The sequence below is a fragment of the Coleofasciculus sp. B1-GNL1-01 genome (genome assembly GCF_040220235.1).
GTDB lineage: Bacteria > Cyanobacteriota > Cyanobacteriia > Cyanobacteriales > Coleofasciculaceae > Coleofasciculus.
Genome location: NZ_JAVJTO010000051.1, coordinates 57,672 through 115,342, shown reverse-complemented (window position 1 = coordinate 115,342; position 57,671 = coordinate 57,672). Strand labels below are relative to the sequence as shown.

General features: G+C 46.0%; 49 protein-coding genes, 1 tRNA gene and 2 pseudogenes (2 of these 52 cut by a window edge). 31 read left to right on the top strand and 21 right to left on the bottom strand.

Annotated elements, in window-relative coordinates:
• The 3 genes from RID53_RS12760 to RID53_RS12750 form a co-directional block, all read right to left on the bottom strand.
• On the bottom strand, positions 1-435 hold the 5' end (the start) of the coding sequence (locus RID53_RS12760) for a nucleoside recognition domain-containing protein (RefSeq protein WP_446388454.1). It extends 1,017 nt beyond the left edge of the window; 435 of the gene's 1,452 nt are visible here — the first part of the coding sequence; its start codon is at positions 433-435; its stop codon lies off the left edge, out of view.
• Entirely contained in the window at positions 401-1,021 is a 621-nt protein-coding gene (locus tag RID53_RS12755; RefSeq protein ID WP_446388453.1) for a FeoB small GTPase domain-containing protein, read from the bottom strand. Before RID53_RS12755 ends, RID53_RS12760 begins: the two co-directional genes overlap by 35 nt.
• 531 nt (positions 1,022-1,552) lie before the next feature.
• Positions 1,553-1,786, bottom strand: coding sequence for a hypothetical protein (locus RID53_RS12750; RefSeq protein ID WP_446388452.1), 234 nt, complete (start codon positions 1,784-1,786; stop codon positions 1,553-1,555).
• Between the two features lie 269 nt (positions 1,787-2,055).
• On the opposite strand from RID53_RS12750, the pseudogene RID53_RS12745 reads away from it, so the two are divergent.
• A pseudogene (locus tag RID53_RS12745) lies at positions 2,056-2,254 on the top strand (hypothetical protein); the annotation flags it as partial.
• On the opposite strand, the gene RID53_RS12740 reads toward RID53_RS12745, so the two are convergent.
• The 5 genes from RID53_RS12740 to RID53_RS12720 all read right to left on the bottom strand — a co-directional run bounded on the left by RID53_RS12740 (position 2,249) and on the right by RID53_RS12720 (position 6,630).
• Complete coding sequence (locus RID53_RS12740; protein ID WP_446388451.1) at positions 2,249-3,469, bottom strand: GIY-YIG nuclease family protein; 1,221 nt, start codon at positions 3,467-3,469, stop codon at positions 2,249-2,251. The pseudogene RID53_RS12745 and the gene RID53_RS12740 sit on opposite strands and share 6 nt — an antisense overlap.
• The gene (locus tag RID53_RS12735; RefSeq protein WP_446388450.1) at positions 3,462-5,537 is read right to left on the bottom strand and encodes a DEAD/DEAH box helicase; all 2,076 of its coding nucleotides are present in this window, start codon (positions 5,535-5,537) and stop codon (positions 3,462-3,464) included. Before RID53_RS12735 ends, RID53_RS12740 begins: the two co-directional genes overlap by 8 nt.
• A gap of 30 nt (positions 5,538-5,567) precedes the next feature.
• Positions 5,568-5,801, bottom strand: a complete 234-nt coding sequence (locus tag RID53_RS12730) for a YgiT-type zinc finger protein (RefSeq protein ID WP_446388449.1) — start codon at positions 5,799-5,801, stop codon at positions 5,568-5,570.
• 170 nt (positions 5,802-5,971) lie between these two features.
• A complete protein-coding gene (locus RID53_RS12725; RefSeq protein WP_446388448.1) occupies positions 5,972-6,382 on the bottom strand; it encodes a type II toxin-antitoxin system VapC family toxin in 411 nt (136 codons plus the stop codon).
• A gap of 8 nt (positions 6,383-6,390) precedes the next feature.
• Positions 6,391-6,630, bottom strand: coding sequence for a DUF2281 domain-containing protein (locus RID53_RS12720; protein ID WP_446356712.1), 240 nt, complete (start codon positions 6,628-6,630; stop codon positions 6,391-6,393).
• A 162-nt stretch (positions 6,631-6,792) separates the two neighbouring features.
• On the opposite strand from RID53_RS12720, the gene RID53_RS12715 reads away from it, so the two are divergent.
• Complete coding sequence (locus tag RID53_RS12715) at positions 6,793-7,359, top strand: Uma2 family endonuclease (RefSeq protein ID WP_446388447.1); 567 nt, start codon at positions 6,793-6,795, stop codon at positions 7,357-7,359.
• A gap of 227 nt (positions 7,360-7,586) precedes the next feature.
• Here RID53_RS12715 and RID53_RS12710 read toward each other — a convergent pair.
• From RID53_RS12710 to RID53_RS12690, 5 genes and pseudogenes are all read right to left on the bottom strand, one after another.
• Positions 7,587-8,492, bottom strand: a pseudogene (locus RID53_RS12710) (type IIL restriction-modification enzyme MmeI); the annotation flags it as partial.
• 341 nt (positions 8,493-8,833) lie between these two features.
• Positions 8,834-8,906, bottom strand: a tRNA-Ala gene (locus RID53_RS12705).
• A gap of 124 nt (positions 8,907-9,030) precedes the next feature.
• Positions 9,031-9,600, bottom strand: a complete 570-nt coding sequence (locus RID53_RS12700; protein ID WP_446388446.1) for a pyridoxamine 5'-phosphate oxidase family protein — start codon at positions 9,598-9,600, stop codon at positions 9,031-9,033.
• A gap of 29 nt (positions 9,601-9,629) precedes the next feature.
• Positions 9,630-10,337 (bottom strand): HAD family hydrolase, encoded by a 708-nt coding sequence (locus tag RID53_RS12695; RefSeq protein WP_446388445.1) that lies wholly within the window; start codon positions 10,335-10,337, stop codon positions 9,630-9,632.
• Positions 10,338-10,347: 10 nt separating this feature from the next.
• A complete protein-coding gene (locus tag RID53_RS12690) occupies positions 10,348-11,229 on the bottom strand; it encodes a class I SAM-dependent methyltransferase (protein ID WP_446388444.1) in 882 nt (293 codons plus the stop codon).
• Between the two features lie 466 nt (positions 11,230-11,695).
• Here RID53_RS12690 and RID53_RS12685 point away from each other — a divergent pair, with 466 nt between their 5' ends.
• A complete protein-coding gene (locus tag RID53_RS12685; protein WP_446388443.1) occupies positions 11,696-11,956 on the top strand; it encodes a hypothetical protein in 261 nt (86 codons plus the stop codon).
• A gap of 64 nt (positions 11,957-12,020) precedes the next feature.
• Here RID53_RS12685 and RID53_RS12680 read toward each other — a convergent pair whose 3' ends face one another.
• Complete coding sequence (locus RID53_RS12680) at positions 12,021-12,833, bottom strand: CheR family methyltransferase (protein ID WP_446388442.1); 813 nt, start codon at positions 12,831-12,833, stop codon at positions 12,021-12,023.
• A 444-nt stretch (positions 12,834-13,277) separates the two neighbouring features.
• On the opposite strand from RID53_RS12680, the gene RID53_RS12675 reads away from it, so the two are divergent.
• The 6 genes from RID53_RS12675 to RID53_RS12650 all read left to right on the top strand — a co-directional run bounded on the left by RID53_RS12675 (position 13,278) and on the right by RID53_RS12650 (position 21,267).
• Positions 13,278-13,544 carry a hypothetical protein gene (locus RID53_RS12675; protein ID WP_446388441.1) on the top strand — a complete coding sequence of 89 codons (267 nt, stop codon included), beginning with the start codon at positions 13,278-13,280 and terminating at the stop codon, positions 13,542-13,544.
• Positions 13,545-13,824: 280 nt separating this feature from the next.
• Positions 13,825-14,010: a hypothetical protein gene (locus tag RID53_RS12670; RefSeq protein WP_446388440.1), complete on the top strand. Its 186-nt coding sequence runs from the start codon at positions 13,825-13,827 to the stop codon at positions 14,008-14,010.
• Complete coding sequence (locus RID53_RS12665) at positions 13,988-14,602, top strand: PEP-CTERM sorting domain-containing protein (protein ID WP_446388439.1); 615 nt, start codon at positions 13,988-13,990, stop codon at positions 14,600-14,602. Before RID53_RS12670 ends, RID53_RS12665 begins: the two co-directional genes overlap by 23 nt.
• Before the next feature lie 469 nt (positions 14,603-15,071).
• A complete protein-coding gene (gene purL, locus RID53_RS12660) occupies positions 15,072-17,414 on the top strand; it encodes a phosphoribosylformylglycinamidine synthase subunit PurL (protein ID WP_446388438.1) in 2,343 nt (780 codons plus the stop codon).
• Positions 17,415-17,582: 168 nt separating this feature from the next.
• Entirely contained in the window at positions 17,583-19,076 is a 1,494-nt protein-coding gene (gene purF, locus RID53_RS12655; protein WP_446388437.1) for an amidophosphoribosyltransferase, read from the top strand.
• A gap of 796 nt (positions 19,077-19,872) precedes the next feature.
• Positions 19,873-21,267, top strand: a complete 1,395-nt coding sequence (locus RID53_RS12650; RefSeq protein ID WP_446388436.1) for a hypothetical protein — start codon at positions 19,873-19,875, stop codon at positions 21,265-21,267.
• Positions 21,268-21,306: 39 nt separating this feature from the next.
• Here the strand turns inward: RID53_RS12650 and RID53_RS12645 are convergent, their stop codons facing one another.
• Positions 21,307-21,864, bottom strand: coding sequence for a superoxide dismutase family protein (locus tag RID53_RS12645; protein ID WP_446388435.1), 558 nt, complete (start codon positions 21,862-21,864; stop codon positions 21,307-21,309).
• A gap of 763 nt (positions 21,865-22,627) precedes the next feature.
• Between RID53_RS12645 and RID53_RS12640 the strand changes: the two genes are divergently transcribed.
• The 4 genes from RID53_RS12640 to RID53_RS12625 all read left to right on the top strand — a co-directional run bounded on the left by RID53_RS12640 (position 22,628) and on the right by RID53_RS12625 (position 28,177).
• Complete coding sequence (locus tag RID53_RS12640; protein WP_446388434.1) at positions 22,628-24,778, top strand: PAS domain-containing protein; 2,151 nt, start codon at positions 22,628-22,630, stop codon at positions 24,776-24,778.
• Positions 24,779-25,010: 232 nt separating this feature from the next.
• Positions 25,011-25,277 carry a hypothetical protein gene (locus RID53_RS12635; protein WP_446388433.1) on the top strand — a complete coding sequence of 89 codons (267 nt, stop codon included), beginning with the start codon at positions 25,011-25,013 and terminating at the stop codon, positions 25,275-25,277.
• Positions 25,278-25,542: 265 nt separating this feature from the next.
• Positions 25,543-26,448 (top strand): ATP-grasp domain-containing protein, encoded by a 906-nt coding sequence (locus RID53_RS12630; RefSeq protein WP_446388432.1) that lies wholly within the window; start codon positions 25,543-25,545, stop codon positions 26,446-26,448.
• A 193-nt stretch (positions 26,449-26,641) separates the two neighbouring features.
• Entirely contained in the window at positions 26,642-28,177 is a 1,536-nt protein-coding gene (locus tag RID53_RS12625) for an ATP-binding response regulator (RefSeq protein ID WP_446388431.1), read from the top strand.
• A gap of 127 nt (positions 28,178-28,304) precedes the next feature.
• Here the strand turns inward: RID53_RS12625 and RID53_RS12620 are convergent, their stop codons facing one another.
• Positions 28,305-29,441 carry a flagellar assembly protein H gene (locus tag RID53_RS12620; RefSeq protein ID WP_446388430.1) on the bottom strand — a complete coding sequence of 379 codons (1,137 nt, stop codon included), beginning with the start codon at positions 29,439-29,441 and terminating at the stop codon, positions 28,305-28,307.
• Positions 29,442-29,833: 392 nt separating this feature from the next.
• Here RID53_RS12620 and kaiC point away from each other — a divergent pair, with 392 nt between their 5' ends.
• From kaiC to RID53_RS12560, 12 genes are all read left to right on the top strand, one after another.
• Positions 29,834-31,546: a circadian clock protein KaiC gene (gene kaiC, locus RID53_RS12615; RefSeq protein WP_446388429.1), complete on the top strand. Its 1,713-nt coding sequence runs from the start codon at positions 29,834-29,836 to the stop codon at positions 31,544-31,546.
• 269 nt (positions 31,547-31,815) lie between these two features.
• Positions 31,816-32,643, top strand: coding sequence for an HAD-IIB family hydrolase (locus tag RID53_RS12610; protein WP_446388428.1), 828 nt, complete (start codon positions 31,816-31,818; stop codon positions 32,641-32,643).
• A gap of 261 nt (positions 32,644-32,904) precedes the next feature.
• A complete protein-coding gene (locus tag RID53_RS12605; RefSeq protein ID WP_446388427.1) occupies positions 32,905-33,240 on the top strand; it encodes a DUF760 domain-containing protein in 336 nt (111 codons plus the stop codon).
• A 112-nt stretch (positions 33,241-33,352) separates the two neighbouring features.
• A complete protein-coding gene (locus tag RID53_RS12600) occupies positions 33,353-34,813 on the top strand; it encodes an MFS transporter (RefSeq protein ID WP_446388426.1) in 1,461 nt (486 codons plus the stop codon).
• 124 nt (positions 34,814-34,937) lie between these two features.
• Complete coding sequence (locus tag RID53_RS12595) at positions 34,938-35,522, top strand: ferritin-like domain-containing protein (protein ID WP_446388425.1); 585 nt, start codon at positions 34,938-34,940, stop codon at positions 35,520-35,522.
• A gap of 88 nt (positions 35,523-35,610) precedes the next feature.
• A complete protein-coding gene (locus tag RID53_RS12590; protein WP_446388424.1) occupies positions 35,611-38,268 on the top strand; it encodes a cyclic nucleotide-binding domain-containing protein in 2,658 nt (885 codons plus the stop codon).
• Positions 38,269-38,355: 87 nt separating this feature from the next.
• Positions 38,356-38,718 (top strand): hypothetical protein, encoded by a 363-nt coding sequence (locus RID53_RS12585; protein WP_446388423.1) that lies wholly within the window; start codon positions 38,356-38,358, stop codon positions 38,716-38,718.
• Complete coding sequence (locus RID53_RS12580; protein WP_446388422.1) at positions 38,715-39,116, top strand: HNH endonuclease; 402 nt, start codon at positions 38,715-38,717, stop codon at positions 39,114-39,116. The genes RID53_RS12585 and RID53_RS12580 overlap by 4 nt, the downstream gene beginning before the upstream one ends.
• Before the next feature lie 40 nt (positions 39,117-39,156).
• Entirely contained in the window at positions 39,157-40,089 is a 933-nt protein-coding gene (cysK, locus tag RID53_RS12575; protein WP_446388421.1) for a cysteine synthase A, read from the top strand.
• A 209-nt stretch (positions 40,090-40,298) separates the two neighbouring features.
• Positions 40,299-40,865, top strand: coding sequence for a phosphate-starvation-inducible PsiE family protein (locus tag RID53_RS12570; protein ID WP_446388420.1), 567 nt, complete (start codon positions 40,299-40,301; stop codon positions 40,863-40,865).
• Between the two features lie 175 nt (positions 40,866-41,040).
• Positions 41,041-42,774, top strand: a complete 1,734-nt coding sequence (locus RID53_RS12565; protein WP_446388419.1) for a diflavin flavoprotein — start codon at positions 41,041-41,043, stop codon at positions 42,772-42,774.
• Positions 42,775-42,915: 141 nt separating this feature from the next.
• Complete coding sequence (locus tag RID53_RS12560) at positions 42,916-43,752, top strand: ABC transporter permease (protein WP_446388418.1); 837 nt, start codon at positions 42,916-42,918, stop codon at positions 43,750-43,752.
• Positions 43,753-43,817: 65 nt separating this feature from the next.
• On the opposite strand, the gene RID53_RS12555 is transcribed toward RID53_RS12560, so the two are convergent.
• Positions 43,818-48,569: a PA14 domain-containing protein gene (locus tag RID53_RS12555; protein WP_446388417.1), complete on the bottom strand. Its 4,752-nt coding sequence runs from the start codon at positions 48,567-48,569 to the stop codon at positions 43,818-43,820.
• 732 nt (positions 48,570-49,301) lie between these two features.
• On the opposite strand from RID53_RS12555, the gene RID53_RS12550 reads away from it, so the two are divergent.
• The 4 genes from RID53_RS12550 to RID53_RS12535 are packed head-to-tail and all read left to right on the top strand — an operon-like array spanning position 49,302 to position 52,071.
• A complete protein-coding gene (locus RID53_RS12550; RefSeq protein ID WP_446388416.1) occupies positions 49,302-51,071 on the top strand; it encodes a serine/threonine protein kinase in 1,770 nt (589 codons plus the stop codon).
• Positions 51,071-51,451: an element excision factor XisH family protein gene (locus RID53_RS12545; protein ID WP_446388415.1), complete on the top strand. Its 381-nt coding sequence runs from the start codon at positions 51,071-51,073 to the stop codon at positions 51,449-51,451. Before RID53_RS12550 ends, RID53_RS12545 begins: the two co-directional genes overlap by 1 nt.
• A 6-nt stretch (positions 51,452-51,457) precedes the next feature.
• Complete coding sequence (locus RID53_RS12540; protein WP_446388536.1) at positions 51,458-51,748, top strand: nucleotidyltransferase family protein; 291 nt, start codon at positions 51,458-51,460, stop codon at positions 51,746-51,748.
• On the top strand, positions 51,745-52,071 hold the full coding sequence (locus tag RID53_RS12535) for a HepT-like ribonuclease domain-containing protein (RefSeq protein ID WP_446388414.1): 327 nt from the start codon (positions 51,745-51,747) through the stop codon (positions 52,069-52,071). The genes RID53_RS12540 and RID53_RS12535 overlap by 4 nt, the downstream gene beginning before the upstream one ends.
• Before the next feature lie 47 nt (positions 52,072-52,118).
• Here RID53_RS12535 and hemB read toward each other — a convergent pair whose 3' ends face one another.
• From hemB to RID53_RS12520, 3 genes are all read right to left on the bottom strand, one after another.
• Positions 52,119-53,102 (bottom strand): porphobilinogen synthase, encoded by a 984-nt coding sequence (hemB, locus tag RID53_RS12530; RefSeq protein ID WP_446388413.1) that lies wholly within the window; start codon positions 53,100-53,102, stop codon positions 52,119-52,121.
• A 102-nt stretch (positions 53,103-53,204) separates the two neighbouring features.
• Entirely contained in the window at positions 53,205-53,606 is a 402-nt protein-coding gene (locus RID53_RS12525; protein ID WP_446388412.1) for a hypothetical protein, read from the bottom strand.
• 15 nt (positions 53,607-53,621) lie between these two features.
• Entirely contained in the window at positions 53,622-54,512 is an 891-nt protein-coding gene (locus RID53_RS12520; RefSeq protein WP_446388411.1) for a ParA family protein, read from the bottom strand.
• Positions 54,513-54,816: 304 nt separating this feature from the next.
• On the opposite strand from RID53_RS12520, the gene RID53_RS12515 reads away from it, so the two are divergent.
• Positions 54,817-54,990: a hypothetical protein gene (locus tag RID53_RS12515; protein WP_446388410.1), complete on the top strand. Its 174-nt coding sequence runs from the start codon at positions 54,817-54,819 to the stop codon at positions 54,988-54,990.
• A 363-nt stretch (positions 54,991-55,353) separates the two neighbouring features.
• The gene (locus tag RID53_RS12510; RefSeq protein ID WP_446388409.1) at positions 55,354-57,564 is read left to right on the top strand and encodes a sensor histidine kinase; all 2,211 of its coding nucleotides are present in this window, start codon (positions 55,354-55,356) and stop codon (positions 57,562-57,564) included.
• Positions 57,565-57,573: 9 nt separating this feature from the next.
• Here RID53_RS12510 and RID53_RS12505 read toward each other — a convergent pair whose 3' ends face one another.
• A protein-coding gene (locus tag RID53_RS12505; RefSeq protein WP_446388408.1) for a hypothetical protein crosses the window boundary here: on the bottom strand, positions 57,574-57,671 show its final stretch. Its footprint extends 625 nt past the window's final position; 98 of the gene's 723 nt are visible here — the last part of the coding sequence; its start codon lies beyond the right edge, outside the window; its stop codon occupies positions 57,574-57,576.

Below are 57,671 nucleotides of genomic sequence, written 5' to 3'. Positions count from 1 at the left end.
CATCGTCCCCGCCCCGAATTCGCCGACAAATTTGTAAACCCCGTAATAGAGAATCGCCAGCAAAATCGGAAATCCTGTCCACGGATTCACCGTGAGTTGGTGCAGTCGTTCCGCTAACGGGGTTTTGCCTTGACTGGATTCGCTGAGAACCGTTTGTTCGATCACCCACGCCCGTTGCTGACGCGCCTTAGCAATGACAGAAATTAACGGTTCATCCAACTGACTCTCAGCATCGGCGATCGCGGCTTGAATTTCGGCTTCTGTCCCCTGAAGCTGAAGCTGTTGCCACAATGCCGGATCTTTTTGCAATAAGAGTAGGGCAATACTACGCCGAGATAGGGGATAATCCTGGGATAGCGACAATCGTGATAACAAAGACTCCAGTTTCGCGATCGCCCCCTCAATAGGTTCCGGATAAGCAACCTGACTTAACATAATCATCCACCTTATATTTCAAGTCTCGTAAACCAACATTCAGTGCCGCTGCCATAGTGACAACCGGAATCCCTAATTCCATCTCCAGATGATCCCGGTGAATCTGAATCCCCAGTTGTTCGGCTTCATCGATCATGTTCACGGCTAACAGCACAGGCAAACCTGCTTCAATAAGCTGAAACGTCAAGGGAAGCATCCGCCCTAAGTTTTTGGCATCGACGACATGAATCACCACGTCTACGGATTCGCGGAGTAATAAATCCCGCGACACTTTTTCCTCTTCGGTAATCGGGAGTAGGGAATACATTCCTGGCGTATCCACCACCGCAAACAGGCGATCCCCAACCGTCATCTGACCTCTGGAGACTTCCACCGTTGTACCAGGATAGTTGGAGACGGTGACATACGTACCCGTCAGGGCATTAAACAGAACACTTTTACCCACATTGGGCGTCCCCACCAACGCGACTTGGGGAATCGGTTCAGTGTTCAGGGGTGAGGGTTGCGGCGGTTTGCTCCACCACTTCCAGCCCCTCCTTCTGTTAGGCTTGCGGTGGCAGGTGTTCTGACATTTGTGACATTCCATATCGTTTTGACTCCAATGATGGAAAGCAAATTCTCCAACTTGTTAAAAGTAATTCTCATTAAGTGTAGTCAATAATGACCTAGGTTTCTGTATCAGGTCTACCTTTTAAGAAAGCTTAATATTTAAGCAGGGTAAGAGGAACCTCTCTCAGCTGAGCTCCAATAACCGGAAGTCTTTTTCCCTGTCCTGATAAAAGTTTAAACCTATTGTCTCAGTCTGACAAGATGGATAAACGTTGAAACAAATTCCCTTTACTGTACTAGGGATTAGTCGCAACGTGGTGTTGGCTAGACACGAAACAGTTAGTAATTTATCGCAATATTTTTTAATAAACGTTAAGAATCAGCCGATTTAATTAAAAATAAGGTGGGCAAGAGTCCTCCAATAAGGAAATACTCAAGTTATCCAGAGCGTGCTATTGCCCACCTCAATCTTCTTGCTGCCTGTCACCGTTACTCACTCCATCACCCCATCCCCCCTCTTTCTTTTGTTCCGGATGGGTATTTACCCCCAAATTACCCCCAAATTACCCTAGGATGACGGATTACTCGCCGTGTACCGTTGTTCTGCCAGATCCCGGATCAGAGACAAGCGATTATAGAGATAGTCATTCAAAATATGCATTTCCTCTGAGTTAAGACCTCGCTCTTGTTTGAATTGCTTGAGTATCCACTGAACCAGACTAGCATCATCGAGTTTCAGTAGCAGATTCGTTTGAGTCGTTTCAATTAAAGACCACAACTGACGCAGCATTGTGGGAGTCATACAATCTCCTTCCTTAGGTAAAGTGGCAGCAGCCGAGAAATAAAGCTGGTTTTCCAGCGCTGTGTCGCGATCTGAGCAAGAACACGACTCCTTTAAGAATTACTTAAGGATTGCTTGTTTTTTTTACCATAACTCATCTGGCTCCACCAACTCACGATTGTAGTGATGTTGATACAAGAGTTACCAAAGCCTTAACAAACTGAAAAATTACTTTGTAAAACTGACCAGCTACGTCGATTGGCTGGGCGATGCCTTCGGCGGGCTACGGGCTACGCCTACGCCCTTCTGAGGGAGGAGCAGTTGAGCGTCCTTTCGGGACATTCAACACAGAGCTATTTTCGACACTCCCTGGGTACACGGTTGACACTCCCCCGGTTGAAACACGGGGGAGCCTGCACCATCGCTTATACTGTAAATATACAGGAACGTCCAGAGGATGCGGAGAAGGATGCTCGGATGACCTTACGAGCTGGTGAGACTTGCTGTTTCTGGATCGTAGCGAAATTGATCGATTGTTCCTGCTTTGATTTTTTCAATCGCTTCTTCAATCGCTTCTAATGGCACGAGAAACCATTCTCTCGGCTGTACGGGAATGCCAAAGCGATCGCGCAATTCTACATCTAAACGAACATTGTCGAAAAACTTGTGCAGGAGTGCTTCCAGTTTCTGTGGGTTGATATTAGCCAGTTTGAAGGTAGCGACGATTTCCACCTCTGCGAGTAGGTAGGTTGGGTCTTTTTCCGCGTTAGCAATTCGCTTTTTGACATCACCGACCGTGACACCAATTTTGTGGACTAACTCATAATTCTGAACAATGAAAGGATCGTCGGATTGGCTTCTGAGCACATAGATGTAGCCCGTTGTGATATCGTCTTCGGCTTCGGTTTGGGCAAACAGGGGCAGGGAACTAAAATCAGGGTTGGTGATGCGACGACTGGTTTTGTCTTTATTCAATGCCCGTTGGAGCGATCGCAGCAATAAATTACTCTCTGTCCCGTTGTCATAAATGACTCGTAACCTGCGGTCTGGCTTACCATAATCGCTAATAAACGGTTCACCGAGATCGGCAACAATCAACTTCTGCCCATCCAGAATAAAGAAATCCCCCTGATTGACAGTGGCATCATCCCGATATTTCAGGGTTTCTCTAGCCCCAGTTTCTAACTCCTGTTGCACTTTTTTAAAGATGGGTTTGAACTGTTTAAAGTCCTGACAGGGGGTGCGTTGGGCAATTTCCTCGGCAGCTTTAATCTCCTGACGCGATTTGCCTCCGGCAACGCTACGCGATCGCACATGGGTAAGCTGGGTAATATCGTTCCCTGGTGTTGCCTCAACCCCCAGGGAGGTTAACAGAGCTTCATCATCCAGATCTGTTTCTGGAGGGAGGTTAAAATCGGTGTCAGCATTGAGGATACCCCGTGAGTCTAACGGTTCGAGGAGGGCGCGACATTCCTCCGAGTTCCGTAGACGATCTAAGCGCACGGCGTAGATGCGCTCAAAAATATCGCGGTCTTCCCCGTGTTGAGGAAGTCGCCCTTGTTCGGTGACAAAGCGTTCGATTTCCTCAAATCCAGCGATGATCCGTTCTTCTCTGGGGGTGCGCTTGACTTGGGGTGGAGGGGCGGTATCTACTCCTAATTCCGCGAGTAGGTCTATATCCTCATCAGTGGTGTGTTTAACCATTTTTTTCCTCCTTCACTTTACGTTGCAGGAAAGCTACCCCCTCAGCCATGCGTTTTTCCCAGGGGTCTGTTGCTGTGAGGGAGGGTAATCGTCCCCGTTCCTGCTTGAATCGCTTTGCTCGTTTGGCGAGTTCTCTGGCTTCATCAACCGAGAGACTGATTCGCTTGGCAGCAATCACTGCCGCGACTTGCTTGAGCCGTTCTTCGCTCATGGACTTAGCTAGGATAGCGTAGGCTTCCCCAAAGGGATTGATGCGGTCGATCAAATCCATATCCAGTTCTGTAACTGAGAGGGCGAACTGCCTTACCCCGTCGATAAGGGCGGTGTTTTTTGTCCCTTCGCCATCATTGGAATTCACATTATACGTCCCACCCTTTTCATTTACGGTTTGCTTGGCTTGTTGGACGAGGTTAAGCGCCGCGATCGCGTGTTGACGAACTGCTTCTTGATCTTCCTTTTCTAAATCGGGAAACTTCTCTGTGATAATTTTGCCCATCCGCACCTGGGTTAGTTCTTCTGGCACCAGTTCTTCGTCGAACAAACCCCGCTCAAGGCTAGGCTTGTCTTGGACAAAAGCTGTCACCAGTTCGGTTAAGTCCTCCCGACAAACCCGTTGGGCTTCCTGGCTTTTGGGTTCAGCGAGTCCTTTAATTTCTAGCTGGATTTGTCCCGTTTCTGCATTGACTCCCACATTACACCCATGGGGATCGTAGCCATTTTCTCCGTAATCAAAGCCAGGGGTGGGTTGATTGTTGGGGTTTTTCGGTTTGAACTCGAAGCGGGGAGCAAGTACCTGTTCCATCAAGAGGCTGGCAGCAATGGCTTTGAGGGTGTCGTTCACTGCCTCAGTCACGGCAGTTTCGCTGGCATCGGGTTCAGCGATGAGGTTGGTGAAACGGGCGTGGGTTTTCCCGGGGGCATCACGGGTGGCGCGACCGATGATTTGAACAATCTCGGTGAGGCTGGAACGATAACCGATGGTGAGGGCGTGTTCGCACCAAATCCAGTCGAAGCCTTCCTTTGCCATACCCAGGGCGATAATGATATCCACGCGATCGCGCTTATTTTTCTGTCTGGGGTCTTTCAGGGTAGCTGTGACTTTATCTCGCTTGCTGGGGTCGTCGTCTACGAGATCGGCAATCTTCAAGACTTTACCATCGGCGGTTTGTACCAGTTGAAACCCCGTTGCCGGGTCAGTTCCCTGCCATTCCCCTAGTTCCTCGATGATGTGTTCGACTTCGCGGATTTTATCTTTGGTACTTTCGCGGGAGTTGACGTTGGGGATGTGGATAATGGTTTTCTCTTGGGGATTGAGTACCTCCATGATGGCGTCGGTGTAGCTTCCTGCATAGAAATAGTAGCCAATATCCAGTTGTTTCAGGTATTGGTAGCCATTGAGTTGTTCGTAATAGGTGTAGGTGACAGTATCAAATCTCGCCTCGTCCTCAGGATGTAGCACCGCTTCGGCATCCCCGCGAAAATAGGAACCTGTCATGGCGACAATGTGGGTTTGGTCGCGGCTGATCAGTTGACGTATAATATCGCCCAGCTTGTTGTCTGGGTTGGCGGAAATGTGGTGAAACTCATCGACGGCAATCAGGCGGTTATCCAGGGCTTCCACCCCAAATTTATCTACGGCAAAGCGAAAGGTGGCATGGGTACAGACCAGCACTTTGGCATCACTATCAAGGAATTTCCGCACTGCATCGACCTTACCGCCATCAGTACCCGGTGCGTCGCAGAGGTTCCACTTGGGTTCAACGAACCAATCTGCCCAGAAACCAAACTGACTCAGGGGTTCATTGTGAAAACTTGCCCCGATGGACTTTTCAGGAACAACAATAATCGCTTGTTGTAATCCCTGGTTTTCGAGTTTATCCAGGGCGATGAACATCAGGGCGCGACTTTTGCCAGACGCAGGGGGGGATTTAATCAACAGGTATTGTTCCCCCCGCTTTTGGTAAGCCCGTTCCTGCATCGGGCGCATCCCTAGCTCATTGAGGCGAGTAGAAGTGCCCGCTTGGGTGTAGGTGACGGAAACGGCGGGAATGGTGTTAGGTTGGGTCATGGGCAAGGGAGAAATTTTTGGGCAGAGGATTCATGCTACATTTTTTGAATAGTTGTACACCGGAACGCGGATAAAATGGTCGGGTTCTGGGTGATCTAAAAGGGTCTGTTGTAAATGTTCTACGGTTGAGGGGGAGAAAAACTGTTCCCCTGTTTCTTCATTAACACGGGCAGGGACGTTTTCGATCAAAATAATTTGACCATTCAGATTTAAGGTATAGGTTACTTGTTTCTCAACATAAGCTGCTTGTGAGTTAGTCGTCATGGCTATTTAGTCTCCTTTGCGTAAAGTTGTTATTCCATTTTTTGGGGTTGGGTTCGTATAGTGTAATAGTAGTGCGAGCATCTTGCTCGCTACCCATTCCCAATTTAAATGCGTTTTAGCTTAGGACGAGAGCATTGTCTGCCGTAGGCATCGCGTTGTTCATCGGTTTTCTACTGGAGTTGGTTTAACAGTTCTGTGGGGGAATAAACAGGGAGGGGACTGTTGAGAAAATCTTGGCGATCGCGGGTTACAATGCCGTCAAGTTGAGATAAAGTCGCGCAGGCGAGTTGAATGCCATCTTCAAAGTCAATGAGGTCAAAGCTAAGGGCTGTTTCGATAGTCTGACGGTCAACAGAACAGAGTCTTAGACCGCTTAAAAGTTGCTTGATTGCTTCGAGGGCAACTGCACGACCTTCTATTTTGCGGATGATGTAGAAAATATTGGTGATGGTAGTAGCTGCAATATAGCCCTCTAAATTACCTTGTTCAATCTTTTGGAAAAGTCTCACTGCCTCTTCCACAAAGGGTTCTCGTTCCGAAATTAGATCGATGACAACATTGGTATCAATGAGAATTTTCACGAGAAAGGTTACTGATATTTTTGAACTAAATAATCGGTGTACTCTGCTTGCAGTTCTTTATCGCTGGGGGTTTTTCTAGAACGTTTAGCGATACCTCGAAGTTTGGTGAGAGTACCAGGGGGAATAGTTGCGGTTTTTGAAGCCGTGCGTTGTTCGTCCATGCTTGCTGTCAGTTTATCAATCAGGATTGCTTTGTCAGCATCAGGGAGGGCAGTGGCTTCGGCAATGAGTTGGTCTAGGGTCAGCATTGGCTAGTTTAACGCGAAGAAACTGGTTTAATTTTATCATTTGCCCCGATTGAGATTGGGCTTGACTTGCTGTTGGAGGCGCGTAGGTGTAGCCTGCTGAATGCATTGCACTTTTTGAACTAAATTAAAAACAGGACTACCCAATTCACCCCTTCCTCATCCATGATTGCTACCCCAGACAATTATTACCTCTCTCCTGACGAGTACCTCCAACTCGAAGCCACCAGCGACACCAAACACGAATATCGCAATGGTGAAGCCTATGCTATGGCGGGGACAACCGATGCTCATAATACGATTGCTGGAAACCTCTACACCCTGCTGCGTAGCCACCTACGGGGGTCAGACTGTCGCGTCTATTTTGCCGATGTCAAAGCCAGACTTGAAGAGTGCAACTGTTACTACTATCCTGATTTGATGGTGACTTGTGACCCCCGCGACGCAGAAACTACTACCTATAAGCGTTATCCCAAACTAATCATTGAAGTCCTCTCTGACTCTACCGAAGCCTTTGACCGAGGGGATAAATTCATCGACTATCAAACCCTCGACAGTCTGCAAGAATATGTCTTGATTAGTACCAGACAGCAACGAGTAGATTGTTACCGTCGTACCGAGGAGGGGCTGTGGTTATTTCAATTCTATGCCCCCAGTCACAATACTTTTCACCTGACTAGCCTTGAGTTTGAAGCTGAGTTGACTAACCTGTACGAAGACATTGCCTTCTGATTTCCCTCACCCTAAATCCCTCTCTCAGATTGATACTGCTGGTCATTAACTGAGGGGTCAGACCCCTCCCCAAACCCCTCCCCGACGCGAGGAGGGGCTTTGATTCTCCCCCTTCCCACCCCTTCGGGGAAGCAAGCTACGCAGGGAAGGGGGCTGGGGGGTTAGGTTTTTCCAATTCGCCAGCAATATCCAGATTGGGAGAAGGGGCTGGGGGATGAGGGCGAATACTACAACCTTGAGGAAGATTTCGGTGTGGTCATTTTCGTATAAAGTTCAAACAGCTTCTCTAAGCGTTCTGTGTCATTTTTGAAGCGACGACCGATGTAGATGCGCTCTAATACTTCATCATTGCGATCGTGGGCTTCTCGCACTAGGGGAAACTCTTTGTCCATGCGCTCTGGGTCGTACATATCCGCAATCGTGGCGGGGAAATACTGTTCCCGCGCTAAAAGGATGTCTTCAGCGCAACGGGTGAGATCGGTTTTATTTTTTTCAGTGAGGGTGGGGACGGGGAAGGTATTCCAGCCAAGGGTGTTGGAGTAGGAAAAATCGGTTCTCATGCGAACGCAAACTGTGCCAATCCAGACCCAGTGGAGGCGCGAGGCGATGATTGCCATGTTCCAGAGGGGGGCATCATATAGGGCGTAGCATTTGTTAGATATAATCGTGCCTCGTTGTAGAAGTCCACAGGGAAGAAAGTCTCGATTTTCAGAACTAATGGCAGCAACTACAATTACTCTTTCATCACCACGCTGGCGAACTTCACCAAAACGATATGGAGTATCTGCAAGTTGCTTGGTTGTCTGTCGATTGGAAGTTTCTCTTTTGATGCGAACGGATTCAAACCTGTCGCTTAACCAAGCATTATGTTTAGCTTCAGGATATTCGTCATCATTGATCCAAATACAACGACGTTGCTGACCCTTAATAAATTCTTGAGAACCTATAAAGTGTCGTATAAAGTGGGACTTTACTTGATGCTTTTTGGTGGCATTCTCTGCTTCAATCTGATCCAGTAGTAAAAAACCACCTTCATTCGGCATATTACCGAAACTCATCTCATCCACAGAAGATATGGGTTTTGAAATAGGCTGAATTATTGTGTTTACTCCTGTGATTAAGTAGGGATTTATAAGGAAGGCAAAGGGAAACTCCTCTGAGTCAAAGGGAGCTTCGGCGAGTTGGGAAACAGCTTCTTCGATTTCGACTGCATTCATAGCTTTAACGCTAAATCTCTCAGAATTTCAATTCTCGCGGATTGGGATGCAAACGACCATCATCGCCACCGATCTGCAACTCTTCCATTGAGTATTTTACTCCAACGGTATCGGCTTTTGATCGGGCAACCAACGCGCCTACAACTTTCACTGAAGTTTTGCATGAATTCGATCTAACCACAGATGCCAGTTAATTCAATTTGTCAAGATGACACTAATCAAACAACGATGACAAATAATGTGGCAATTGACAAAAATGGAGAATACCGGATTTGAACCGGTGACCTCTGCGGTGCGATCGCAGCGCTCTACCAACTGAGCTAATTCCCCAGACTCCTAGTCTAGCATACTGTAGCGGCTCACCTGAGCGATAAACCCTGACAAAGGACGTAGCTTGCTTCTCAAGGGAAGCGAGTTCTCCACCGTTAGCTTTTATTGTGTCCACCTACTTATATCAAAACTCAGACAAACTAATTTGGATTTTTGTGTCAACTAACTGATTACCCACGGGAAGCCTTTCTCCAGTTATCCACACTTGATCAGGCTGGAAGTGGTAAAGCCTACGAGGTGACCCATCTAAGTAATCCGTTACTGTCCGATTAATCTCCTTGCCAGCGCGATTCGCCATCAGTTTAACGACTCTTTCTATTTGGTCTACATCCAGCTCAGACGCTGAACCATAGAAATATAAGCCACTACCTGTTCCTTCGGCGACGCTTGAATCAAATATAGTGATAGCGACTCGTCCATAATTATGATAAAGATTTTGCGAATGCTTTGCATCTACAGCCGAACACCAGTAAATGTGATAACCCCGGTTGTATTCATAAGCAAAGAACACGGGAGAACCCCAAGGTAATCCATCAGGTGAACAGGTTGAAAGCACACAATAGTAGTTATGGTTAATAATGTAGCGAGCTTTCTCTATGACCTCCGGATTCTTGGAGTCCTTTGTGTTGATCCATGCATTGGCGGCGGTAGCGAGTTCCATGATTGCTCCTTCTTGTGCATTTGATTGTTCCACCGTTGCTGCAAATCGCACGGCTACGCTATCTAACCCACAACCTGAGCGTAGACTTCCTGCACGCGCTCAAGTTCAAGCTGATGCAGGTAATCAACCGTCCAGTCGGCTTGACGCTGAAGCATGTGGAAGGGATAGGTATTAGCAACGCCGACGACTTGCATCCCGGCTCGTTTTGCCGCTTCAATACCCGCCGGGGTGTCTTCAATGGCGAGACAATCAGAGGATTTGGCATTAAGTTGTGGAAACTGCTGATTGAGGCGTTCCACTGCTAACAGATAGCCATCCGGTTCCGGTTTACTCACTTTAATGTCATCACCTGCCACAATAACCGGAAAATATTGCAATAATTCAGCTCGATCCAAGACTAACTCAACTTCTGATCGCAACGCCCCACTCACCACCCCCATGGGGAGTTGAGCCACGCGGATTTTGTAAATTAAATCTTCGACTCCCGGATATATCGGTAATTTAGATAGAGTTTTCAGTTGACGACGGTAGGCGTTGGCTTTTTTGGTGATTAAACGGGTTAATTCCTCCTCACTCAGTACCCGACCTCGTTTCTCCAATAACACTTTTAAGCAAGCGCGATCGCTACGCCCTAAACAATCCTCCCAGTAATCCGCCGCCGAGGGACGCAGATTTTCACCCAGCAGAATGTCTTCGATGAGTTGCTGGTGAATCGACTCATCGTTGATAATCACGCCGTTGAAATCAAACAGAACTGCCTTTAAACTCATACCACATTCTTCAATATGCTGGAGCTAAAATACCTTGGGAACCTAAGTCGTCGATTGTGCGGCGTTGAGTCCGTTGGTACACTTGTCCGTCTACGGGGAGAGGTTTCATGCCTTGGGTAACCTGATTCAGCCACCACACGTCTTGAGTCTGCACCGCTTCAAACCCAGCCGAACCCATCCAGGCGTCTACGCTATCGGTGGCGTAATCTTGAATATAGGGTTCTTCAAACACCTCCGTTAACCAGTTTACTTGACGCAAGGTTCGCTGGTTACCATCTAAGATCAGAACTTGTCCACCTCCCTTGAGGAGTCGGAAGCTTTCCCGCAAAATCGACTTCGCCACGGCTGGGGGGGTTTCGTGGAATAATAAGGAAGCTGTCACTAGGTCAAAAGACGCTTCTGGTAAGCCTGTCTCTTCCGCTTTACCATGACGCCATTGAATGTCTATCCCAGAGGCTTCAGCTTTGCGCTCTGCCATGACTAACATATAAGGGGATAAATCCAAACCGATTACCTCAGCTTCAGGAAATGCCTGTTTTAACAGCAGGGTAGTTGAACCCGTACCGCAGCCTAAATCCAGAATCCGTCGCGGTGTTCCCTGGATGCGATCGATTAACTCCTGGCGTACCCAGGTTTCGTTGGGAGGTAAAGCGTATTGGGTAATCGGATCATAGCTGGTTGCTGCACCACCATTCAAGTAACCCCCTTCAATCCCGTGGAAGTTCTGACTCTTGTAGTAATCCGGGTAAACTAAGTCAGGTGTAGAAAGGCGATCGCTCTCTCGTTGCCAGTCAATGCTCTCATAAAGCTGGCGCAGTTTCTCTTGATCGATGAATACGCCAACAATGGGTTGTAAGAATCGCTCCCAAAGCGTGTCTTGGCTACTTACCATAAGTTTAAACTCAGATTATACTTGCTTAACTTATTGTAATAGTATTGGCGCTTCCCAACAGAACGCACCGATAGGGTCATATTTGAGACTACCTATGCATTCGGTGGGATTGACAAAAACAACATTTTCTGATCAATAATAGACTCACTGGAGAAAGAGCGAATAACAAATGACTCCTAAATAATGGCAGCTCGGCAGTTTTTCTCCAGCCAAAGAATGAGTTTTGCGCCACCATGCTTGTGACTTCAATCACGTTATTAAGTTGATCGATTTCAGCAAATTTATATTACGTAGCTCACCCCCAGGGCGGATTACAATCAAAACTTCGGTATGATTTAACTCTCTCTAAAGAGTAGGAAAATCCGGTAAAGTTATAAGTGGGAATCAAGAAAGCATTTCTTTCTCTCAACTTTCAGGTTCTCCATCTATTTACTTTACTCCCTTGAAATCAGGACACCAGCCGATAATGATTACCTTTTCCCTCGAACCTAACTCTGTATCTGCATCTAAGCCCTGGAAGCTGCAAATCTGGCTCTCGCCTAAATCTCAGGCGATCTACTACCTACACGATCCCCAACAAGCCCAGTCAATTCTCGAATTTATTATTGCCAAGAACAATTCTCAAAATACTCAAATCAAACAACAAGGGGAGTTATCCTTTGCGGGCTTAATCCCCCGTTCATTAGCCTCTCATCAGCCTTTAAAAGCCAGCGCTTGTGTTGGTTAACGTCTTTTGAGAAATCCCAGTGACTTAGCCACCGTCAACCATCAATCGTCAATCCTAACCCAAATTAGTGTTCTTTTCGATAAAGTCCTAGCCGAATAGCTTGCATCTGCCGAAAATTTTCAGGTAAAGATTCATGGCTGCCAACAACAAATACGCCTCTAGGAAGCAATCGCTTGAGCATCTGTGATAACACCTTTTGTTGTAAGTCTGCATCGAAATAGGTTAAGACTAGATTTCGACACAATATCATATTAAATGACTCCGAAGGCATAGTGGTACGAATATCCTGTTGTTTAAACTCAATTCCTTCACGAAACTCAGGACGAATACAATAAAATTCATCAGATTTAGTGAAAGCCTGTGCCAACCAGTCAGACGGAAGTTCTTTTAAACTTCCCCATTGATAACAACCCATTCTTGCCCTCTCCAACAGATAGCCATTGGCGTCAGTCGCAACAATTCGCAGTGAAAGGTTATAAATTTGAGAGAATTTAGCTAAATGCCAGAGAATAGAAAGAGTATATGCTTCTTCTCCCGATGCACAGCCAGCACTCCAGCAGACAAATTCTGTGTCACCTCGTTCTTGGGCAAGTTGGATAAGTTGGGGAAATAGTTCTTGATGTAACGGTTGGAAAATTTGTTGATCGCGATAAAATCGGGAAATCGTAATTCGACAGTAGCAATCTAATATTGTCCATTCTTCCGGATGGGTATTTAGGTAAGATTGATAGGCGTCACTATCGGATAGTCCAAGTTCAAAAATACGCTGTTGGATTCGTTTACAGGCTTGCTTTCGCACCTTACGAAACCCCGCCCAACGTAGGTTTAATTGAGGTAAAGCCCACTGTAATAAGCGAACGCATTCAGTATCTTTCATCGCTGCAACTATCTAGAATTTCACATTTGATCCCATTTGTAGGTTGGGGTGAACAGGTAAGTGGAAAAAGTAGCAGGTACTCAAAACAAAGCAATCCGCCAGTTTGGGACTAAGGCTTCAATCAAATGCGATTGAGTTGGTCAGAATAGATTGGTTGTGCGGGTGGTAGACCGTATTATTTTTCAGTAAAAGAATCTACGCTATCCCAGATTACAAACCATCCTTTAGAGGTTTGGCAAGAATTGTGAAATCCTTGTAGTGCGAGCATCTTGCTCGCTAAGCACCATTGTAGAGACGCGCCATGGCGCGTCTGGAACATAAATGATGTGTCCTAACCGCTATGGCGGTTGCTATATATATAATCGACATTCCCATTCCGCAGATATTCAAGCCCAAATTGTCCACTTCAAAATGTAGTACAAAAGGGAACAAGACCTTCCAGCCATGAAAGACCGACGCTGGCTTAATCGCCAAAAAGCTTGGGATATTGCTGAACGGTCATTGAATAATCTGAAAAAGAACGATACATCGTTCATGCGAGAACAGATTGTAGAAACGGCTAAGACAAGAGGATTTTGGTCGGTGTGGATGACTGTATTCGTCGAAGATACTGATATGTTAAAGCGGTTTATTCATGCTTTTCCGGGAACTTGTAAAACCTGTTTTAATGACCAGTTTCAACCAATTCCTCGCCCAGGTGGGGCGCTGTAAATCGTGCAGGTTGTAGGTTGGGTTGACGACAGGAAACCCAACAATATAGAGCTAAGGTTCCCTTACTACTGGCATAGAACAGCTTACAATGCTGGAGGACACACTACTGATGGTAAAGGTGCGTTACGCTTCGCTCTCCCCACGATAGCGGTGTGGCACTACTGAAATACCCACCCCTTTTTCCCAACTTCATCAAATCTTAAAAAAAAAGCAGATTCTTGTAAAAATAATGTAAAGTTATTGCTTTATCCTTTCAGCCACCAAAAATCCTGTTATGCTTATGTTTAACAGCCAAAACAACCAAAAATCAGAGGCAAATAAAATGCATAATTTAGGAAAAGTATTAGGCACAGCGGCAACAGTGTTAACCTTCAATCTCATTTGTTCTAATTTTGCTCAAGCGTCAACAATCGCAGTAGATCCTAATGGGGCAGTAGATCCTAATGGGGGGGATAGCTACAGCTAGTCTAGATTCAACTTTAGGTTGGAGTTTTACCGTCAATAATACTGTTGCTCTAGATGAACTCTTGCTTTTTGATCTAGATAGTAATGGGTTCTCGGGAAATCATGATGTGGGAGTTTGGGATACTACTTCGACTACTCCGCTCTTACAAGGAACTTTTTCAGCAGGTACAAGCAACCCCACTCTTGCTAGTGCAGATAGCCGAGGAATATGGCGCGTTCTTGATGTGCCTAATCTGCAACTGAATCCCAACACAACTTATGTAATTGGTTACTACAACCCTGCAGATGGATTTGATGCTACTGTTACCAGTTCCTCTATTTTGAATTCTTTTGTGAATATCACGACCAGTCCTGACGTTGTATTTGGTGAAGCTCGTCAAGCGTTCAATGTTCCCAGTCTGACTCGACCGGATAATGTTTCCTCCTCAAGAACCCCGGGTTATTTTGGTCCGAGTTTTACCACAACTTCAGTAGAGGCTGAACCCGTTCCTGAACCCGCAACTATTCTGGGTTCAGTGGCTGCTCTGGGAATGGGTAGATTACTCAAGAAAAAATCAGCGAAAAAGAGCCAGAAAGACACGACCAAGTCATAGAAACAATAACCTTGCACGCTTTCTAGTGATAAACTATGAATGGGTTGGATTCACCAAATTACGGTTATCCAATCCATTATTTTTTATGAACATGAGATTTGTTGTAGTGGATTGACACAGCTAGAATAGTGGAAGCACACACTACTGATGGTAAAGGTGCGTTACGCTTCGCTAACACACCCTACAAACTGATATGTTGAAGCGGTTTATTGATGGTTTTGAGGGAACTTGTCAGTCCTGTTTCAATGACCAGTTTCAGCCAATCCCTCGCCCTGGTGGGGCGCTGTGAATCCATCCGTGTTAACTATCTCCTTGCCAAGCGACGTTTATCGGGGCGGGTTTAGTCACATCAGGGTCAACCAAGAAAGGATAGCAGTCAAACCCGCCCCTACAGTCTCTGATTCAGAATTACTAGCCAGACGCCCATTAATCGATACAATTATCCCTGTGCCATTTGTACAAGGGTTCCATGTCTACTCTATCCTCTGCCCCCTTTTCCCCCGAAGAAATCGCCGCTGAAGGACTCAAGCCGGACGAATACGCGGAAATTGTTAAACGCCTAGGACGTCACCCCAATAAAGCGGAACTGGGGATGTTCGGCGTCATGTGGTCAGAACATTGTTGCTACAAGAACTCCCGCCCCCTCCTCAAACAATTCCCCACCACCGGGAAACGTATCCTTGTTGGTCCGGGGGAAAATGCGGGTGTGGTAGACTTGGGCGACGGACTCCAACTCGCGTTTAAAATTGAATCCCATAACCATCCCTCGGCGGTAGAACCCTATCAAGGTGCAGCTACAGGCGTTGGTGGAATTCTGCGGGATATCTTTACCATGGGGGCACGTCCCATTGCGGTTTTGAATTCCCTGCGTTTCGGTTCCCTGGATAATCCCCGCACCCGGCGCTTATTTTCGGGGGTTGTGGCGGGTATTTCTGGGTATGGTAACTCTGTTGGTGTCCCTACGGTTGGCGGTGAGGTGTACTTTGACCCTGCCTATACTGGGAATCCCCTGGTCAATGTGATGGCGCTGGGATTGATGGAAACGCCAGAAATTGTTAAATCGGGGGCGTCAGGAATTGGGAATCCGGTGCTGTATGTGGGGTCTACAACTGGGCGCGATGGCATGGGGGGTGCGAGTTTTGCTAGTGCAGAACTGACCGATAAATCCATGGATGACCGCCCAGCAGTGCAAGTAGGCGACCCCTTCTTAGAAAAATGCCTGATTGAAGCCTGTCTAGAAGCCTTTAAAACTGGTGCAGTTGTCGCGGCACAGGATATGGGGGCGGCGGGGATTACTTGTTCCACCTCGGAAATGGCGGCAAAGGGGGGTGTGGGAATTGAATTGGATTTAGATTTAATTCCAGTCCGCGAAACCGGGATGGTTCCCTATGAATATTTACTCTCGGAATCCCAGGAACGGATGCTGTTTGTGGCACATAAGGGACGAGAACAGGAGTTAATTGATATTTTCCACCGTTGGGAACTTCATGCCGTTGTCGCCGGTACGGTGATTGAAGAACCGATTGTACGGATTCTGTTCCAAGGGGGAGTGGCGGCGGAAATCCCAGCTACGGCGTTATCGGATAATACGCCGATTTATTATCGGGATGTGTTGACTGAAGCGCCAGATTATGCAAAAGAGGCTTGGCAATGGGCGGTTGAGTCATTACCGAGTTGTACCAGTACGGGGATAGAAGTTTCGGGTGAGGCTAAATCCTGGAGTGATATTCTCCTACAACTCCTGGATACACCAACCATTGCTTCAAAATGCTGGGTCTATCGTCAGTATGACCATCAGGTACAAAATAACACGGTCATGCTTCCTGGTGGTGCAGATGCGGCAATCATCCGCTTACGTCCCCCGGAATCAGGGCGCAATGCCCAATCCGGTGTCGCGGCTACGGTAGATTGTAATTCTCGCTATATCTATCTTGACCCCTACGAAGGCGCAAAGGTAGTCGTCGCCGAAGCCGCCCGTAATTTAAGCTGTGTAGGGGCAGAACCTGTCGCCGTCACCGATAATCTGAATTTTGGTTCACCAGAAAAGCCGATAGGATACTGGCAACTGGCATCGGCTTGTCAGGGTATCGCTGAGGCTTGTGCAGAATTGGCGACGCCTGTGACGGGGGGAAATGTCTCGCTGTATAACGAAACCGTGGATAGTCAGGGAAATCCCCAACCGATTTATCCGACTCCGGTGATTGGAATGGTGGGGGCGATTCCAGATTTAAGTCAGATTTGTTCTCAAGGATGGCAGGGTGAAGGGGATTTAATTTATTTATTGGGATTATCACTAACTGTAACCACACCGCAGTTAACCCTAGGTGGTTCAGAATACTTGAGTGCGATTCATGGCGTTGTTGCTGGAAAACCGCCTATTGTGGATTTTGAGTTAGAACGTCGGGTGCAAGCGGCTTGTCGTGAAGGCATTCGCCGCCGCTTCCTGAATTCAGCCCATGACTGTGCCGAGGGTGGATTAGCTGTGGCGCTGGCGGAATGTTGTATTTCTGGCGGATTGGGGGCTGAGATTGAATTGGGCGATGCGTCTGGGGAACGGCGCTGGGATGAAATTTTATTCGGTGAAAGCGCCAGTCGGATTCTGGTGTCGGTGAAGCCGGAAGCCCAAGGGGATTGGGAGGCTTACCTGCGGGAGTCTCTAGGGGAATCGACCCAGGATTGGCAACGGTTGGGGAGGGTTAAATCTCTCTCGGAAGGATTAAAAATTTTAATGAATGATCATCCTCCCTTAATCAACGCTACGATCGCAGATATGAGCGATCGCTTCTTTAACGCCCTAGAACGTCGCTTGTAGCCGTGTTGAGGCAGTCACGGCTGATGAAGGACTAATGACGCATGATCCATGACTTACAAATTAATGGTATCGTTAAGGAATCGTTAATTAAACTTAACGATTCCCGATTGATTTGCGTTAATACAAGTCGAACTGACTGCCACTATCAGGAGTAAGCTAATAATACCCATGATTCTCCAGCCACCCCACTCCTCTATCCCCAATTCTGCTCAATCTGATCAGATTGTTAGCCAGCGCCCCGACAAACCTGAAGAAGCTTGCGGGGTTTTTGGTATCTATGCGCCAGAAGAAGATGTCGCCAAGCTAACATACTTCGGTCTGTTTGCCCTGCAACATCGGGGTCAAGAATCAGCGGGGATTGCCACCTTTGAGGGAGAACAGGTGCATCTCTATAAGAATATGGGACTTGTTTCCCAAGTCTTTAACGAAGAAATTTTGCAACGGCTACCGGGGACTATGGCGGTAGGTCATACCCGTTACTCGACAACCGGGTCAAGTCGAGTGGTTAACGCCCAACCTGCTGTGGTTCAGACTCGCTTAGGGTCTTTTGCTCTAGCACATAATGGCAATTTAGTCAATGCCTCAGCGTTGCGAACCCATTTAGAGAACCGTAACTATGATGAATTTTTGACCACAACGGATTCCGAGATGATTGCGATCGCGATCGGTGCGGAAGTGGATCAAGGTAAGGATTGGTTAGAGGCGGCGATTAGTGCGTTTAACCTCTGTGAAGGTGCCTATAGTTTGGTGATTGGCACGCCGGAAGGAGTGATGGGGGTGCGTGATCCCCATGGCGTTCGTCCCTTGGTGATTGGTACCTTAGGCACGAATCCGATGCGTTATGTCCTCGCCTCAGAAACCTGTGGGTTAGATATTATTGGCGCAGAATACCTGCGGGATGTCGAACCGGGAGAAATGGTTTGGATTACCGATGAGGGGATGGCATCCTTCCACTGGAGTCAAAAACCCCAACGGAAGCTGTGTATTTTTGAAATGATTTATTTTGCCCGCCCGGATAGCGTGATGCAGGATGAAACCATCTACAGCTATCGGCTACGCTTAGGGCGTCAATTGGCAAAAGAAGCGGCGACTGACGCTGATATTGTGATTGCGGTGCCGGATTCAGGGGTTCCCGCCGCGATCGGCTTTTCCCAAGAGTCGGGAATTCCCTACGCGGAAGGATTGATTAAAAATCGCTATGTGGGGCGCACGTTTATCCAACCGACGCAGAGTATGCGAGAGTCGGGGATTCGGATGAAACTGAATCCGCTGAAAGATGTGCTTACGGGTAAGCGAGTGATTATTGTGGACGATTCCATTGTCCGGGGAACCACGAGTCGGAAGATTGTCAAAGCGTTACGGGATGCCGGGGCGAGTGAGGTTCACATGCGGGTGTCTGCACCCCCTGTGACTCATCCCTGTTTCTATGGGATTGATACTGATTCTCAAGACCAGCTTATTGCGGCAACCAAGTCGGTTGAGGAAATTGCTGAACAAATTGGCGTGGATTCTCTGGCGTATGTGAGTTGGGAAGGCATGATGCTGGCGACTCAAGATAATGCGAATACGTTCTGTTCGGCGTGTTTTACTGGGGATTATCCGATTCCAGTTCCGGAAAGGCTAAAACGGTCTAAGTTGATGCTAGAAGAAGCGAAGGTTTAATCAGAACATTCTTTGGCTTCTGCGATAAATCGGGCGCACGTCGGTGCGCCCCTACTGTTTTTGGGCGTGGGTATGAGATTATACCAAATCCGGGTTAACTACCCCTTTGAGAGCAAATCACCAAAACCCTGTAGTGGCGTGGCACACCTTATTTGATGACTTAAATTCGGCTTTTAGTAAGGGAACCTCAGCCCTAGATTCCGTTGGGTTTCCTGGCGTCAACCCAACCTACAACCTATCCCACAATTTTAGCTGGGTCACGCCAGTAGAGACCTTGGATGCAACGTCTTCTAGAATCTGGACATAAAAGGGTTATGTATGCCGGATTAGGTATTAGGTATTAGGTTTTGGGTTGTTCTGTGAGGGGCTGGGATCTGACAAATGACAAATAACGATCTCCACCGTTAACTTTAATTGTTTACCACCTACTTATAAGGGTTTTCGAGTTGTACAGCAAGCCCTAGATTTGCCACGTCACTACTTTTAGATTTTTTTTGTAGTCAACACTACAGTTTTTGTCAGTTCTTTGAATGTTAAAAATGGGAATTGACTTTCAATAACGAATATGATAAAGATAGACGATATTGATTCCGTATTTACAGCAGACAATCAGCTTGCAAAATTATATAGCGTTTACAAATCATTTGTAAACCCAAAAAGGTCTGCAAGCCTCATTGTTGAATTGTGTTCAGGGTTTCTTTCATCTCATTTGAAAACGCTATCTATAGCCAATTACCAGGGTCACTCGTTGATGAGTGGACTAGATAAAAAAACGTGTTAAGGAGTCAAATTATAGATGTCAAACTCATCATCCGTTAAGCCTCAAATATTAACAACCAACGATTGGAGACTCAGCCCCGGTTACTTGTGTGAAGGGGGATCTGATTTTGAATCCGTTCATATTTTGTTGGGTCGGTTTTTAGCCGATCGCCATTCAGACGATCCCTTGCCTGACCTATCCATGACGATGGAAAACGAAGGCTTTGAATGGGGCAAAGGATTGCCGTTGGAAAAGGTGATTAATTCTCAGGAAGATTTGGAATTCCTGATGAAGAATCCGAGCTTATTCCGGAATGCGATCGCGGTGATCGAACCCTGGGAACACGTCGGGTGCAATCACGTTGGTGAAGAGGTACGGGCTTCGCTGAATGTGGCGTATTTGGCGCAGAAAATTGCCGATTGTGATTCACTGCTGTTCCCGTTTTGGTCGTCGGGTATGCTTGATCCAGAGTTAGTCGTACCGCTGATCACGTCGGGGTTAGCGGTGGTTGTAGAAGGCGGTGATCCGTCGGTGCGCGATGCTAGCAGCTTTAACGATGCCAAAATTTCCCTAGAGGAACTCCACAGATTCACCGATAAACTACTGCTTTCGCGATCGCCTACCAGTGCGCCTGCTTTATTTATTTGCTTGGGACATCAATTGGCAGCACAATCTCACGTTCGGTTAATTAAACGAGCAGTGGATGAGGTATTCAGCCTAGAGTATCTGGCACGCGATCGCAATGGTAAAGCCCTAAAATCTTTGCAAAAAGTCTGCCAGCATATTCAACAGGTGGGAACTACGTTACAGGTGAAGAAGAAAAATGGACACCTGGTTGCCAAAAACTGGGATGATCCGGAATTTGCGGTTGGTCCCAATGAAAAGAAAGAAGTGGGCGATCGCCAATTGTTGCATTATGAATCTCCAGATAGCGACACATCTAACATTCCCGAAGACGTAATTATCGCCCATGAGGTGACGGCTGATGAATTTGAAGGGGTAATCGATACGTCGATTGAGTATGAACATGAATTAAATATTTCCATGTTCCACTCCGATGAAGTGAATGAAGAAGCGATTCTCTTCGCGAATTGGGCATATCGCCTGCTGCATGATGCGATTATCTCCCATCGGCATATTTTAGCTGGGAGTCCTTTGTCTTGGTTAATGCAGCTTCCCTTTGCGGTGGAAATTCTTTGTTCAACGGCTGACGAAACGGAAGTCGTGACAGAATGTTCAGCAACCTGTATTAACTACAAAGATTTCGAGAGTAAGTTGATCCGCCGTTCATTTACCTGTCAATTCCATCCTGAACTGCTTCAGGATCTAAAGGATCTTCATCACCGGGAACCTCCCACTTATGACGAGTTGAAGCGTGATGATGGCGCTCGTTTATTTGCCCGACTCTTGTATTCTGGGATGCAGGAATAAGGACATGTTGAAGGGAAGCTGGGGGAGCTTCCCTTAAAATTATGACCCGACGAGGGCGATCGCACCACAGCCAATCCGTCCGCCTGCATGACCCGTAGGTTGACCAAAGTCATCGGCTTGGTCGTGAACAATCACAGCCCGACCTGCGATCGCATATTGGTTTCCATGAAAGGTGAGTCCGGGTACAGTGACACTTTTGCCCCCATCACCATTACTCGCTACCGAGATATTGCCTAAGTCTCCAGCGTGGGCGCTGGTAAACCCATCTTTAACCAAATCACCATGTTTGACCGCATCGGGGTTGAAATGACCACCCGCCGCTTTACCCGAATCTTGACAACTGCCAAATTCGTGAATGTGAAACCCATGGGTGCCAAGAGGCGCATTATCAATATCTGCAACAATTTGCATTCCGGTTTGGGTTTGGGTAAACTTAACAGTCCCCATCACTTGGGCGGGATCTGAGGTGCTTTTGATAATGGCTTGAGCCATCGGTGGTGTGGTTTGCGCGAAGGCAGATGGAGTATAAATTAGGGGAACTAGGGTGAAGGCGATCGCGATCACAACGAGTTTAAAGAGTTGATGAATTCTGTTCATAACCACTTAAAATTAGACTGTGGAGTTATTCTACAAAAAGGTGGCTATACTAGCCCATCCTTCCTTTTGATGATTCTCGCTGCTCTCGGTTTGTTGGGTCAACTACTGCGGATAAATGACAATGAACAACGAATCGGATATTTATATCTTTAACTTATATTAAGTATAAATTAAATTAATATTAAAAATATGAATTGGGGGTCGAATCCCTAACTATCATGAAATCACAACTTCGATCACGTTCAGGAAAAAACGTCTAGAAACGTTTAAGGGAAGAACTAGCGTAGTGCAGTGAAAAGCAGTGACCCGGTAACCAGCCCTAACCCAGGAACCATTCATCAATTCACTTAACGGGTTGCTGAGTACACATCACTAAGACTAGACTCTCGAATGACTATATGGGTGTCATCTGGTTTACTTTAGAAAATCGGTTCAGTAATCAAAGTTGTCGGCTGACGTTCCTGAAAACGAGTAACAATAGCTACAGACAAGACCAAGTTTTCCGGATTAATTTTTACGGATTTTAACCTCTAACGGCAATTACCGAACTGACGTTCTCTGTAGAGTGAACAAATTAGACCAACTATCTGGATTTGAACAAATTGGCAGAGCGTTGAAAACCGTCTGAATAGGCATTATACCGAGGATAGATAGGCAAGGTGTAGTTCAGTTGATAAACTGTCACAGTTTAATTCGCTACAGCACTATCTTGCCTCTTAAATAACAGTCAAACTAAGTAGAAGCAAGTTCTTAGGCAAATCTTATGTTATCGGTGCTAGACCCTACGCAAAACCCCAACACTATATCGCTGAAGGTTCTCATCGTCGAAGATGGTTACCAAACGATAAAACTACTGGGAGAAGGATTATGTTCTGAAATTAGATATTCGTTTATTATTCAACAAGTTAGGCAGAGTTGTCAAGCCCTAAGCCGATTAAGTCAGGAAACATTTGATCTTATCGTCGTTCATTTGTCCCACGCTGATCCTCACGTTTTCGATACGGTTACTCAAATCAAACAGTTAGGCTTAACGCTACCAATTCTCGGATTAAGGGCGAACCAGGATGAACCCTTAAGCCTGCAAGTTATCCAAGCGGGGACACCGGATGATCAGGTGACCGAAAATCTCAAAAGTTACCGCTTAATTCGGGCATTTCGTCATGCGATTGACAGTCAGCAACGCCAAGAATGCCAACGTCTGAATCAGGAAAAATATCAGTCGGTTATCGATAATGTTAAAGAAGTCATTTTCCAAACCGATACTCACGGACACTGGACATTCCTGAATCGGGCTTGGACAGAAATTACTGGCTTTTCAATCGCTGAAAGTATCGGAACATCCTTTTTAAACGGTATTCATCCGGATGACTGGCAAAAGGGGCGAGACAACTTTGATGCGCTGATTACTGGAGTCCAACAATCCTGTCGCCCTACAGTACGCTACCTGACAAAATCGGGTGACATTCGCTGGTTGGAGGTACATGCGCGGATAAATTTTGCCGCCGATGGTACGGTTTCGGGAACCACAGGAACCCTCAATGATATTACGGAACAGGTGTTAACCCAATCCGCCTTACGCATTTCCGAAGAACGATTGCAAATGGCGTTATCTGGTAGTGATTTGGGATTATGGGATTGGCAATTAATCACTGGAGATATTTATTTTAATCCGCAGTGGAAAACGATGCTGGGGTATGCAGAATACGAAATCGACGATAATTTTCAGGCATTTGAAGAATTAGTACATCCTGAGGATTTCTCAAGAGTGAAAGCCGTATTAAATGCTTATATAGATAGATTAATTCCTATCTATGAAGTCGAATTTAGGATGCGATGTAAAACAGGGGAATGGAAGTGGATTTTGTCTCGTGGTAAAGTCTTTGAGTGGGATGAAGCCGGGAACCCACTAAGGATGACAGGGACTCATCGGGATATTAGCGATCGCAGACAAGCGGAGGAGGCTTTGCGAGAGTCAGAAGCGCGGGAACGGAAAAAAGCGTATCAGTTAGAACTTACCTTGTGTGAACTAAAAAATGCCCAAGCGCAGTTAGTCCAAACCAAAAAAATGGCATCCTTGGGACAGTTAGTGGCGGGAATTGCCCATGAGATTAATAATCCCATTGGTTTTATTTCCGGAAATGTTGGCTTTGCCCATCAATATGGGTGTGATCTGCTCAAATTGATCGATCTCTATCAACAGTATTATCCTCACCCTGTTGCCGCGATTCAAGATCAAATGGAAGCGGTTGAGCTTGACTTTCTCAGGACAGACTTTCCCAAAGCCCTCAACTCGATTCGCGAAGGCGTTGTTCGGGTTCAAGACATTGTGCGATCGCTCCAGCATTTTTCCCACCTGAATGAGGCACAGATGAAGACAATTGATTTACATCAGGGGTTGGAGAGTACCTTGATACTTTTACAGAATCGCTTCAACAAAAAACCCAACCGACCAGCTATTGAAGTGAATAAACAATTTGGTCAGTTGCCTAAAATTGAATGTTATCCGGGTCAAATTAATCAAGTGTTTATCAATATTCTTGGTAATGCGATTGAGGCGTTAGACGAAAAAAGCCAGCAGAATGATTCCTTTATACCCCAGATTAGGATTAGTACGGAAATAGCTGAGTTAAACTCAACCGTCATTATTCGGATTTCCGATAATGGTTTAGGTATTCCTGATCATCTGCAAGAGCATTTGTTTGAACCGTTTTTCACGACGAAACCTGTTGGACAAGGGACAGGATTGGGATTAGCCGTAAGTTATCAAATTATTGAGAAACACAAAGGAAAAATTACCTGTAATTCTCAAGTGGGTATCGGCACAGAGTTTGTGATTGAAATTCCGATCACGTTGAGTCATAAAACAGAACAATGGAGTCAAGTTCAATGGTTACGCCAAGCCATCGGTGCTTGAGGTTGGCTGTCACGCACTGAAGGGTAGAGAGACTGGGTGTGGGGTGTGGGGTGTTGCCCCTCCTGAAGAGAGATGATCGTCCCACGCTTTTGCTGTACACTCTGACCCTAAGGCGCAAATATTATCATCGGGTAAAATTTACTAAAGGTAGATTTATAATATTTTACTGCCAAATTGGCATGTGTTGATGGCAAAAATATGATTATCTAATATTAGAGTTTAAGAGAAAATCATGAAACATCCATTTGAACTAGACGTTTCGGACTTAGAACATCTTGATGACCTGGAAGATGTTATAAGTGAAGACAATTCACAAGTGACAGGAGGAACAGCACAAGCTACAACTATGGCAGTGGGTGAAGAAGGCGGTTATATGCAGCCTCCAAGACGATTTCCCCTTCCCTTTACCGTTCCCAAGCTTCCCGTTGATGCTGGAGGGGTTACAAGTGCAGCGTTAGGTGAAGAGGGTGGAGACCTAGATTGGTCTACATTCATCTAGAACATCAGCATACTGTTGGTCATTGAACTGGGGTTACGCCAGCCAACACTCTCCTATAAGATGGCAGAAATACCTCCCCAGTCAACAGTCAGAGAAATTATGAAGTTGCCAGATATTTCTCTAACTGCGGCTTCATAGTTTAGAGATGATTGAGCAAGCGCTAAAGGCTTATAATTGGTGAGTTAAGGTAGATATTACATTCAACACTGATTGGCTTAATTGGTATCTTTCCTAACTCACCTGATCGAGAATTCCGATTTGATTGATGAATATTTTAATCCTCGGCAACTCTGAAGATGTCCATGCTGTACACCTGAAAAATGCGCTCACCCAGGCAGGAGCAACCGTCTATTATTTAGATACTCACTTATTTCCTACTCAGTTAAAAATGTCTTGGCAACCTGATACTCAGTTGGGTTGTTTAAACTTACCTGAAGGTGTTAAGTTAGACTTTCAAGATATTCATAGCGTATTTTGGCGTAGTCTTTCCAGTATTGATCTGCCCTCATATCTGGAGCCAGAACAGCAAAGAATTGCCTTGAATGATTCAATGAGTGCGCTGCGAACTCTAATACAAGCCTGCCCAGCTCGTTGGGTTAATTCTTGGCAAGCCTATCAATTTCACAAAGAAAAACCTCTCCAATTGAGTCGAGTCAAACAATTAGGAATAGCGATTCCAGCGACTTTAATTAGTAATGATTCAGAGCAAGTCCTTAAATTCGCTCAATCTCAGCCCATGCTAGTTTTTAAGCCCGTCTATGGCGGGACACATACTCAGTTGCTTAAAGAATCTCACTTAGAACCGGAACGACTGCAATTAGTTCTCGGTCTTTCGCCAGTTACAATACAAGAATATATTCCCGGAACAAATATTCGCAGTTATGTGATTAATGGATCTGTCTATTCTGTGGAAATTCGCTCTCCGGCTTTGGACTTTCGGCAAGACTTACAGGCGGAATTACGTCCAGTCGAATTACCAGACAGGGTTCAACAGCAGTGTTTAGCTATTACCAAAGCCTTAATGCTGGAGTGGACAGCCATTGATTGGCGTCTGAGTCCCCAGGGTGAGTATGTATTTTTAGAGGCAAATCCTAGCCCGATGTTTTTACATGTCGAGTCTAAAACGGGTTTTCCCATCACTCAGGAATTGGTTCAGCTTTTGACAAAGTGAAGATTCAAACAAAATTATAATTGTTGGGACGGGTTTGACCGATAAGATTATTGATCAAACCGATAAGGATTGAGCTAGATGAAATAGGCGGACTGAAAACGCTGCCAGGTCTGAGTTCAGACCAGCCAAATTATGCAAAAATGAAAATGGCAATTTGCCGCTTTTTGTCAAATTCAGTCATGCCAATCCTTTCATGTATTCCCAATTGCCCCAAATCTTATTGGTTGATGATACTGTGGCTAATCTGCAATTAGTCTCAGATTGGTTAATGAAAGCAGGATTTAACGTCCTCGCGGTTAAAAGTGGCGTCCAAGCGTTAAAAATTGTGGCAATAACCTCACCGGATCTAATTTTGTTGGATGTGGTGATGCCAGAAATGGACGGGTTTGAAGTCTGTCGTCGTTTAAAAGCGCAGGAGGAAACCCAAGATATTCCAGTTATTTTTATGACAGCCGTTGCCGATCGCGCCAATCCTAGTTACAAGATTAAGGGGCTAAAGCTGGGTGCTGTAGACTATATCAGCAAGCCAATTCAGCTTGAAGAGGTGTTACTTCGCGTCCAGACTCACCTGCAACTGCGGGCGTTAACCCAGCAACTCACCGAACAAAATACCCGTTTACAGCAAGAGATTCGCGTGCATCATCAAACCCAACAGATCCTGCAAGAAACGGAACGTCGATGGCGATCGCTCTTGGAGAATGTGCAACTGCTGGTTATTGGCTTAGATTGGCAGGGGAATGTGGAGTATATGAATCCCTTTGGTTTAGGTTTAATGGGTTATACTCAGGCTGAAGTTGTTGGCAAAAACTGGTTCAACCTATTTATCCCACCCTCCGATCAGCCGCAACTGAAGCAGGTTTTCCATGAACTTTTATACCACAATAGCCACACCTACTACCAGAACTCCATTCGGACTAAATCCGGTGAAGAACGACTGATTGCGTGGAATAATACCGTACTCCGAGATATTACTGGCGCGATCGCAGGATTGATGAGTATTGGCGAAGATATTACCCAGCGTCAAGCGGTGGAACGGATGAAAAATGAATTCATCTCCCTGGTGAGTCATGAACTTCGCACCCCACTCACCTCAATGCGCGGTTCTCTGGGTTTGCTTAAGATGGGAGTCTATGATGATCAACCTGACAAAGCCAAACGGATGTTAGATATAGCGGCGGGAGACTGCGATCGCTTAGGGCGGTTGGTGAATGACATCCTCAGTTTAGAACGCTTGGATTCTGGTCAAGTAACCTTAGTCAAGGAAGTCTGCGATGTGGCAGATTTAATCAACCATTCCGTGGAAGCGATAGATGCGATCGCAGAGGCGGCGGGAATTGCTATCCAGGTGACTCCCCTAACGGCTCAAGTTTATGTTGCCCCTGATACTATTATTCAAACCCTGACGAATCTGTTGAGTAATGCGATCAAGTTTTCTGAGAGAAATACCACGATCACCGTGGGTGTGCAACATCAGTCAGATTGTATTTTATTTCAAGTTACCGACCAAGGACGAGGAATTCCCCGGGAACACCTTGAACGCATCTTTGGGCGATTTCAGCAAGTCGATGTTTCCGATTCCCGCCAAAAAGGAGGTACCGGTTTAGGATTGGCGATTTGCCGCAGCATTATCCAGCAACATGGGGGGGAAATTTGGGCGGAAAGTACCCTAGGTTCTGGGAGTACCTTTTATTTTACGTTGCCAGTTTATCAAGAATCAGTTCAGTATTAACCTGAAATTTGCTGTATCATTTATCTTTGCGAACTCAAGACTCAAAATTCACGCGCCATGCCCTCGAGGGTTAAGAAGGGTCAAACTTCCCCCAGCTCGCTCCTCTGAGGAAACGACAACGGAACGTTTAAGAACTGGCTTGGGGAAATCGAGCCAGGAGTTGCTCACGGGATAGTTGAGACAATTGTGAGAGGTATTGGCTTAAGTCTTGGGGGGGTAATCCTAATAAAGGAGTAACCAGTGCGGTGAGTTGAGCGTCCAATTCTCCAAAACGAATTCTGAGTAAATTTTCGACAATGAAACGTTGTGCCTGTTGAATTCCTGATTCACTATTTTCGAGTTGAGACAGTTGCAGTAGAAAGGGAGTTAACTGCTGAGAGGGCAATGCCGATAAGGGAGTGATTAAAGCAGCGAGGGTAGAGGTTAACTGTCCCAAGCGAGTCTGGAGAACGTTTTCGATAATCAGCCGTTGTCCCTGTTGTAGACCCTGTTGTAGACCCTGTTGTAATCCTTGTTGTAATCCCTGTTGCATAGCTTCTTCCCTGGCTTGTTGCCGAGCCGCATCCAGTTGTTGCCGATAAAGGGGTGCTAATGCCATAATTAACTCCCTCTCCTCTGTATCTAAGGGTTGTTCTTGATTGGCTTGTAAGTTGGCTTGCAAGTTATACAATAACTCTAGCGTAGACTCCCGCCGTTGGCTGTCTTCGGGTAATGCGGTGATCTCCTCGATGGCTTGCTGTTGGACTCTGCCCTTTCCCAAAAGTCTCAACCATAGGGTTTGGGGGGTACGGGGGAGTTGGTGAATGACGACGATGGCTGTTCGGAAAGCTTGGGGGAGAAAGTAGAGTCCACTTAACCAGTTTTGCTCATCACTGAAGGCTCCAAAGCTATCGAGTAAGGGTGTTGAGGCGGTGGGGGTGAGTATCCATAATTGGGAGAGTTCACTCAGATTAATGGAAGTGGACTCCCGTCTGGCGCGTCGTCTTAATTCCCGATGTAGGTCAAACAGTTTAGCCAGACAATCACAAATTTGATCGGCGGTGACGGCGTTGCGAAAAGGTTCAAAGACAGCAGGAGTTGTGACAAAGCGCCCTAAAAGTCCCAGAGAGAGGAGGTAGTCATTTGAGATAGAGGTGGGGATAAATAAAACGTCAACCTCTCGCACTTCCCCAGCAATGTCGCGACTGGTTTCCACTTTTCCGATAGGGGACAAGAGTTGGTCAAGATAGTCCTTGGCGAATTGGTCGTGAGGAAATCGAGTCATTGGGGCATGGGAATAGTCTACGAGTTTAGAAGTTTATCTTACTTTGCCAGTCTCAGCTGTTCGGCATTTAAACCTTAATGTCAAAAATTGCCAAATCCTTGTCGTAGTGTGAGCATCTTGCTCACTACCTATACCCAATTTAAATGCGTGACAGCTTATAAAGAATCAGTTCAGTAATATCTGTAGGGGCGCACCGACGTGCGCCCGATTTACCGACGTGCGCCCGATTTAATGGTAATATTATGTTCCTTGTTGCCCGTCATCATTTCCTCCTGCCTCCTACCTCCAATCGTCATAAATTCCTCATGTTTTCTATATAGGATAAGGTGAGGGATAATGGTGGCTCATTTTCACCAGTCCACGACTAACAAAAATCTGAGGAGGGGCAATCCGTGTCAAAAACTACATTAGCCAAAAATCAACTTTGCAAATGCCCAACCGGGATCAAAGGATTAGACGAAATTACTGATGGCGGATTGCCTTTAGGACGAACAACTCTGGTTTGTGGAACAGCCGGGTGTGGAAAGACGTTAATGGGGATGGAGTTTATAGTACGAGGTATCCTAGACTACTCAGAACCGGGTGTGTTCATGGCGTTTGAAGAAACAGCGGCAGAATTGACGCAAAATGTCGCCTCTTTAGGTTGGGATTTAGAAGAATTGACGGCAACGGAAAAACTCTTGATTGATTATGTTTATATTGATCCGCAGGAGATTGAAGAAACTGGGGATTATGATTTAGAAGCTTTATTTATTCGCCTCAGTAGTGCCATTGACGCCATCGATGCCAAGCGAGTTGTCCTGGATACCGTTGAAGTGCTGTTTTCTGGCTTGTCCAATACCGCGATTGTTCGGGCAGAGTTGCGGCGGTTATTTCGCTGGTTGAAAACGAAAGGGGTTACGGCAATTGTTACCGGGGAAAAAGGGGAGAACTCTCTGACTCGTTATGGCATTGAAGAGTATGTTTCTGATTGCGTGATTCGCCTTGATCACCGTCTCTACGAAGATATTTCAACCCGTAAGTTGCAAATTGTCAAGTACCGGGGGTCTAGTCATGGGACAAATGACTATCCCTTTCTGATTAATTCAGACGGGATTACTGTATTGCCGATTACATCCGTGGGATTAGATCATACCGTAATCCACGAACGGATATCGAGTGGGATTGAACGCCTCGACACTATGCTGGGAGGAGAGGGATATTTTCGTGGTAGCAGTATTCTGATCACAGGTACAGCGGGAACGGGAAAAACGACGTTGGCGGCACATTTTGCTGAAGCCACCTGTCGGCGGGGTGAACGCTGTCTCTATTTTGCCTTTGAAGAAGCCCCGCAGCAAATTATCCGCAATATGCAATCGGTTGGCATTAATTTACCGGAATTTGTCAACCAAGGCTTGTTACGGTTTCAGGCGAGACGTCCGACGGCTTATGGCTTAGAAATGCACCTGGTACAAATCCACAGTTTAATTCAAGAGTTTCAGCCCACGGTTGTGATTATTGACCCGATGAGTAATCTGACGATGGGCGGTACTCTCTTACAGGCAAAAGCCTTTCTCTTCCGTCTGATTGATCTGCTTAAATCCCAACAAATTACGGTTTTTTTGACGAATTTAATCCAAGGGGGGATGCCTGTTGAGCAGACTGAGATCGGCGTTTCCTCGTTAATGGATACCTGGCTGGAGGTGCGCTTTGTGGAGAGTAATGGCGAACGCAATCGTGTATTTTTTATCCTCAAATCTCGTGGAATGCAACACTCCAATCAGGTGCGGGAATTAAAATTAACCAAGCAGGGAGTCGAGTTAGTCGATGTCTATTTGGGAGAAGGGATGGTGCTGACGGGTACGGCGCGAAGGATTCAAGAGGAAAAAGAAAAAGCCGTGAACGTGACTCGAAAACAGGAATTTGAGCGCAAGCGCCGTGATTTTGTCCGCCAGAAAGCGATTATCCAATCCCAAATCACCGCCTTACAAGCACAGCTAGAACGGGAAGAGGAAGATATTGAACAGATGATGCAGGAGGAGCAATCACACCAAGATAATCTACAGCAAAACCGAGTCGCGATCGCGCAGCTTCGTCAGGCTGATTTCATTCAGGGTGGTGAGTAGATGTCTGTGGTTAAGTTCTCTTAAGTATATCAGTTGACTCCTGAACGTTTTCGGTGATGCTCCTATCCTGGATGGATTGAAATAGTTTACAATTTTTAATTCCGTATTTTATGACTTAAGACTGATGAATCAGGGCGTTTTTTTGTTTTGTTATTTCTGACAAGGGCGGGTTTTGTTGTTCCGTTATTTCTGATTAGCTGATTTAAGTTGATAAACCCGCTCCTACAGTTCCTAGACCTAGCCCTACAATAGAATTGATAGGATGAAAGATGAAAAAATTTTTAATTATTTTTACCGACTTAGATGGCACACTTCTGGATTCTGAAACTTATAGTTATCAGAAGGCTATTCCTGTTCTCAATACCTTAAAGGATAATCAGGTTCCGGTTATTCCGGTTACCAGTAAGACACGCCTAGAAGTCGAAACGCTATGCCAATCTCTGAAACTCAATCATCCGTTTATTGTGGAAAATGGTAGCGGTATCTTTGTTCCCCTCGATTATAACCCCTTAACCTTACCCAAAAGTAACCCATGGGCGGGTTATCATCTGCATCGCTTAGGTTGTACTTATGCTGAAGCAAGACGGGGATTAGAGAAAATAGCCACCGTTCTCAATGAACCCTTGCGGGGATTTGGGGATATGAGTGAAGCCGAAATTTGTCACTTGACAGGATTGTCCTGGGATGAAGCCAAACAAGCCAAGGCGCGGGAGTTTACCGAACCCTTTCTGACTCCAGACAAAACGACACCAGAACGCCTGAACGAGATTGTACAAGACTTAGGATACCGGATAGTTGTTGGCGATCGCTTCTGTCATTTGATTGGTGCTGGGGCAGGTAAAGGAAAAGCGGTACAGTGGTTGGTAGATTCCTACCAATCTGCTCAACCCGATGCCAAAATTACTACCCTGGGTTTAGGCAATAGTCCCAATGACTTGGAGATGCTGGAAGCGGTGGATATTCCCATCATTGTTCCCGGAAATAAAGGGATTCATCCCGGATTATCCGGTAAAGGATGGCAAGTCGCACCCGCACCCGGTTCTCAGGGTTGGGCGGAAGTGGTGAGGGGTGTTGTCTTGGGGGAGATGGAGTTGTAAAACTTACTTTTGGTCGAGATTTGGAAAACCTCTCTCCAAACCTCTCTCCTGCAAGGAGAGAGGCTTTGAATTCCGTATTGGAAGTTGTCTGATTAGATGTTAGATTGTCTATGCTGGGCTAATGTGCGTCTAGGGTTCATCACGTCGTAAAATCCGCCACAGGTGTTCGGTTGCACTCACTAGGCGAGGACTAGAAGATTGTTTAAAGTAATAGATAAGAGATAGGAAAACAAACGACACTACCCAAATTCGATTATCACCATGAACAATCTGCCCAATCGAGTTCCAGAATTATTTGATCACGACGGCGAAGGCGGTAACTTACTCTGGCAATATGTCCAGTCTCTGCATCCAGAAACCGTCGCCCAACTCTCTAAACCCGATCCGGAAGTGGTTCAGGTGATGGAACGTAACCTAATCGGAATGTTAGGCGCACTCCCTCACGAACATTTTAATGTCACTGTTACGACCAACCGCGAAAATCTGAGTCGGTTATTAGTTTCTGCGATGATGAGCGGTTACTTTCTCCGCAATGCTCAACAGCGCATGGAATTTGAAAAGTCGCTGCACGAAGTCGCAGAAATGCATGATAATTAATTGATAACCTGTGAACTCAGGACAAAGGACGAAGGACGACGGACAAAGGACAACCTTGTCATCTGCCATCAGAAGTGAGATGATCGCTCAAAATGAGTGGTAAACTTCCCTGATGGCTAACCCTTTTCCCCAGAAAACTCCCAGTGAACCCTTGAATTTGCCCACCAAACTCGCTTATGGAGTTGGAGAACTGGGAGGAGAGATTCCGGGTAACATCTTAGTCTTTTTCTTGCTGTTTTTTCTCACCAATGTCGCGGGGTTAAATCCCACCTTGGCGGGGAGTGTTTTGCTGATTGGCAAGGTTTGGGATGCGATTAATGATCCGATGATCGGGTATTTGAGCGATCGCACTCGTTCCCCGTTAGGGCGGCGTTACCCGTGGATGCTGATTGGGGCGATTCCCTTGGGGATTGGCTTTGGCTTACAGTGGTTTGTTCCGCCTACCTCAAATCAATGGCTACTGTTTGCCTATTATGGCGGAATTGGGATTCTATTTTATGCCGCGTTTACCTCGGTTGTTCTCACCCATAATGCGTTAGCGGCTGAACTCACTCAAAGCTATGATGAGCGCATTGGTTTAATTGGCGTTAAAGCCGCGTTTAGTATCGGTGCAAGTATTTTCTCGCTGGGTTTAGCCCAGATTATTTTTGCCCAGATTGATGATCCGTCTCAAGAGTATCGGATTCTGGGAACAATTTGTGCAATCGTCGCCACGTTAGCGATTTTCCTGTGTGTTTGGGGAACGTATAAGCGTTATAAGCAAATTGAAGCCCAACGGGAATCCGTGACTCAAGTATCGTTTTTACCCATCACCCAACAGTTTCGGATTGCGTTCAGTAACTTCCCGTTTATTTGTGTAATTGGGATTTATTTGTGTTCTTGGTTAAGTCTGCAAACAACGGCGGCGATTCTGCCCTATTTTGTGATTCATTGGATGGGATTACCGGATCACCACTTTACCCAAACCGCCCTAACCGTTCAAGGGACAGCCCTAAGCATGACATTTGTCTGGAGTGCGATCGCGAAACGTGTGGGTAAACGGGCTATCTATGGCATGGGTATCCCGTTTAGCTTATGCGCGTTGCTGGGACTGTGTTTCTTACAACCCAATCAAGTGGGATTAATGTATGTTCTGGCGGTATTTGTGGGGCTGGGTTTGTCCACGGCTTACATTGTACCCTGGTCAATGCTTCCCGATGTTGTTGATTTCGACGAACTCAACACCGGACAACGACGGGAGGGTATTTTCTATGGGTTAGTGGTACAAATACACAAAATTGCCGTCGCGATCGCACTATTCCTCGTGGGTAAAGCCCTAGATATGTCGGGGTTTATCTCCAGCACATCTGAACAGTTACCCACGACTCAACCAGAATCCGCGTTGTGGACGATTCGTCTGCTGATTGGTCCGATTCCCGCTATTGTCCTCATGGGCGGTTTAGCTTGGGCGTACTTCTATCCGATTAGTCGTTCCTTCCATGGCGAAATCCTCCTAAAACTCATCGAACGCCGGAATACGGAAACGTTAAGAGATGGGGGAGATGGGGGAGATAGGGGAGATGGGAGAGATTAAGTATGAAACAATAAGATTGTTAAATAACTTTATAGTGATATAAAATAATTAGAAGAAAATTTACAGTAATGCCTCGTCGATTCCTGGATCAGGCAACGATAGAGATATAGATAGGAAAACCTCCATGAATAACCTTCACCATAACCAACGGCAGCACAGGCATTGTCGGTATCGTCAGACAACCCTGGAGACGGGCAACCATGGGCGACGACGCAGAGGGTGTCGATTCCCCTTACTTTTGACGGGATCTAGACAACCTCTCTCCTGCAAGGAGAGAGGCTTTTCACAACCCAGTCATGTTGTGAATCAACTCAACTCCGAAACCCAAGCCGCGTTGGTTGAAGCCATCGAAGATGAATATAAAGCCCGCGCTTTCTACGAAGCGGTTATCAATAAGTTCGGTAGTGTGCGACCATTTAGTAATATTGTTCACGCCGAAGCCAGACACGCTCAACGATTGGCAGCCCTGTTCATGAAGTATGGAGTGCCAGTACCAGCAGATACGTTTACTGGAACGATTGAGGCACCCGATAGCCTAAAAACCGCCTGTCAAATCAGCATAGACGGCGAAATCGAGAATCTCAAAATGTACGATCGCTTCTTATCCTTTGTCCAGGAACCTGATATCGTTGCAGCTTTCTCCCAATTGCGTGACGCTTCCGCTAATCGCCATTTACCTGCGTTTGAGCGCTGTTACAGTCGATTGTAACGGGTTATTTGTCATTGATCATTGGTCATTGGTCCTTTGTCAATAACCGATAAGTTAAAACGTATTTAAGGTTTTCCGGGGCGAATTTATGTCAGCCAGCCCAATTGAACAACTCCCTCTCCAACCTACCCATGATGTCGGAACTACTCTAGATGATCAAGCAATTCAGGAATGCTGTAACTGGTTGAGTTTTCACCGAGTTTGGGGAGAACTTAGCGACGCTGCGATTCAAGCCATGGCGAGGGCTTTTAAACCCTTGACAGTGGAACCGAATCGCGAAATCTATCGCCAAGGATTACAGCCAGCGGGTTTGTATCTACTCAAATGGGGAACTGTGGAGATTTATCGCCATTCTCTGGTGGGTAGAACCCATATTACTTATCGCAATGCGGGGGAAACCTTTGGCTATGTGCCATTAGTAGAAAACCAAGACACCGCTAGCTATCGCGCCAGCGCCGTCGCCCTGACGAAGAGTGAAATTTGGTTCCTCGGACAAACTGAGTTTCGTACCCTCTGTCGCACCTATCCAGACTTTCAAGGGGCAATTAATACCCTATTGGCGCAAGACTTAGCCAACTTTGCCATGCGAATGGCAAAGGAACAGGCGAGAATTCAGGGGTTACAGCGCTATATTCAGCCCGTACCCAGGGGAGAAGATATCATCGGTACGAGTAAAGCCACCAAAAAACTGCGATCGCAGATTCAACAAGCCCAGGATGACCTAAAACCTGTCATGTTTCAAGCCCCAGCCGGGAGTGGCAAAACCTTCTTGGCGGGGTTAATTCATGCTGGTTCATCCCTGCAAAACCGTCAGTTTGCCGAAATTGACTGCGCTGAGTTACCCAAAACTGAAGCGGGTGTCGTGAATACCGATGCCCTATTTGGTAAACAGGGAGAACAACTGGGGGTGATTGAACTACTTGAACGGGGGAGTTTACTGATTGATAATGTCCATCTCTTAACCCCTCAAGAGCGCGATCGCCTAATTCACTTTATCAAAACAGGCAGCTTTACCCCCAATCCCAACCCCGAACCTGAGGAATCCTCACCGCCACCCCTTGTCCAATCCTGGGTGCGCCTGATCCTCGCCAGTCCCCAAAAAATCGCCTTGTCTGGGGTAGATGTTCATACCATCAAACTCTTTAGCCTCCCCCAACGTAAAGGAGATATTCCCGAATTTGCTCGCTATTTCCTCCATAAATTCTGTCGCCAACGCGAGGAAATCCTGCAACTGGATCAAGCCAATTTGCGCCGATTAATCAGTTATGATTATCCCGGAAATATTGCCGAACTCGCAGGAATCCTGCAACGCGCCGTCTTGATGACACCCGCCGGACAATCGGTGATTCCAGAACAGGTTCTTTGGTCTGTAGAATCAAAGAAAAATGCCTTCCGCGTCGATTTACTCAACCAACTACCTTGGTTACGTAAATTTCTCTTAAGTGACTGGTGGCCCCAACGGTTCTGGTTTATCGTCATGGCAATTTTTATCCCAGTGACAGTGATGGGATATATCGGTCCGCAAAGCCGAGATGCCAGTATTACGTTGAATTTTTTCTGGGCGTGGTGGTGGCCCCTCTACCTCTTTTTATTTGCCTTTGTCGGTCGCCTTTGGTGTGCAATATGTCCGTTTATGATTACAGGGGAATGGATTAGAAAAGTCTCCCTGTGGATATTTCCGCGCCAACTCTTACCGTGGTCCACGAAATGGTTAAATAAATGGGGCGCTTGGGTGTTATTTGCCGGATTTGTGGCGATTTATTTGTGGGAGAAACTCTGGGATTTACCTCATACGCCTTACCTGTCCTCTTGGCTATTAGTCGCCATTGCTGCGGGTGCGGTGATTTGTAGTGTCATTTATGAACGCCGCCTCTGGTGTCGCTATCTCTGTCCCATTGGTGGGATGAATGGGATGTTTGCCAAACTTTCTATGATTGAAGTGCGATCGGTTCAGCAAGTTTGTGGGAGTCAATGCAGTACGTTTGGTTGTTATAAAGGTAGTGAGGCGACACCCGTTAATTTTAGGAATCCCTTACCGAATGAAGGACAAGCCACAGGAGGATGTCCTCTCTATTCTCATCCGGCTCAGTTACAGGATAATCGAGATTGTGTGTTATGTATGACCTGTCTTAAGGCTTGTCCGAACCGTTCAGCGCAATTCAATTTGCGATTTCCGGCGGCGGATTTATTGGAGAATCATCAAGGATTTTGGGCAGAAGTGGCATTGATGTTGCTCTTATTTGGCGGCGTCTTTATGCACTATTCGCACCGGATTCTGGGGTGGTTGGGTTTGGGAAATATACCCTTAGATTCTGAGCATTTATTGACGGCGTTCCCTGTGGTGACGTTATTGCTGCTGATTCCCTTTGTCGCGACCTATTTGACCCATCAACTGGCGCGTCTATTTGACCAAGAAATGCCGGATTATTTAAGGGTCATTTATGCCTATCTGCCCATGGTGTTAGCGGCGAACTTAGCCTATTATGTGCCAGCCGGAATTACGGAAGCAGGTCAAATTTTACCTGTTATGGCTCGTACTTTTGGCTATTCTGGGGTGAATTGGCCAACGTTAACCTGGAGTATGGATGTGGCGAGTTTTTTACAGGGGGTGACGTTGCTTTCACTTTTAGCGTTCAGTATCTATCCGTTGTTAAAAATTACCCAACGTCCGTTCTGGAACAATTTACCTCATTTGGTGCTGATGGCTGGTTTTACCGTGGTTTTCTTTCAATTAATGATCGGGTGAATTTCAGTGTTTAGGTAAGCGAAGACAGCGCAATGACGAACCAACTATAAACTATAATTAGTGAGCAAGAGACTCTCAAGTAAAGACATGACTACAGTTGCTATCTTGCCAGTATCCGATGCAAGCGGTGAGAGGCTTTATCGAGCGATTGCAGGTGATAAGCAATCCACTGGTAAAACCGCAGGTGAAGCGTTAGATGCATTGACCGCCCAGCTAGAAGGAGGTGAATTAGGTACTCTACTGATTCTCCAAAGCTTTCGTCCTGACTGGTTTTTTAGTGAAGTTGAGCAACAGCGTTTATCTAAGTTGATAAATCGGTGGCGAACAGCCCGCGATCAGGGACAGACGCTACCTCCAGAACAACAAGCGGAGTTAGATAGTCTTGTCGAGGCTGAATTGAAAGCCGCCACAGCCCGAACCGCCGCTTTGATACAGCAACTGAACCCATGAATCCTTTCTATACTCTAGTTGCTGATCGTGCCTTTCATCGCTGTGAATATTGTCATGCTCCTGAACTGGTATTCAACTTTCCGTTTGAAGTCGAACACATCATACCCCTTTACCGAGGCGGCGCTAATGCTGAATTCAATCTGGCTCTTGCTTGTCGCTCCTGCAATCTGCGTAAAGGAACTCGTATCAGTGGACTCGATCCTGAATCCAATCGGGAAGTTCGTCTGTTTCATCCCAGACAAGACTTGTGGGATGATCATTTCCAAGTAGACAGCGATTCGGGAAAATTGGTGGCGAAAACACCTATTGGAAGAGTCGCGATCGCGTATTTAGAGATGAACAGTCAAGCACAAGTAACAGCAAGGCAACTATGGATTCGTTTAGGTTTATTTCCCTAAGACTTTATAGTAAGTGAAATTGTACTTCCATCTGCCATCTATGAAAATTTACTCGAATATTACAGATGTTATCGGTAGCACTTCCCTGGTGCAACTTCAACGCCTTCCTCAACGTCACGGCTGCGTCGCCACAATTGTCTTAAAACTGGAGGGGATGAATCCAGCCAAATCGATTAAAGACAGAATCGCGATTAGTATGGTTGCGGAGGCGGAGGAGGCGGGATTGATTCAGCCGGGAGTTTCGACGATTATTGAGGCGACATCGGGGAATACGGGTATTGGTTTAGCCATGGTTTGTGCGGCTAAGGGATATCGTTTAATTTTAACCATGCCAGAAAATATGAGCCGTGAGCGTCAGCAATTGGTGAAAGCCTACGGTGCGGAGGTTATGCTGACACCTGCTAAAGCAGATATGGCTGGCGCGATCGCCCGGGCGAATGAGTTGCTGGCGACTCTCCCAAATACGTTTTCCCCACAACAATTTAGTAATCCCGCTAACCCGAAAATCCATTATCAAACCACGGGACCAGAGATTTGGCAAGGGACAGATGGACAAATTGAGTATCTTGTGCTAGGCGTTGGCACAGGGGGGACACTCACCGGGGCGGGGCGCTATCTCAAACAACAAAAACCCCAATTGAAAATTGTGGCAATTGAGCCAACTAAGAGTGCGGTTTTAAGTGGCAAACCTGCGGGAATCCATAATTTACAAGGAATTGGTGCGGGGTTTGTTCCTGACGTGTTGCGGGTGAATTTGATTGACGAAATTATGCAGGTGAATGAGGCGCAAGCCTACGAAATCGGGCGTCAGTTGGCGCAGGATGAAGGAATTCTCAGTGGCATTTCTACAGGGGCGGCGGTGTATGCTGCATTACAGATAGGTTGTCGTCCCGAAAATCGCGATCGCCTAATTGTGGTGATTCAAGCCAGTGGTGGAGAACGGTATCTGAGTACACCAATGTTTGCCCATTAATCTGTCATGTATTTAAATTGGGTACGAGTAGCGAGCAAGATGCTCGTACTACAAGTATGGCGTCATTATTGATATTTAAGGTTTAATCGTTAGCCTCTCTCCCTCTATAATCTGTTGATGTAATACATTAAATTTGCAAATAAAAAAATGTTGCAGTGATAAGCGTTAACAATGTAATCTAGGAGCTAGTGATACAGAAGGAACCTCCCATGCACGAGCCTCTACCATCCTCGCCGCCAAACTGGTACGAACAGGTTAAGCGGAATCACATTGTCCGGGCGCTGGAAACAATCCAAGACTTATTTATCATTTCCCTCTGTGTTGGCTTATTTGCTTTTATGGCGATTCAGCTACGAGAGATGTTTGTGGAGTTGCTACCGCCCTTAGATTTCCCTGGCGTAACGTCAGATATTCTGTTCTTGCTGATTTTGGTTGAATTATTTCGACTGCTGATTATTTACTTACAAGAACAAAGGGTATCGATAGGCGTCGCGGTAGAAGTTTCCATTGTCTCCGTTCTGCGGGAGGTGATTGTGCGAGGAGTCTTGGAAACCTCGTGGATTCAAATTTTAGCTGCCTGTGCGTTCTTAATTGTGATGGCAGCCTTATTAATTGTACGAGTCTATTTGCCGCCAACATTCGATGGGATTGATCCGGAGAAACGGTTCTCTATTCGATATAAACAGCCGACTCAGCATCAGGTTAATGACTCTAATAATAACCCGTTAACGCCTTACCCCAAGACGACTGTTGTGGCAGATAAAAGAGGTCACTGAATTCCGAATATCACGTTATTTGCTGTTCCCTTTTTCCTAATCTCAGAACTTACGCAGCCACACCCTATATATTGGTTAAGATGCGTTACACTACGCTCTCCCCACCCTACATATAGATCCTTTGCGTAAGTCCTAATTTAAACCGTCAACATTAATCTCATCCAACTGATTCTCTATGACTACAATACCTAATATTAAACCCCGTGATGTCCAAGTTGTCGCCATCGAAGGAACGGATACAACGGTTTTGCGATCGCGAACCTGGGATAGACTCAAGTTTGAGGTGGAATATTCCCTACAACGGGGGACTACTGCCAACTCTTATCTTATCCAAGCCGATAAAACAGCGCTGATTGATCCGCCAGGGGAATCGTTTACTGAAATCTTCCTGACTCAATTGCAGCAATGCCTAAATGTGCAGCAATTAGATTATGTGATTTTAGGTCACGTTAATCCCAACCGAATGGTGACGCTGAAAGCCTTGCTAGACTTAGCCCCGCAAATTACCTTTGTTTGTTCTAAAGCCGGGGCAGTTGCGTTACAAAATGCCTTACGGGAACACCAATGTAATGTTTGGGTACCTAAAGGCGAGGAAACCTTAGATTTAGGTCAAAATCATCAGCTACAATTCATTCCCATCCCCACACCCCGTTGGCCCGATGGACAATGTACTTATGACCCCCAAAGTCGTATCCTATTTACCGATAAACTCTTTGGCGCCCATGTCTGCGGCGATGAACTCTTTGACGAAAACTGGAAACGCTTAGACGAAGACCGACGCTACTATTATGATTGTCTCCATGCCGCCCAAGCACGACAGGTAGACGTCGCCCTGAACAAACTAGCCACGTTCTCGGCGAAAATGTACGCCCCGGGTCATGGTCCGATTGTTCGTTATAGCCTCAGCCGATTCATCCATGATTATCGCCAATGGGGTCAGCAGCAAACCGAACAAGACTTGACAGTGGCGCTAATTTATGCATCAGCTTATGGAAATACCGCAACCTTAGCCCAAGCGATCGCCAAAGGAATCACCAAAACTGGTGCAGCTGTCGAATCGATTAACTGTGAATTTGCCGAACCGACTGATATTGAAGCCGCAATTCAACGCAGTGATGGCTTTTTAATTGGTTCCCCAACCCTAGGCGGACATACCCCCACTCAAGTGCAAACGGCGTTAGGGATTGTCCTCTCCAATGCTGCCAAAACCAAACTGGCTGGGGTGTTTGGATCGTATGGCTGGAGTGGCGAAGCCGTTGATGAAATTGAAAGTAAACTCTTAGATGCGGGGTATCGCCTGGGATTTGAACCGATTCGAGTTAAGTTTAAACCTGACGACGAGACAATTCAATATTGTAAAGAAGTCGGCACAGATTTTGCCCAGGCGCTGAAAAAATCCAAGAAATTCCGCGCCCCCAAACAAGCCGTCAGCAGCGCCCAAATTGACCGAACGGCGCAGGCGGTGGGACGAATTGTCGGATCATTATGTGTTGTCGCGGCGCAGCGCGGGAATGTCCGCAGTGGTATGTTAGCCTCTTGGGTAACGCAAGCCTCATTCAATCCGCCAGGAATTACTGTTGCGATCGCCAAAGATCGGGCAGTTGAATCTCTGACGCATACGGGAGATAGTTTTGTCCTGAATATCTTAAAAGAAGGGATGAATGTCCGGCGACACTTCTTGCAATCCTTTGCCCCAGGGGATGATCGATTTGCGGGGTTAGAGACGGAAACAGCGGAAAATGGTTGTCCGATTATTAAAGATGCCCTGGCTTATTTAGAATGTACGGTTAAGAGTCGGATGGACTGCGGCGATCACTGGTTAGTCTATGCGGTTGTTGATAATGGTAAAGTATTGCAATCAACCGGGATGACGGCCGTACATCACCGCAAATCAGGCAATCGTTATTGATTGTTCGTAGTTGCGCTTTAGCGCCATAAACCAAAAAGGACAGGTAAGCTACTTAAACAGTAGTCACGGTATGGAGTGTGGGGTGATTAGGTAAAACTACAACACCGACTCTCCATTTCCCGTTCCCCCTTACCAGCATCCATGGAAAACAACGCCGTTAAACGATTTGGGCAATCAACATCTGGCAAAATTGGTCTAGGAATCACGTTCACCATCATCATATTGGCGCTGCTAGCACCGATTCTCAATCCTTATAATCCCGCAACAGATCGCAATTATACCGCCCGGTTACAACCCCCCAGCTTGGATCATTGGTTTGGCACTGATGGTTTAGGACGAGATATTCTTGACCTGGTATGGTATGGGTTACGCACGTCTTTGTTTATCGGTTTAGTTTCCGTGGGATTAGGGTTAATTGTGGGAGTTGTGTTGGGGTTAATCGCGGGTTATTTTCGAGGCGGGTTAGAAACCGTGATTGGCTGGTTCACTGATATTCTGTTAGCCTTTCCCTCAATTCTACTTGCGATCGCGATCGTCACGGTAACCGGTCCTAGTATCTCCAGTGTGATGATTGCTGTGGGTGTGGTGCAAGTCCCCATCTTTATCCGTTTGACTCGCAGTATGGTGCTATCCTTGCGGGAACAGGACTTTGTGCAAACCGTGCGATCGTTTGGTGCTACGTCGGGACGGATTATTGTTTATCATATCTTACCAGCTAGCTTAAGTCCTTTAGTTGTTCAAGCCACTCTTTCTATTGGTACGGCTACCTTAGAAGCAGCGGGATTAGGTTTTTTAGGGTTAGGCGCACAACCTCCCACGCCGGAATTAGGAACGATGTTATCCGATGCATTTAAGGGCGGCTATTCCCTATCATCTCCCTGGACAATTTTGTTTCCTGGTTTGTTTATTACCCTAACTGTTTTAGCCTTTAATTTACTCGGAGATGGTTTAAGAGACGCTTTAGATCCCCATATTTAGGTAGAAGGGTAGGGACACGGCATTGCCGTGCCCTATTCTAGCAGTAGACTGAACCGAATCTGATATTACACAAGCGTTGGAACCGTCAGCAGTTCAGCTTGAGGCATTTCAATCAGAGATTCAACAGTCTCATTCGTGAAAGGATCTCCGATACCGATGCTGTTTGTCAGATTAATCGGCGTCACTTCACTAGCAGTAAACGAGTCTGATACATCTTGATGACTAGCTAAAGTCATTTGTTCAGTTGAAGGATCAAAGCTCTCCTGACTGCCATTTTCTTCAGTTACAAGCAGATGCGAATGTCCATCATTGTCGAAACCCTCAACACCTGTATTGCCTAAAAGTTCGTCACCTCCCGACGCAACCGTTGTCAAAGAATCAGCAGTATTTTGCATCATTGCATTCACCGAAAAATCACTGGAATTAGCCGCATAAAGCTGACTTTGAGGGATAATCTCCTCCGATTGACTCGCACTCGACCAAGCCAGTTGTGCCACTGATTTCCCCCAGTTTTCATAATACTCCATGCGAATTTCGTACTGTTGTCCCGCCTCTAGGTCAATCGTGCCACGATTATCGGTAACCGCATGGTCTGTCCAATTATCAACCAGTAGCTGGTCATTTACCCACAATCGCACCCCATCATCAGAAGAGGTTTTGAACTGATAGGTTTCGGAATAAAGCGGTTCCACAAACCCCGTCCAGCGTACCGAGTAGGTATTGGAATCTATCGCCGCATCGGGTGAACCTGAACCCCAGTTAAAGTCCACAGTTTCATCAGTGCGAGTTAAGGCTAAGTCGGTAAAATCGCGGTTGTTGTAATATTCGGCAGTTAAACCTGTACCGTTACCACTCACATCTGGACTGGGCGTATCAACAGCAGGAGAATAAAGCTGAGATTCCGGAATAATCTCTTTACTTTGACTCTCACTTGACCACAACAATTGTGCTACCGATTTCCCTTTGTTTTCGTAGTAGTCCATGCGGATGTCATACTGTTGACCCCCTTGCAGGTCAATTGTGCCACTATTTTCTGTCGCCGCGTGATTTGTCCAATTGTCAATCAGTAGCTGGTCATCCACCCACAGGCGTACACCATCATCAGAATTGGTGAAGAATTCGTAGGTTTCTGAGTAGAGGGGTGCGACTGAACCCGTCCAGCGTACCGAGTAGGTATTGGCGTCTATCGTCGCATCGGGTGAACCTGAACCCCAGTTAAAGTCCACAGTTTCATCGGTGCGAGTTAGGGCTAAGTCGGTAAAATCGCGGTTATTGTAGTATTCGGCTGTTAACCCTGTACCATTACCACTAACCTCTGGACTGGGAGTATCAACAGCAGGGGAATAAAGCTGAGCTTCCGGAACAATCTCCTTATCTTGACTGTTACCACTCACATCTGGACTGAGCGTATCAACAGCAGGAGAATAAAGCTGAGATTCCGGAATAATCTCCTTACTTTGATTCTCACTTGACCACAATAATTGTGCTACTGATTTGCCTTTATTTTCGTAGTAGTCCATGCGGATGTCATACTGTTGACCCGCTTGCAGGTCAATTGTGCCACTATTTTCTGTCGCCGCGTGATTTGTCCAATTGTCAATCAGTAGTTGGTCATCCACCCACAGGCGTACACCATCATCAGAATTGGTGAAGAATTCGTAGGTTTCTGAGTAGAGAGGTGCGACTGAACCTGTCCAGCGTACCGAGTAGGTATTGGCGTCTATCGTCGCATCGGGTGAACCTGAACCCCAGTTAAAGTCCACAGTTTCATCAGTGCGAGTTAAGGCTAAGTCGGTAAAATCGCGGTTATTGTAATATTCGGCTTTTAGACCATTCCCGCTACTATTAGTAGGAAGATCATCGTCGATAGAGATATTGTCAATGGCAATGAAGTCGCCTTTCTCTAGGTCAGGATCATCGACAGCCACTTGGAACACTAGGAATTGATACCCCTCACCGAAGTCCACATCCCAGTTGAAAGTAGTCCAGTCGAAAGTTGAACCCCCGACAGTTTGCTGTAAGAGCATCTCCTTGGTCATCGGAATTGCTCCCGCTTGGTTTGGACCATCAAGACGCCATACTTTATTATTAAATTCTCCATCAACACCCCAGACACTAACCGTAATTTCATTTGCCTTATCTGTGCCTTCGGTGTTTTTGATATCAATACTCAGACTCTGCTGACCCCGCCGAACACCCTTATCCAGAAATATTTGACCGATTCCCACATTCGCAGGACCCCCTGAGACAACAGCAGCACCATCATCGCCAATGTCAGGATCTAGTGACCATCTCGAGGCAATCCAACCCTCTCCTGCGCGTGAGCTGTTAAAGGCATGGCCAGCTCCACCAAATTCCTGAGAAACGCTAAAGGTGCTGTCTGTGATTAAGTTTGGATAAGGTGTTGGGATGACCTGAACCTGTTGAGTTAGGGTACTGGTTGCGCCTTGGCTATCCCAAACCGTCAGGCTGACATTGTGAGAACCGATTGAGTCAAATTGGTGATTGACTTGGCGACCGAATTCGTCGATACTTCCATCATTATCAAAATCCCAACCGTAACTCGCGATCGCGTTACCAGCAAGTTCCAGTGAGGTGGATGGGTCGCTGTCGAATGAATCGCTAGCATCAAAGGTGACAACACCTTGATCACCAACGGACTCATAACTGAAAGCAGCAGTGGGAGCAAGGTTAGAAGCAGAACTTTCAAACTGAGTGTTTACAATCTCAAAGTAATCCGGGAAAGCCTTTGGGTCACCAAAGGAATGCCGCTTCTTTGATAGGTTATTGGTGTTGTTTGCTAAATAGCTGTCTTCAAGACGTGAGCCAAGGAATGATATCGGATTGTTGTAATCTCCCTCTCGCGGTAAGCGAATCCCTTGCTCGAAGCCTTCAATGCGAAGATTTTTATACAAAAAGTCTTGAGCAGGAGTGTTGCCACTGATACCGTGACCACGACCTGCGTTCTGAGATCTCCATTCCACGGAAACGGGTTTCTCAACGTTACCAACAATCAGCCCATTGACAAAATCAATCTGTGTGCTGTACTTAGTAAAAATCCCTTCACCATGGATATTCCAAAGTTTGAAATTATCAACCAGGGAACGAGCATCATGAGGTTCTTTCAAACCGCCAGCCTGAAACGCCAACTGACCATCGTTGTTCCACATGTGTTTCCAGAAGATGATCCCCACATCCGAGTTATAGCTCTCGAAGCCTGATAACCGACGCAGGGGTACATTCGCCACATCGATTGTATTGGGATCATCATTACCCTCAAAAGCTTGGTAGAGAAATTGTCGTTCTGGGGGCAAGTTAGCGATTGCGACATTATCAGCATCTCTGACACTACTTATACCATTCGCATGACTGAAAATATTGATCCCGCTACCTGCTGCACTAATGGCAATATTGTCAACCATCTCCACTTGGGCAGCTCCTTGCACCCAGTACCCCTCACCGTTAAAGCCGAAGTCAAAGAAAGCAGCACGATCTGAGTTATCTAAATCTCCTTGGGGACGGTCATCGCCTGTAGTTTTGATGGTAATGTTATTGCGCCATGCACCGAGTTCATTTCCGGCTTCTGCGGCAATTCCAGACCCAACAACATCGAACACCACATTGTCTTCCAAGACGGCGTGGCTGTCATGATGCACAATTCCCCACCCCGGACTGCCGACAATGGCGTTACCTTTGACTAGAGACGGTGTACTGTTGATATCCTCAGCCCCAGTGCGATGCAGATGCAATGCATATCGCCCACGGGGATTGGTTCCGGAACCGGGCGAACCATCGACATTTTCTCCTGGGTCATCAACAAGCTGATTTTTATCCGTCCGTCCCAAGTTGTAAAATCCGGCGTTTTGTACCTCGACATCGGGGTTATGCATGAACATCACATGACCCCGTTGCTGAGTGGGGACTGTCTCAGCGTTTTCGGTCTCGAAGATAACGTTCCGACTGGTGTTGGCGATGTAAAGGTTTAAGTCCTCGTCCTCGAATCCTTCGGGGCGCTGGTGGTCAAATCGGAGTACGGTGTTATCACCAGAAGTAATGTCGTTGTTGGTAAATTGAATCCGGTTGCCGTTAATTTCGGTGATGGTTAGGACTTCATCTTGGAACCGACTGTTATCTTCATCCGAACCGTCGGGATTGTAGGATGTTCCACCTAAGACTAATTGATCCCCAACTTGCCAGCCAGCAGGTGTAGTCATGCCATCGGGCAGATTTAACACCAGTTCATTATCACCGGCTGATGCGTCTGTTTGCAGCGATATAAAATCGAGTTTTTCTGCACCATGGATTCTAACTTGACCGTGAGTGATAACGCCACGACTAATGAGTGTGGAGTCCCAATTGGCATCAATTTCTCCATCGTTGGCAATGACAATTCGGGCAGTTTTATTGGCTTGAATCGGATTGGCTTCACTACCAATCGTTAATGTACTTGTCGGTGATGCGATAAATGTGTCTACGACGATTTTGGTATTGCGGTTGTGGGCGAATTCCAATGTTCCGTCCACGCGCACGGTTTCTAGACGAGTGTCACTCTCGGCGTCGTAGGTGACATGAACGCCTTCAGAAATGACGACTTTAGCATCAGTTCCAGGAACTTGACCTTGCTCCCATGTATTTGGATCAAACCATGACCCATCGTTTATAGCGACATGAGTTGCGGCTGAATGAGGAACTAAATCCAATAGTTCTAGATGTTCGGTTTGCTTGCCTGGATGGTCTTGATGAGGAAGATTGTGATTATGTTGCATACTCATCATTGATGTATCGTCAGTCCCAGCGAGGTTGGCGTCTAGTTGCATAACGTTTGGATTAATCAGTGTAATCAGTTAGTTTCCAGAAAGCAGTCATCTTTGGATGGCTATTCGCGATCGCTGACCACAAGGAGCGGCATACACACTAAAATCGACTATGACTCATCTAAACTTCACAATCGATTCGCTTATTTAAATTAATAACATTAATCTTTCTTGATTTTCGTAAAGTAAAAAAATCTATACGCAATCTTTATACTATTGCTAGACGGTAATTTATCTTTCTTTTATATTGATGGTGTTTTCTGTCTTTTAGCTGCAAGAAAGCGCAGACTATAGCCTTTAATTGTGAAAATAATGTGAAGATGAGCAACAAGAGGCAATCTTTCTTTTCTTTTGGCAGATATATTATTGTCGGGTGAACTGGGGAGGATGCTCCCCTGATAATCAACGCAGGTTAACTTATCTTGTTTGGGTCGGCATCAGGCAAAAGACAGAAGGAGTAAAGAAAGCCCATCGTTAAAAAGGGGGGTTTGAAATGCTGGATCTCCAAAGGACGTAGCTTACTTTTTTTCAGGCAGCGAGTTCTCCACCTTTAACTTTAATTTTGTCCACCTACTTATAACAAAACTTTTAGCCGCTAAAATCGGAGATGCCCTGGGATGATATAATATAAATTTATTACTTTTAATTTTTAATTAAAGCGTTAAGTCCCCATGACGGACAGGACTGGGGAATTTATTGTGTAGAATCAAGAGGCACCGTCTATCGCTGGTGATCGTGCATCAGTTATTTATCGAGTCGGTCTATTGTATTAATCCCGACTGCCCCCGTCCTTATCCTCAATCTGGGGACTTTAAGTTTTGTAGCAGTTGTGGATCGATGCTGCGGCTAAATAATCGCTACATTCCTCTTCAGCGTTTGGGTTTAGGGGGATTTGCGGCAATTTACACGATTTGGGATCAGCAGGATCAAACGGAAAAAGTATTGAAGGTATTGGTAGAAACATCACCCAAGGCGTTGCAGCTATTCGAACAAGAAGCAGCCGTATTGCAACGTCTGCAACATCCGGGTGTACCTAAAGTGGAGTCTGATGCCTATTTCACTATACGTCTGAGATCCTGCCCACAGCGCGTACTCCCTTGTCTGGTTATGGAAAAAATAAATGGTCAGACGCTGGAGGCGATCTTAAACCGTTACCCTCAGGGGTGTCCGGAGATGTTGATTATGAATTGGCTGTATCAAGCGGCTGATATTCTCCAGGAGTTACATGATTTGGGAATTATTCACCGTGACATTAAACCCTCAAACTTAATGGTACGAGAGGGAACGGGTCAGTTGGTGGCGATTGATTTTGGCGGCGCGAAACAAATTGGTGCAATACCTGTGGGGAAAGAGAATCGTTCCACCCGCTTAATTTCTCCGGGTTACAGTCCCCCTGAACAGATTGCGGGGGATGTAGTGGGACCAAGGGCTGATTTTTATGCCTTAGGGCGTACCATGATTCAATTACTCACGGGTCAAGATTTGGCAGAGTTACAAGATCCAGCGACGGGAGAATTTCACTGGCGCGATCGCACTAAAGTCCGTCGGGGTTTAGCTAACTTACTCGATAGTATGATTCGCCTTGATCCTCACCATAGACCCACTAAAGCTGCCGAGATTCAACGGCGTTTGGTTGTCAGTTGCCGTTTTAAAGGAAAATCGTCTTCCTCATTATCTCAGACGCTGGCTAAAGCTGCCGGAACAGCACAGGAGATTTCTAGTCGGGTTCTGATTACCTGCGCTGAAATTATCTTTAGCCTAGTGCGTTGGATGTGGCGAGTCTTTATCAGCATGGTTCTGGCTTGTTTAGATACCACCTGGGAAATGGTTATGGCGGGAATGGGTGCAGCCTTTGGCGCGATCGCGGGATTTGCTTTGATTAACTGGACGATTATAGGCGATCGCTTTGCCGATTGGATGATCGGACAATGGACGTTAATCGTTCCCGAAATTCAAATTATCCCCTGGCGGGAACTGCTGATGTTCGCTTGTGCGGGTTTGGGGACGGCTTGGGGATTAACGGAGGCGGGAGGATTCGGTCAACAAAAACGGCGGATTATTGCTGGGATAACCGGGATTTTCGGCTATGGTGTGGGTTGGTTTATTTGGCAGGCGTCGATCTCCGCTTTAGCTAGGAAACAATTGACAGGATTGGGGGATTTTTTGCAGGTATCGTTATCGTATGCGATCGCGGATCGGTTACTGGGTTTAGTCACAGCTATTGCGGTTATTCCCTTGGTGTTAGGATTAGGTTTACCCAGTCATTACCTGGTTCATGCCGCCGTAGCCGCAGCGGGTACGGGTGTGATATTTTCCGGCTTAGTTCGGTTAAATATTTTGCCATTGGAGGTATTAATTCACATCTTTTCCTTCTCCGATGGCAGTTGGTTAGATTTTATCAATACCATTAGTTTTTTTGGTTTACTTGGGATTACGATAGGCTTTTGGTTAGGCGTCAGTTGTTATCTGCTGGTTCCTGTACTGCGCTGGTTGGGGTGGCGGTAATGGCAAAAGATATTTTTCACGATATTGTGAAACTGGCTCTACAAAAGGACAGCTGGACAATCACCCATGACCCCTATCGTTTGCGCTATGGTATTGCTGACATTTATATAGACCTTGCAGCACAAGAAGCGATCGCTGCCGAAAAAGAAGGTCGTAAAATTGCAGTAGAAGTGAAAAGTTTTGTCAGTGTATTGATGGCAAAGTCTGGATTCAGCACAATAGCACTGAGATTGTCATCGACCACGAACTCATTCAACGTGGCATCCCCAAACAAGATATTGTTCTGGGCTTTCGTTCACCCAGTATTCGAGAACGCCTTGCTGCTGCTTCATGAAGGTATACTGCTCACAGGTAAAACTTTATTTTGTCCGATTCCTTAGAAAATGATGGAACTGGAAGAATTAATCACACAAAAGCGAGAAGAAATATTAAACCTTGCTACCCAACACGGTGCTTGTAATATCCGGATTTTTGGGTCGGTAGCACGGGGAGAAGCCGACCAAGACAGCGACATTGATTTTCTGATTGATTTAGGAGAAAACCTTAGCCCTTGGTTTCCGGTGCGATTCATTCGAGACTTAGAAAAATTGCTAGGTCGCAACGTCGATGTCGTCACAGAAAAAGGCTTGAAAGAACGCATCCGCGAACGGGTGCTAAAAGAGGCAATACCGCTATGAGGGATGATCGCGAACGACTGCGAGATATTCAAGACGGGATCGCCAAGATTGAAAAATATGCCGTGCGCGGAAAGCAAGTCTTTGAAAATGATGAACTCATCCAGATTTGGATAATCCATCACTTGCAAATTATTGGAGAAGCATCTGCGTCTATTTCAGAATCCTTTATTACCCAGTATCCCGAAGTTCCTTGGCAAGATATTGCCGATTTTAGGAATATTTTAGTTCATGAATATTTTCGAGTCGATACTGATATTGTTTGGTCAATTGTAGAACATGAGCTACCCAAACTCAAAAGTGATGTCGAACGAATTCTGCAATAATTCCACGGTAGGGACACGACATCTCGTGCCCCTACTTACTTGATCAATCAATCCTGTAGCCAACGGGCGGCGTCTTTGGCATGGTACGTCAGAATCAAGTCAGCACCCGATCGCTTGAATCCGGTTAATGTTTCCATCACCACCTTCTGTTCGTCAATCCAGCCATTCAGGGCAGCCGCTTTCACCATGGAATATTCACCCGATACATTGTACGCGGCAACGGGTAAATTCGTAGCCTCCTTCACCCGCCAGATAATATCCATATACGCTAATGCGGGCTTAATCATTAGCATATCTGCCCCTTCAGCAATATCCAGTTCTATTTCCTTGAGGGCTTCCTGACTATTGGCGGGGTCCATTTGATAGGTGCGGCGATCGCCAAACTGTGGCGCTGACTCAGCAGCATCCCGAAAGGGTCCATAATAGGCAGAGGCATACTTCGCCGCATACGACAAAATCGGCGTATCCTGGAATCCAGCTTCATCCAATCCTGTGCGAATTGCCTGGACAAAACCATCCATCATCCCCGATGGCGCAATAATATCTGCCCCAGCTTTGGCTTGAGAGACGGCGGTTTTCTTCAGCAGTTCTAAGGTAGGATCATTGAGAACTCGTCCGCTTAAATCACCCACTTCCAGATACCCACAATGTCCATGACTGGTGTATTCACACAAACAGGTATCGGCAATAATCACCAATTCGGGTACGGCTTCTTTAACGGCTGTGGCGGCTTTCTGGACAATGCCACAATCATGCCATGCGCCCGTGGCTTCGACATCTTTATTATCCGGGATACCAAATAGAATAATCGAGGGAATCCCCAGATCGTAAACTTCCTTCGCCTCTGCCACGATTTTGTCTACTGATAGTTGGTAGACTCCTGGCATAGATTTGACCTCTTGGGCGATTCCCTCACCGGGTACAGCAAACAAGGGGTAGATCAGATCGCTGGTTGTGACCACATTTTCACGCACCATGCGACGCAACTGGGTGGTTTGGCGGAGACGGCGAGGACGATGAATGGGAAACATAGGCATAAGATTTGAAAAGACGGATTAACTTAAAATTTTTAGACCAGAAAACTATTGTAGAACGAGCCGTACCCTGACGATAGAAATAAAAATCGCTCTCTCTCAGCGAAAGGCATCGCCTTTACGGGCGCGACAGCTAGCGGTTTTGACAATCAACTCAATCAGGCGATCGCGTTTTTTCCAGCGCATTGCCCGCCGACTGGAATCCATCCCATGTTCGGCAATCATATCTTTAAGTTGTTCAACCTCAAGTTGCTGCAACTGTTCGCGTAAATGTTTCTCTCCTTTCTGGTGATAGAGTTCAACCGGATCGAAAACACTGGTACGTCGGCGAGTGCGGCGTTTTTTCGACCGAGATTTGCTTTTTGTCGATAAGATTTGAAATAAGGAATCAATCTCTTGGGCAAAGTCGGGATCATGTTGGTATTTAGTCAGAGTCGCCTGGGGATCAGGACGAACTTCGTCTAGGAGTTTGATCAATGCCATAAGTTTGTCAAGGCTCATGCAATGTCTCCACGTTCAACTGAAGTAAGATGGCTTATCTTTGATAATTTGACTCGCCGCGAGTCGGATTTCTTTTGCCAAATTTAGATATTGTTCAAACTGACCCGCATATCCCCATTTTTGTCGCAAGGTTGAAAACTTATCGGCTTGATTGAATTCAACGGTTTCAGCAATTTGTTGTTTGTGCGGAATTTGGGTTTCAAAGACACGGGCATCTTTACTATATCGCCGTAAATCCTTAATCACGCGATCGTGAAGTGTCATGCCAGCATTATATTTACAGATAACAATGCCTAAGGGAACAATCGGTTCAGCAATCGTTTCAGAAAACTCATGAATAGTTTTGGTAATTTGGGGAATTCCATAGGTTGAGAGAATATCCGGAATGGTGGGAATGATATAACCTTGAGAAATTCGTAATCCATTGAGTGTCACAATACCCAAATTAGGTGGGCAGTCGATGAGAATATAATCATAAGAGTCAATTAAGGAGCGAATTCCTCGCCGCAAGATGTTAATCGGACTGGCGGCATAAAACCGTCCGGCGGGAATAGTCGCTAGCCGATCTTGCACATTGATTAGATCTAAACTCGACGGCAGCAAATCTAAACTGGTTAAATCTTTAACATTAGAGACTTGCTTTTGCAAGGTTTTCTGCAGATGAAACTTAGGATGTTCTGGCGCGATCGCATCCAGAAACAGTTGGGCTAAGGTGTGACGATTTTCATTAAGTTCTTCCCATCGTTCTTCGCCAATCAGCATTAATGTGGCATTGGTTTGCGGATCAAGGTCAATAACCAAAACTTTGCGATGGAATACCCCAGCCAGCATCTCAGCAACGGCGACGGTGGTTGTTGTTTTACCCACACCTCCCTTAAAGTTAATAAATGAAATTACAATTGCCACAAATCTACTCCAATCTCTAGATTGATTAGGTTGAATAGTTGTTGAATGAAGACTTGCCTTTGCCTAGAAAACTTGAGTAGGTTCATGGGTCGCGATCGCGTCACGTTTGGTAGTATAGAATCAAGCAAAAGATTATTATTCGTCATTGGGAAGACACGTCCTGCCAATTTACACTAATTCTCAGGCTCACCCGATTACATTGGTAGGATTAGGGGATAGCCTGTTACTGCTGATGAGCGTATCATAAGGTAGTGCTAATCACCCTGCTACTCTCCAAGGTAACAAGCTCCGATAAGAGTACGCCATGGTTACAAGCCACGAGATAGTGGCAAACCCTGTTCCTGTCAGGGATAGGAGAAGAGAGGTTACCGTCAGAACCAATGTTGCGATCGCGCCCAATCTAATCCTCTCCTTACCTGTCATGGCTAACCCAACTGATTTAATGATCGGCGGCTTGCTGGGTACAGCCGTTGTATAGGCGTTGGTACTTCCTGGTGCAGGATGATCAAAACCTAGACAACGCCAGATTTATCCAAATATTACCAGGCATCATTTTTTTTTGCTTAAGGAATAGTTTATTCTGATAATCAAGTTATTTAAATAGCTGTCATTTGCCTTGCTTTGCTGGGTAACAATAAAAGACTTTTTTGAAAAATAAATCAAAAAATAAGTTAATTGTGCTTATTTGTGATCAAGTGAATAATAAATTGCTAAATTATTTGCTGCCAATAGTATTTGTATTTAATTTTGGCGATTCCAAAACCAAACAATGTGCTAGATTATTTGCATTTATGCTATAATGTCTAAAATTATTTCTGCAAAGTATTTCCTATTTTATTAAATGTTAAACCGTCTCCGTTCTTTTTCAATTATCAGTTTAATCGCTTTTGGTTTAGCCACAGTCTTTATCAGCTTCATTTACCATCAGAAAGTTCATGGCGATTTGGTCGCGATGGGAGAAAGTAACAATGTGGCATTAACCCAAGCGTTTGCCAATGCCTGGGGTTCAGATTTAGCTCCCTTGTTGCAATCAGCCGAAAAACTGAGTGATGAGCAATTGCTATCATCGGAGGAAATCGCTAGACTTCATCGCACCGTTATCAATGAGATCAAAGGTCTATCCGTGGTTAAAGTCAAACTGTCTAACCACCAAGGGCGCACCATTTTTTCCACGGAACCCTCTGAGATTGGCAAAATAACCAATAGCCAAGACTTTCTCATTGCCCGTAACGGTCAAACCTTAACATTACACAATCAGCACCAAGAGTTCCAGGGAATTAACGGAAAAATTACAGACCGCCAGCTTTTTTCCAGCTACATTCCCATCCAGCTTGAGAATGCCAGTGAGCCAATTATAGGTATTTTTGAACTTTATACGGATGAGACTCCCTTAGTAGAGCGCATTGAACACACCCAGAGGACAATTGTAATAGCTGCCGTTTCCATTTTTACCTTACTCTATGGGGTTGTGTGGTTGGCTGCCAGACAAGCCTATCTCCTTCTACCCAATCAGTACACCCAACGGTCATCGACCCAAGCCAACTTAGCTGAGTCCCATCAAGAACTACAACAACGTGTCAACAAATTGCACCATCAAAACCGGGTGTTAATGGAACTGGCTAAAAACAAAGCACTGCATCAGGGAAACTTGCAGGAAGCGTTCCAAGCCATCACAGAAGCAACTGCTCAAACCCTTAACATTGAACGGGTAAGTATCTGGCTGTTTGACTCGAACCGAACTCAGATTCAATGCTTTGACCTGTTTGAACTCAGTAGCCGCCAACATAATGAAGGAACCGAACTGACAGCCGTTGATTATCCCAACTATTTTCAAGCGTTAATGGCTGACCAACTCATTGCAGCAGACAATGCCCACACTGACCCGAGAACTGGCGAATTTTCGTCTGTTTACTTAACACCCTTGGGAATTGCTTCGATGATGGATGCTCCCATCCGAATCGGGGGTCAAACCGTGGGTGTTGTATGCCATGAACAGGTGGGTCAAGAGCGCCATTGGACGTCAGAAGAACAGAATTTCGCTCGTTCCAGTGGCGATTTAGTGTCCTTAGTCTTAGAAGCCAACCAGCACCAACAGGCGCAAGAATCGCTACGCCAATCGGAAGTCCGAGAGCGTCAAAAGGCGCAACAGCTAACAACGACTCTCTCGGAATTGCAAGACACTCAAGCCCAACTCGTCCAAGCGGCTAAAATGTCGGCTCTCGGAGAAATGGTAGCCGGACTCGCCCATGAATTGAACAATCCCGTTAACTTTATTGCAGGTAATCTTGACTATACCAAGCAATACTTTGAAGACTTGACACGCCTCATTAAAGCATATCGGCAGAGCTATCCCAATCCCACATCAGAAATTCGCCAGATTTCGTCGGAGATTGAGTTAGATTTTCTAGTAGAGGATTGGCAAAAATTGATGCAATCGATGCAGGTTGGCGCTGAACGTCTCCAGCAGATCGTTTTATCGCTACGCAGCTTCTCTAGACGCCATGATGATGAACTAAAACCCGCCGATATTCATCAGGGAATTGATAATACTCTACTCATTTTGCAGCATCGACTCCAAGCGCAGAAGAATCGTCCTGAAATTAAGGTCGTTAAAGAGTATGGTCAACTGCCGTTGGTGGTATGTTATTCTAGCCTTTTAAATCAAGTGTTTATGAATTTGCTGGCTAATGCGATTGAAGCCTTATCAGAGGCTGCGACGCAAACGGATGCTCCTCTCAGAGAGCCACAAATTGTGATTCGCACCCAAACTCATCGGGTTCAGTCCTGGAGTTCAACGGAAAAAGCGACTGATTGGGCAGTGATTCAGATTGGGGACAATGGTTATGGCATGAGTCAAAATGTCCTTGAGCATATATTTGACCCATTTTTTACCACCAAGCCCGTGGGAAAGGGAACGGGATTAGGACTGTCCATTAGTTATAAGATTGTGGTGGAAAAACACGGCGGTCAACTTCGTTGCGTTTCTCATCCAGGACAAGGAACCTCATTTATTGTAGAGATTCCCCTAAATCTTAAACCTAACCAGACTTAAACCACTATTCTAAATTTTTTGAATAAGCTTGTGACGTCGAGATTTAACGATTTCAGGAATATATCTATTCTTTTCATCTTGACCTTCAAAACCTAGCCGCTCATACA

What these genes read in the sequence shown, in the direction of transcription:
- RID53_RS12670 (WP_446388440.1), top strand. Translation starts at nt 13,825, where the DNA reads ATGTTTAACAGCCAAAACAACCAAAAATCAGAGGCAAATAAAATGCAT.
- hemB (WP_446388413.1), bottom strand. Translation starts at nt 53,102, where the DNA reads ATGTTTCCCATTCATCGTCCTCGCCGTCTCCGCCAAACCACCCAGTTG.
- RID53_RS12720 (WP_446356712.1), bottom strand. Translation starts at nt 6,630, where the DNA reads ATGCTGACCCTAGACCAACTCATTGCCGAAGCCACTGCCCTCCCTGAT.
- RID53_RS12625 (WP_446388431.1), top strand. Translation starts at nt 26,642, where the DNA reads ATGTATTCCCAATTGCCCCAAATCTTATTGGTTGATGATACTGTGGCT.
- RID53_RS12740 (WP_446388451.1), bottom strand. Translation starts at nt 3,469, where the DNA reads ATGGTTAAACACACCACTGATGAGGATATAGACCTACTCGCGGAATTA.
- RID53_RS12675 (WP_446388441.1), top strand. Translation starts at nt 13,278, where the DNA reads ATGAAAGACCGACGCTGGCTTAATCGCCAAAAAGCTTGGGATATTGCT.
- RID53_RS12570 (WP_446388420.1), top strand. Translation starts at nt 40,299, where the DNA reads ATGCACGAGCCTCTACCATCCTCGCCGCCAAACTGGTACGAACAGGTT.
- RID53_RS12680 (WP_446388442.1), bottom strand. Translation starts at nt 12,833, where the DNA reads ATGAAAGATACTGAATGCGTTCGCTTATTACAGTGGGCTTTACCTCAA.
- RID53_RS12735 (WP_446388450.1), bottom strand. Translation starts at nt 5,537, where the DNA reads ATGACCCAACCTAACACCATTCCCGCCGTTTCCGTCACCTACACCCAA.
- RID53_RS12630 (WP_446388432.1), top strand. Translation starts at nt 25,543, where the DNA reads ATGAATATTTTAATCCTCGGCAACTCTGAAGATGTCCATGCTGTACAC.
- RID53_RS12600 (WP_446388426.1), top strand. Translation starts at nt 33,353, where the DNA reads ATGGCTAACCCTTTTCCCCAGAAAACTCCCAGTGAACCCTTGAATTTG.
- RID53_RS12560 (WP_446388418.1), top strand. Translation starts at nt 42,916, where the DNA reads ATGGAAAACAACGCCGTTAAACGATTTGGGCAATCAACATCTGGCAAA.
- RID53_RS12645 (WP_446388435.1), bottom strand. Translation starts at nt 21,864, where the DNA reads ATGAACAGAATTCATCAACTCTTTAAACTCGTTGTGATCGCGATCGCC.
- RID53_RS12690 (WP_446388444.1), bottom strand. Translation starts at nt 11,229, where the DNA reads ATGGTAAGTAGCCAAGACACGCTTTGGGAGCGATTCTTACAACCCATT.
- RID53_RS12750 (WP_446388452.1), bottom strand. Translation starts at nt 1,786, where the DNA reads ATGACTCCCACAATGCTGCGTCAGTTGTGGTCTTTAATTGAAACGACT.
- RID53_RS12525 (WP_446388412.1), bottom strand. Translation starts at nt 53,606, where the DNA reads ATGAGCCTTGACAAACTTATGGCATTGATCAAACTCCTAGACGAAGTT.
- RID53_RS12695 (WP_446388445.1), bottom strand. Translation starts at nt 10,337, where the DNA reads ATGAGTTTAAAGGCAGTTCTGTTTGATTTCAACGGCGTGATTATCAAC.
- RID53_RS12620 (WP_446388430.1), bottom strand. Translation starts at nt 29,441, where the DNA reads ATGACTCGATTTCCTCACGACCAATTCGCCAAGGACTATCTTGACCAA.
- cysK (WP_446388421.1), top strand. Translation starts at nt 39,157, where the DNA reads ATGAAAATTTACTCGAATATTACAGATGTTATCGGTAGCACTTCCCTG.
- RID53_RS12665 (WP_446388439.1), top strand. Translation starts at nt 13,988, where the DNA reads ATGGGGGGGATAGCTACAGCTAGTCTAGATTCAACTTTAGGTTGGAGT.
- RID53_RS12510 (WP_446388409.1), top strand. Translation starts at nt 55,354, where the DNA reads ATGTTAAACCGTCTCCGTTCTTTTTCAATTATCAGTTTAATCGCTTTT.
- RID53_RS12640 (WP_446388434.1), top strand. Translation starts at nt 22,628, where the DNA reads ATGTTATCGGTGCTAGACCCTACGCAAAACCCCAACACTATATCGCTG.
- RID53_RS12535 (WP_446388414.1), top strand. Translation starts at nt 51,745, where the DNA reads ATGAGGGATGATCGCGAACGACTGCGAGATATTCAAGACGGGATCGCC.
- RID53_RS12540 (WP_446388536.1), top strand. Translation starts at nt 51,458, where the DNA reads ATGGAACTGGAAGAATTAATCACACAAAAGCGAGAAGAAATATTAAAC.
- RID53_RS12595 (WP_446388425.1), top strand. Translation starts at nt 34,938, where the DNA reads ATGAATAACCTTCACCATAACCAACGGCAGCACAGGCATTGTCGGTAT.
- RID53_RS12755 (WP_446388453.1), bottom strand. Translation starts at nt 1,021, where the DNA reads ATGGAATGTCACAAATGTCAGAACACCTGCCACCGCAAGCCTAACAGA.
- RID53_RS12635 (WP_446388433.1), top strand. Translation starts at nt 25,011, where the DNA reads ATGAAACATCCATTTGAACTAGACGTTTCGGACTTAGAACATCTTGAT.
- RID53_RS12515 (WP_446388410.1), top strand. Translation starts at nt 54,817, where the DNA reads ATGGTTACAAGCCACGAGATAGTGGCAAACCCTGTTCCTGTCAGGGAT.
- RID53_RS12545 (WP_446388415.1), top strand. Translation starts at nt 51,071, where the DNA reads ATGGCAAAAGATATTTTTCACGATATTGTGAAACTGGCTCTACAAAAG.
- RID53_RS12565 (WP_446388419.1), top strand. Translation starts at nt 41,041, where the DNA reads ATGACTACAATACCTAATATTAAACCCCGTGATGTCCAAGTTGTCGCC.
- purL (WP_446388438.1), top strand. Translation starts at nt 15,072, where the DNA reads ATGTCTACTCTATCCTCTGCCCCCTTTTCCCCCGAAGAAATCGCCGCT.
- RID53_RS12580 (WP_446388422.1), top strand. Translation starts at nt 38,715, where the DNA reads ATGAATCCTTTCTATACTCTAGTTGCTGATCGTGCCTTTCATCGCTGT.
- RID53_RS12585 (WP_446388423.1), top strand. Translation starts at nt 38,356, where the DNA reads ATGACTACAGTTGCTATCTTGCCAGTATCCGATGCAAGCGGTGAGAGG.
- RID53_RS12605 (WP_446388427.1), top strand. Translation starts at nt 32,905, where the DNA reads ATGAACAATCTGCCCAATCGAGTTCCAGAATTATTTGATCACGACGGC.
- purF (WP_446388437.1), top strand. Translation starts at nt 17,583, where the DNA reads ATGATTCTCCAGCCACCCCACTCCTCTATCCCCAATTCTGCTCAATCT.
- RID53_RS12610 (WP_446388428.1), top strand. Translation starts at nt 31,816, where the DNA reads ATGAAAAAATTTTTAATTATTTTTACCGACTTAGATGGCACACTTCTG.
- RID53_RS12715 (WP_446388447.1), top strand. Translation starts at nt 6,793, where the DNA reads ATGATTGCTACCCCAGACAATTATTACCTCTCTCCTGACGAGTACCTC.
- RID53_RS12650 (WP_446388436.1), top strand. Translation starts at nt 19,873, where the DNA reads ATGTCAAACTCATCATCCGTTAAGCCTCAAATATTAACAACCAACGAT.
- RID53_RS12685 (WP_446388443.1), top strand. Translation starts at nt 11,696, where the DNA reads ATGATTACCTTTTCCCTCGAACCTAACTCTGTATCTGCATCTAAGCCC.
- RID53_RS12730 (WP_446388449.1), bottom strand. Translation starts at nt 5,801, where the DNA reads ATGACGACTAACTCACAAGCAGCTTATGTTGAGAAACAAGTAACCTAT.
- RID53_RS12590 (WP_446388424.1), top strand. Translation starts at nt 35,611, where the DNA reads ATGTCAGCCAGCCCAATTGAACAACTCCCTCTCCAACCTACCCATGAT.
- RID53_RS12555 (WP_446388417.1), bottom strand. Translation starts at nt 48,569, where the DNA reads ATGCAACTAGACGCCAACCTCGCTGGGACTGACGATACATCAATGATG.